This window comes from Burkholderia sp. Leaf177 (genome assembly GCF_001424345.1).
In the GTDB taxonomy this organism is placed as follows: domain Bacteria; phylum Pseudomonadota; class Gammaproteobacteria; order Burkholderiales; family Burkholderiaceae; genus Caballeronia.
Window position 1 is genome coordinate 1 of sequence record NZ_LMPF01000002.1, and the last position, 56,482, is coordinate 56,482.

The window sequence follows — 56,482 nt, forward strand, 5'->3', positions numbered from 1 at the left end:
GCTATGTCCCCGTACAAGTGTCAACCATGTCTCCGGTCTAAACAGCCGTTGGAAAAAGAAATGAAGTCCCGCCACGGACAGTGGCTAGAAGTGCTAAAGAATTCAGATAACAAGAAACTCGCGAAGACTTAAACAGCAGCAACCCGGCATGAACCTTGACCGCTACAAACACCCGCCTAAGCGCTAGCGTCAAAGACCTGAGAAATGAATTCCGCCACGGGCAGTGGCTACCAGCGTTAGAAAAATAATCCACAACAAAACGCGCGAAAGCCTAATCAGCAGCAACCTTGGCACTAACCCAGCCACAGCTGCAAAACCGCCCAAGCCCCGCGCACCCGACCTCGAGTACAAACAAAACCTACTTCAAAGCCCCGCCCTGAAACCAAGCAGCGATCTTGGCCCGCTCCGCATCGGTCATCTGCGTAACATTCCCAAGCGGCATAGCCTTAAGCACAACTGCCTGCTGATAAACCCGCTGAGCGTTCATGGAAATAGCCTCCGGCGTATCGAGCAAAACCCCCGCCGGCGCGGCGCCCATCATCGTAGGATGCGCAGCATGACAAGTCGCACACCGCTGCTGCAAGATCGGCTCGATATCCGCCACATGAATCCCGGGCGCGCCTGCCACTGGCGCAACAGTCGGCACAGCCTTCGGTATGGTCCATGCAAACGCACCAAACATCAGCAACACCCCGATCACCGGCAAATACCACAACACTTGCCCGCGATGCCGCATCACGAAGAACTGTCGAATCAGCGCACCGGCCAGCATGATGATCAGCAACACGGCCCAGTTATACGGATGCGTGTACGTCATCGCGTAGTGATTCGACAGCATCACGAACACCACCGGCAGCGTGAAATACGTGTTGTGAACTGAACGCTGCTTGCCGCGCTTGCCATAAATGGCGTTAGGCACTTCGCCCTTGAGCATGGCATCGACCATCTTGCGCTGGCCGGGAATGATCACGAAAAACACATTCGCCGACATGATCGTGGCAAGCGTCGCGCCCGTAATCAGGTAAGCCGCGCGTCCGGCAAAAACATGACATGCCAGCCACGCCGCGATGATCACATAAGCGCCAACACAAATGCCGAGCAACCGGTCGCGATTCCCGAGCAAACGGCACAGCGAGTCATACACAATCCAGCCGGCGAGCAAGAACCCCAACGCCGACGCAACAGCAACCACGGGTCCCATGTCGAGCACATTTTTATCGATGAGATACGTGCTCGGCGAGAACAGATACAGCACCATGAACAGTCCGAAACCAGACATCCACGTGGTGTAGGACGGCCATTTCGACCAGTGCAAATCCTCGGGCATGTTTTCCGGCGCGACGGTGTACTTCTGCATGTTGTAGAAGCCGCCGCCGTGCACGTGCCACAACTCGCCGAATACACCGCGCTTTGTAGCGGCGGGATCCTTCGCCGGTTTTAGGCTGTTATCGAGCGCTACAAAATAAAAGGACTCGCCAATCCACGCGATCGCCACGATCACGTGCAGCCAGCGCAACGCGAGATTCAGCCAGTCAACAATAAAACCTTGCATGAAACGTCTCCACCACGAATTCTTTAATCAAGCCTCGAAGGCCAGCTCTCGAACGAAACTCCAATGAACCTCAGCTGCCGCGATACGTGCTGTATGCCCACGGGGACACTAGCAGCGGCACGTGATAGTGCGAGGTGGCATCGGCGATTCCAAAACGCAGCACCACACAATCCACAAAACGCGGTTCGGGCACCGTCACGCCATTGGCTGCAAAGTAATCGCCGGCGTGAAACACGAGTTCGTACTCGCCGGTGACGAATGCATCGTCCTGCAGCAACGGAGCGTCGCAACGGCCATCGGAGTTGGTGTGCGTGGTGAGAAGAGGGCGCCGGGTATCGCCGGCGAGAACGAAGAGTTCGACTTTGATGCCGGCGCCGGGGCGACCGTGCGCGGTATCGAGTACGTGGGTTGTTAGCTTGCCCATTCGCGTTGTCCTTGTAGTGTGCGAGGAGCGGCTGCGCATCGAACCGTCTGAAACAGACTTGTGCGGCGGATCGAGGCTCCACAAACGTGGCTACATACCCGTCGGCGTGAGTGGATGCGCGCCGTGTTCAGCATTGTAAAAAGTTGCCGTGATCATAACGCCCGCGATAAGCAAGATAATCCGCAGCACATGAGCGAAAACCCTGAATCCCGACGCTACGGTGTTCAGCCGTTCCAACCCTTTTTCATCGCTTCCCGCCGATGCTACCCGCGCCAAAATTCACGATCATATTGAGTCTGTGAAGACAACTATGGCGGCGTTCGCATTGTCAGCGGCTTTTTGGCTAGCGACAGTGAGGCCTTGCACAGCGCGGCTGGCTGGCATCCCGAAGACGGCGATCGACGCTGGGTAACCGGGTCAATGCGCAAGGTTGAGTGATATCTTTGCGCCCTCGGAAAAACAGTGACGTAGCGGAGATCGACATGCAGCAGAAGCAAAAGACCTTGCTGGTGAAAAACGCGCAGGTGCTCGTAACCATGGACGAGGGCCGCCGCGAGATTCGCGATGGCGGATTGTTCATCGAGGGAAACCGGATCGTGGCTGTTGGTCCGACGAGCGAGTTGCCGCAAGAAGCGGATGAAGTGCTCGACATGTCGGGCCATCTGGTGATTCCGGGGCTCGTCAACACGCATCACCATATGTATCAGAGCCTGACGCGCGCCGTGCCGGCTGCGCAGAACGCCGAGCTGTTCGGCTGGCTCACCAGTCTGTACAAGATCTGGGCGAACCTCACGCCCGAGATGATCGAGGTATCGACACTGACGGCCATGGCCGAGTTGCTGCTTTCGGGTTGCACCACGTCGAGCGATCATCTCTACATTTATCCAAACGGCGCGCGGCTCGATGACAGCATCGTGTCGGCGCAGCAGATCGGCATGCGGTTTCACGCGGCGCGCGGCAGCATGAGCGTCGGGCAGAAGGATGGTGGATTGCCGCCTGATTCGGTCGTCGAGAAAGAAGACGCGATCCTTGCAGACACGCAACGCCTGATCGAAACCTATAACGACGCAGACCGTTACGCGATGCTGCGTGTAGTCGTGGCGCCGTGTTCGCCGTTCTCGGTCAGCCGCGAACTGATGCGCGATTCGGCGGTGCTGGCGCGGGAATATGGCGTGTCGATGCATACGCATCTCGCCGAGAACGTGAACGACGTGACCTACAGCCGCGAGAAGTTCGGCATGTCGCCGGCCGAATATGCGGAAGATCTCGGCTGGGTCGGGCCGGACGTGTGGCACGCGCATTGTGTGCAGCTGGATCGCGCGGGTATCGAATTGTTCGGGCGCACGGGAACGGGCGTAGCGCATTGTCCGTGTTCAAACATGCGGCTGGCGTCAGGCATTGCGCCCATTCGTGCAATGCGCGACGCAGGCGTGAGCGTGGGGATAGGCGTGGATGGATCGGCATCGAATGATGGCGCGCAGATGGTCGCCGAAGTGCGGCAAGCCATGTTGCTGCAACGCGTGGGTTTCGGGCCCGACGCCATGAGCGCGCGCGAAGCCCTGGAAATCGCGACGCTTGGCGGAGCGAAAGTGCTGGGCCGCGACGACATAGGCGCGTTGGCTCCCGGCATGGCGGCGGATTTTGTGTCCTTCGATCTGAGCCATCACGCGTTTGCCGGCGCGCTGCACGATCCCGTTGCGGCGCTCGTTTTTTGCGCGCCGTCGCAGGTCTCGACAAGTGTTATCGATGGGCAAGTGGTCGTGCGTCACGGTCAGTTGACGACCGTCGATCTGGGTCCGATCGTCGAGCGTCATAACCGGCTGGCTGGAACGCTGATGGAAATGGCGCGCTAAGACGAAGCGTCAAGGCACGTCGATCAGCGAGCGCGTGGCATCGGCGACGAGGTGACGGAGCCAGCGCACTTCGTCGGAGTAATGACAGCGCTCGTGCCACAACTGGTAGTACTGCATTGGCGGGAAATCGAGCGGCGCGGGCACCACGGTCAGCGGCAGGAACTTCGCGTAGTGATCGGCGAAAAGCCGTGTGGTCGTGAACACCAGATCCGACTTGATCAGCACGTACGGCGCGAGGTTGAAGTACGGCAACGTGACGACCACATGGCGCTTCAGGCGCTCGCGGGCAAGATGAACATCGATTGCACCACGCTGACCGACTGAATAAGGCGTTGGTGCGAGATGCGGCGCGTTCAGATACTGGTCGAGCGTGAGCGCACCGCGACGTGCAAACGGATGATTGGAGCTGACCAGACAGACGATCTTGTCGACAAAAAGATTCGACAAATGCAGTTGTTCAGGCGGTTCGGGCCAGTTGCCCACGACTATGTCCAGCTTGCCTTCTTCCAGCGCAAGTTCGTAGTCGAAAGCAGGACCGAGCGAATGAAACTCGAGCGTGGCGTTAGGCGCGGCGATGCGAAAACGCTCGACAACGGTAGGCACGAACAGCACGTTCAGGTAATCCGGACAGCCAATCCGGTAACACCGGACGGAAGTCGATGGCTCGAAATTATGTTGCTGGACCTTGATGCGCTCAATCTCACGCAGCGCGTTTTGCGTCGGTTCGAGCAGGCGCAGGCCGTATTCGGTCGGGACCATGCCCGCCTTGCCGCGCACGAGCAGCGGATCGCCGGTGATATCGCGCAGACGCCTGAGCGCCGCGCTGATGGCCGGTTGCGACTGATTCAACTTCACGGCCGCGCGCGTGACGCTGCGTTCCATGAGAAGGGTGTGCAGGACGCGTAACAAGTAAGTATCGATTGCTTCGCGTTGCTGACTCATGTTTTCTCCAATATACGGTCTAGCTGATAGACCAGGGTGCGGGACATATTGTTTTTAATATGACACATTTGTGGCGTCAAGCCAGACATACCCCGAGCGCGTTCGTTGCAGCCGCTGCAACGGCGGGTTGTTGCTTGGAAGTGACTTCGGAGTGAACTTATCGCGCGCACTATTTTGAGCAATCGACGCCCCGCACCGTTTTGGGTATCTTTTCCTCGCAGACTGCATGTTTCCGTTGCTCCCATACCGGTCACCCCGGTTTTGCGCAATTTCCGCACTTTCTGAGTCCATATGGGCGACGCTATTTCCTCATCCATCCAGCCCGGCGATGCACGCGTTCCGCGCCTCGCGCTACGCGGCATCAGCAAGCAATATCCTGCCGTCAAGGCCAATGACGACGTAACGCTCGTTGTCGAGCCGGGCGAAATCCACGCGGTGCTCGGCGAAAACGGCGCGGGCAAGTCCACGCTGATGAAGATCATCTACGGCGCGGTGCGGCCGGACGAGGGCGAGATTCAGTGGAACGGCGAGACGGTCGAGATCGGCAGTCCGGCGGCGGCGCGCAAGCTGGGTATCGGCATGGTGTTCCAGCATTTTTCGCTGTTCGATACGCTCACCGTCGGCGAGAACATCGCGCTGGCGCTCGACGATAAATTCGACCTGAAGAGCTTGAGCAAACGCATTCGCGAGGTGTCGGCGGATTACGGACTCGATGTCGATCCGCAACGCCATGTGCATAGCCTGGCAGTGGGCGAGCGGCAACGCGTGGAAATCGTTCGATGCCTGCTGCAGAATCCGCGCTTGCTGATCATGGACGAACCTACTTCGGTGCTCACGCCGCAAGCAGTGAAGAAGCTTTTCACGGTGCTTCGGCGGCTGGCATCGGAGGGATGCAGCATTCTTTACATCAGCCACAAGCTCGATGAAATCCAGGCGCTGTGCCAGACCGCAACGGTGATGCGCGGTGGTCGCGTAACCGGAAGTGTCGATCCGCGCAAGGAAACGCACGCGTCGCTCGCGCAGCTGATGGTCGGGCATTCGCTGCCCGACTACACGCGCCGCGCACACAATCCCGGCGATGTGAAACTCGCCGTGAAGAACCTGTCGGTGGAAAGCGCCGATCCATTTGGCACGTCGCTCAAGGACGTTTCGTTCGCAGTGCATGCAGGCGAGATCTTTGGCATTGCGGGTGTTTCGGGTAATGGACAAGCCGAGTTGCTGGCCGCGCTCTCGGGCGAGATCCGCGACAAGCATATTGCGCCCGATGCCATCACCATCGTCGGCCAACCAGCCGCGCGATACAGCGCCGGCGGCCGGCGCGCACTCGGCTTCGCTTTCGTGCCCGAAGAGCGGCTCGGACGCGGCGCGGTGCCGGCCATGTCGCTCGCAGAAAACGCGCTCCTGACCGGCCATCGCGAACACATGGTGCGCGGCGGCTGGATCAGCACGAAGTCGATGCGCGCGTTCGCCGACCGTTGCATCAGCGCCTTCGACGTCCGCTGCGGCGGCAATGGCGCGCTTGCGCAAAGCCTGTCGGGCGGGAACTTGCAGAAGTTCATCGTGGGCCGCGAGATCTTGCAGGAGCCCAAGGTGCTCGTCGTCGCGCAACCCACCTGGGGCGTCGATGTCGGCGCTGCCGGTTTCATCCGGCAACAACTGCTCGACCTGGCCGCGCGCGGCGTGGCGATTTTGGTGATATCGGAGGAACTGGAAGAACTCTTCGATATCTGCGACCGCCTGGCCGTCCTCGCGCGCGGCAAACTTTCGCCGGTCCGTGAAACCGGTCTTACCAACGCGGAAGAAATCGGCCTCTTCATGGCTGGTCTCTTCGATGGCAATCGCGCCGAACCCGTCGCCCTCGACACCACGGCACCGACATCATGAATTTTCCGTATCGACTCGAAGCGCGGCCGACGCCGTCGCGCGCCATGCAGCTCGCCGTGCCGGTGGTCGCCGCGGTGCTGACGCTGATCATCGGCTTCCTGATTTTCACGTTCGTCGGACAAGATCCCTTGCGCGCGATGCACGGGTTTTTTATCGAACCGTTGTCGAACGTGAATGGCTGGTCCGAGCTTGTTTTGAAGGCGTCGCCGCTGTGTCTGATCGCGCTGGGTTTGGCCGTTGGATATAGAGCGAACGTCTGGAACATCGGCGCCGAAGGGCAAATGCTGCTCGGCGGGATCATGGCGGGTGGCATTGCGATTCATCTCCCCGATGCCACCGGCTGGTGGATCCTTCCGCTGATGATGATCGGCGGTGTGATCGGCGGCATGGTATGGGCCGCGATTCCGGCATTGCTCAAGAGCCGGTTCAACACCAACGAAATCCTGACGAGCCTGATGCTCACGTACGTCGCCACGCAGTTGCTGATCTATCTGGTGAGCGGTCCGTGGCGCGACCCCGAAGGCATGAACTTTCCGATCTCCGCCATGTTCAGCGATGCCGCCCAATTCCCGCGCCTTTACAGCGACTGGGGCTGGGCGTGGCTGAAGGGCACGCGGATCAACGCATCGGTGTTCTTGACGGTGATCGCGATTCCGCTCGTGTGGCTGTTCATGCGCAAGAGCTTCGCGGGGTATCGGATGAACGTGGGCGGCCTCGCGCCGCTGGCCGCTCGCTACGCCGGTTTCTCCGATAAAAAAGCCATCTGGACCTCGCTGCTTTTGAGCGGCGGCCTGGCGGGGTTGGCCGGCATGGGCGAAGTCGCTGGGCCGATCGGACAATTGCAGGCTGGCTGGTCGCCGGGTTATGGCTTCACGGCGATCATCGTCGTGTTTGTCGGACGCTTGCATCCGGTCGGGATCGTGCTGGCCAGTCTTCTGATGGCGCTGCTGTATCTCGGTGGTGAAGCAGTGCAAACATCGTTGCAGTTGCCGCAGGCGCTTGCCGGCGTGTTCCAGGGATTGCTGCTGTTTTGTCTCCTGGGTGCGGATTTGTTCGTCAACTATCGCGTGCGCCGCCGGGTCGTCGTGCATGCGCATTCGTAGATAAATACATGGACATCAATCAAGCCAGTTCGCTTGCATCCAGCGCGGTTGTCGCGGCCATTCCATTGATGTACGCCGGCGCCGGCGAACTCGTCGCGGAGAAGTCGGGCGTGTTGAACCTCGGCGTGGAAGGCATGATGCTGATGGGCGCCGTCACCGGATACGCCGTCACCGCGATCACCGGCAACCCGTGGCTCGGCATCGTGGGCGCGGTCGTCGCCGGCGTGCTCATGTCGCTCGTGTTCGCGTTCCTCACCATCACCATGCTCGCCAATCAGGTGGCCACGGGTTTGTCGCTGACCATATTCGGCATCGGCTTTTCGGCGTATATAGGCAAGCCTTATACGTCGGCGGCGGTGCGCGCTTCCATCGACGTCCTGCCCATTCCCGGCCTCGCTTCCATTCCTGTGATCGGGCCGGCGTTTTTCACGTTGACGCCATTGGGATATCTCGCGTTCATCATGTTCGGCGTCATCGGCTGGTTCCTCTACAAGACACGCGCCGGGCTCGTGCTGCGCTCGGTTGGCGAGTCGCCATCGGTCGCGCATTCGGTCGGCTTTCCCGTGGTCGGCGTGCGCTACGCCGCGACGCTTTTCGGCGGTGGCATGGCGGGCATTGCGGGCGGTTATTACTCAATCGTCTACCTGCACTTGTGGCAGGAGCAGTTGACTTCCGGCCGCGGCTGGATCGCGCTCGCGCTGGTCGTGTTCGCCACGTGGCGGCCGGGCAGGTTGCTGATCGGCGCGTTGCTGTTCGGCGCAGTGATGGCGCTGCAGTTTTACGCGCAGGCCATTGGCGTGCCCGTTCCGACCCAATTTCTCGCGATGCTGCCGTACCTTGCGACCATCGTCGTGCTGGTGCTGATCTCGCGCAATCCGAACACGATCAAGCTCAACGCTCCCGCGTCGCTTGGCAAGCCGTTTTTCGCGGCGAGCTGAGCGCGTTTATTTGATTCCCTTGCACCATGACTTTCATAAACAACATCGACACATCGACAGGAGAATCACGATGAAGAAAAGCTGGCTGAACACGTTGGGCGCGGCGGGCGCGGTAAGTACCATGCTCGCGCTCTCGGCCACGATGGTTTCTGCCCCCGCGCAGGCCGCCGATGCACCCGGCGTTGCGTTCGTGTACCTCTCCAATCCCGGCGATGCAGGCTGGACCTTCGCCCACGATGCCGGCACGAAGGAGATCGAAGCCAAGTACGGCAACAAGATCAAGATCACGCGCGTGGAAAACGTGCCGGAATCGGCCGATTCCGAGCGTGTGTTCCGTGATCTCGCCGCGAAGGGAAACAAGGTGATCCTCGGGACGAGTTTCGGTTACCAGGACTTCGAACTGAAAGTCGCGCGCGATTATCCGGACATCACGTTCCTGACCGCAACGGGTTACAAGAAGGCGAAAAACTTCGGCGTCTACGATAACCGCATGTACCAGGGCGCATATCTCGCGGGTGTTGCAGCGGGTTACGTGACCAAGACGAATACGCTCGGATTCGTGGCGTCGGTGCCCATTCCTGAAGTGATCCGCAACATCAACGCGTACACGCTGGGCGCACGCTCGGTGAATCCGAAGATTCATACGAAGGTCATCTGGATCAACAGTTGGTTCGATCCGGGCAAGGAAAAGCAGGCGGCCGAAACACTGATCGGGCAGGGCGCCGATGTTTTGTTGCAGAACACCGATTCCAACGCGACGCTGGCAACAGCCGCCGAGAAAAAGGTCTATGCATTCGGTTGGGATTCGAACATGAAGAAGTTTGGTCCGAGCGCGCATCTGGGATCGGTGGTGTCGCACTGGGGCGTGTATTACAACACGATGGTCGAGCAGCTTTTGGCGGGGAAGGTCAAGACCGATCCGGTATGGTTGGGCATGCCGCAGAAGGCTGTTGATATTGAAGACATGAATACCGCCGTCGTCCCCGCGAAGGCGATGCAAGCCGTCCAGGCGAAGCGCGAGGAGCTGCAGAGCGGCAAATGGGATGTCTTTATGGGACCGGTGAAAGACCAGGCTGGGGCTGTGAAGATTGAGGCTGGCAAGAACCTGTCCGATCCGGAATTGCAGCGGATCAACTGGTACGTTGAAGGGGTGGACGGCGCGTTGCCGAAATAAGCTGCTGTTTGTTTGTTTGTTGGCTGGCAAGACTTACTTGTTGCGTGTCAACATTCACGTCATATGAAAAGACCGCGCTCTGGCTGGAGCGCGGCCTTTGTTGTCTGCGTCGTGATTAATCTTAATCGTCGATTCGCAGTCCAACTTTAAGGGTTACTTGCCAGTAGGCGACTTTGCCGTTTTCGATCTGGCCGCGGGTTTCGGTGACCTGGAACCAGTGCAGGTTGCGAAGTGTTTTGGATGCTTTTTCTAGCGCGACGCGCACGGCATCGTCGCTGGATTGGGTGGAGGAGCCTGTCAGTTCGATTTGCTTGTAGACGTGATCAGTCATGGGTTCTCCTGGTTTTTTCGGCTTTTCCGCTGCGCGGGGCTTGAGATGTGCTTTGGGGATGGAGCAAGTCTTGAGCCTAAGGGAAGGTAGCGGTTGAGGTTTTGGACTGGTGATGGGTTGTTGTGGTTTGGGTTGCTGTTTAGGCTTTCGCGGGTTCTGTCTTTGCGGTCGGGGTCAGTGCCAAGTTGCTGCTTTCTAAGTCTTCGCGGGTTTCTTGCTATCTGATTTCTTTAGCACTGTTAGCCACTGTCCGTGGCGGGACTTCATTTCTTTGTCCAAACGGCGACAAAGAAACGAAGCAAAGAAAACGCCTCTCCACCGCTAATTCTTAAGTGTCCATAGCGTGCGGTGACAACTGCGTGGTACGCGAGAAGCACCCTTAGCGCATATCCAAGAACAGTTGAAACCCTCCCGCTCCGGCAACAGATACCCACACGCTTCGCCACCGGCGTCGGAATCGATTAATACGGAACCCGTCCAACGCATAACAAAGGGTTGAGCCGATAACGGCTCCCCCATGTTGAACGCAGACTTCACCGCCAGTACTGCCACCTGTTCCATTTGGGCACCAGCGCGCGTGGCGCGGAGGCCTAGTTAGTGGATTCCCTCACTGGTGGCGAAGCGTGTGGATTGCCATGAACGGAGGGGGAGGGTTTCAAGTATTCGGGGTTATGCGCTGAGGGTGCTTCTTGCGTGCCACGCAGTTTTCACTGCACGCTGTGGACACTTAAGAATTAGCGGTTGGGAGGCGTTTTCTTTGCTTCGTTTCTTTGCCGCCGTTGGACAAAGAAATGAAGTCCCGCCACGGACAGTGGCTAATAGTGATAAAGAAGTCAGCTAAGACAGAACCTGCGAAGACTTAAGCAGCAACAACCCGGCATTAACCATGACCACTACAAACAACCGCCCGAGCGCCAGCGTCAAACCCTGGGAAATAAAGTGCCGCCACGGACAGTGGCTAACAGTGCTAAAGAGGTCGGCTAGAACCAAACCCGCAAAGGCTCAAGCAGCAGCTACCCGGCATCAACCCCGACCGCTAAGAATACCTAACGCCAGAGTCAAACCTTCAGCACAATTGCCACCACGGCCAGTGGATAACAGCGCAAACAAGACTAGCAACAACCAAACGTCCCCACCCTAAAAAGCAAAAAAACCCCTGGCCGCCGCCCTACCTCAACCGTGACGCAGCATCCCCCGCATCCTGCCGCCGCGCTCCCCGCCTCGCGCGGGCGCTCGCCGTTGCGCCGAACTCGCTCAAAATCTGCGTCCGCGCCCGGCTGGCAAAAACCAGAAACCCAAACCCATTAGCCTCATACCAATACCCGCCATTTTCAAGCCCATCGAGCGGCTGCTCCAACGCATTGGTAATGCACTCAACACACCGCCGATGCAATTCCTCCACCGCCGGATACGGCGGCTGCGCCCCTCGCATGCTGCACAAAAGCACATCGAGCCCCGGCAGGACATGCGCATACAACACCGGTTCATCCTGCGCGCGCGCACGTGCGATCTTCGTATCGAGTTGGCCGAACGGCTTGAAATGCCTCAGCACGGCGAGGAAAGACTCGTCGCCATCGACCTTCGCGCGTCTACGCTTTTTCGGGAAGGACATAAAAATTCGCCTGAAAAAGAATTGCAAAAAACGCAGCGTCCTCATGCGGCCACTCCCGTCTGGCGGGCCGCTCGTTTGTCTGGACACGTCGATCTTTTATAGCACATCGAAGTGGTGGATTCACGGCGATTCAGGATAAGGGCGCCGCACCCGGGTCACTCGACCTCTCGTGCAACGCCGCACGAATTTCGCCGAAAACCCTGCTGCGGCTCGCATGGCATTCATATCTCAATAATAGACCTACGAAACGACGCTGCGCCAAAAATCGCAAGGAAAATTCAAGCGAATGTCACGAAACGGCGTCGCTGCAACAGTGCATACAGAAAACAAAAAACCCGCGGCAACCAGCGCGGGCTTTTGTGTATCAGACCTGAATCAATCCAGGACGTCGATTAAAAAACCGCCTCAGATGCGCGGCGAACCTTTTAGCGAGTCGCGAATTTCACGCAACAGCAGCACGTCTTCCGGCGTTGCGGGCGCGGGAGCGGGCGCTTCGTTCTTGCGCAGGCTGTTGATGAACTTGACCATCAGGAAAATGATGAACGCCAGGATGATGAAGTTGATCAACACAGTGATGAACGATCCGTAGCCGAACACGGCGACGCCCGCAGTCTGCAAATCTTTGTACGACCCGGGATTACCCTTGAATGTCGGCGGTATCTCGCCGAGCTTGATGAACAGGTTCGAGAAATCGAGCCCACCGGTTGCCAGCCCGACGACCGGCATGATCAGATCCTTCACGATCGAATTGACGATGGTAGAAAACGCGCCACCGATAATCACACCGACTGCCAGATCCATCACGTTGCCCTTGAGGGCGAAGGCCTTGAATTCCTGAATCATGCTCATGCGTTGCTTCCTCCGTTTAAGTTCATAAGAATCGGCAGCAAGGGATGTGCCATTGGATTGAATCTAATCAGATGCCGGAACCGCTGCTGAAGCGGGTTCGGCGCCGATCAGACCGGCATTAATTGAAACGGATACCGACAATAATAGCGAATCGATTGCGTGTTCGTCCCCGGTTTTTTTAAGCAACTGGAGCGGATGGACAGAGTTTCATCGCGATCGTCAGGATTTTTCCGGCGCCGCCGCCTTCACACGTCCGGCCGCGATTGCCTGCACAAACGCAGCGTGATCGGCAACGGTCTGCGTGCCGTAATTCTCGGCCCATTGTGCGTAAGCCGCATCGAGCCGGTCCGAGCTGCCGCAATAACCGGCGATCAGCGCGGCATCGCCGGTACGGGCATGGGCGCGTGCAAGCAACAAGCCGAGGCACCACGCGTAGAAATCGAACGTTGCACCGTGCAACCAGTCGACGGGAATCGAACCACGCATGTTTTTCATCTGCCGGACATAAAAGTCGCGACCTGAAATGGTCGTCCATCCAAGCAATGGATCCGATGAACTTTGCAAAAAGCGCTGCCCGTGCACGACACGCCGTCCCTGGTGATTGAACGGCTCGGGCATGGCAGGCACGAAGGGCGCGGCGGCCGGCACGATGCCTTCCTTCACCTGCATGAACAGCGGATCGCCGTGCGCGCGCCCGAGCAGCAACAGCAAATACGCGCGCGTTCCCACGCTGCCGACTCCGACTACCCGATGCACGACATCGACGACATCGTAGCGTTCGAGCATCGTGCGCCATTCGCCGGCGATTGTTTGCATATACTCGCGCAATCCCTCGATCACGTGATTCGTCTCGGCTTTATCGAGCCGCGTGAGAATGGGCGGATCTTCGCGAAATCGCCAGCTCTTGCCGTCCGGTTCCGCGACGCGCGCAAGCATGGTCGCGTGGCTGCGCTTGGTCGCGCGTTCGACGGCTTTTGTGATCGTCGCTTTTTCGGCGGCGTCGAGCACAACGGGCGCTTCGATATGCAGCACGCTTGCGTACGAACGCATTTGCCAAAGCTCGTACGCGGGTATCTGCCATAGCGCTGCCATCGTTGTCCGATAACCCGCGCAGGCCGAACGCACGGCGCGTTCGCGGCCGCTCGTATCGACACCATTCTCCCGCGCTGCCACGTTGATGCTCGCCGTCAGCCGCCTCAGATCCCATTCCCACGGCGCGACGATGGTTTCATCGAAATCGTTCAGGTCGAACACCACGTCTTGCCGCGGCGTGCGAAACAGGCCGAAATTGTTGAGATGCGCGTCGCCGTCGATCATCACGTGATGCCCAATGGACGGCGTTCGCGCCAGATCCCAGGCCATCACGCTCGCCGCGCCTCGCAGGAACGCGAACGGCGAAACCGCCATGCGCGCCATGCGCAAGGGCACGAGCCGCTCTTGCCGGCCCGCGTTGTTCGCGAGCACGCGCTCGACGGGGTCAGGACGATCGCGTTCGGCCTGCGGCCCGGCGTGTGCACTGAAAGGAATGCTGTCACGCAACGACCGACCGAGCGCCCGGCTTTCCTCGGCAGTGCCATCGGACGTGCCGGCCAGCGTGGTCGTAGCGGAGACGGAGCGAGTGGTCAAGGAGATGTCTCCAGAACGATGGGAACGAGCAACATGCCTTGATGCATAAGGCATCGAACTAGGTTTTGAGCACGATGCGGGCCAATATCGGCCGCATCGTCTCTGCTTTTACAGGCACGCAACCTGCTATGAAAGTGTTCCTGTGGGCGCACCGGGCACTGTATCTGGAAGCTGATTGTTTCCCGTGTCCAATGCTTCTCTAGGGCGCCCGAACTCAAGCAAACCGCAGCAACCACAGATCAAATCACCTTAAATACCTGGACACTCGCATACATGGCACACGATATCCGCATTGCCGAAGGTTCGCCGTTTCCGTTGGGCGCAACCTGGGATGGCGAGGGCGTCAACTTCGCGTTGTTCTCCGCGAACGCCACGAAAGTCGAACTCTGCCTCTTCGATGAAAACGGCGAAAAGGAACTCGAGCGCATCGAATTGCCTGAATACACCGACGAAGTTTTCCACGTTTATTTGTTTGGCCTGAAACCGGGCGCGGTTTACGGATATCGCGTGCACGGTCCGTACGAACCGGAAAACGGGCATCGGTTCAATCCGAACAAGCTTTTGCTGGATCCGTACGCAAAGGCGCACGTTGGCGAGCTGAAATGGGATCCGGCGGTCTTCGGCTACACGCTCGATGACGAAGGCGAAGACCTGAGTTTCGATGAACGCGACAGCGCGCCGTTCATGCAAAAGTGTCAGGTCGTCGACCAGAGCTTTTCATGGGTTCACCCAACACGCGTTCGCGTGCCATGGGAACAGACCATCTTCTATGAAACCCACGTGCGCGGTTACACCAAGCGCCATCCGGCCGTGCCAGAAAATCTGCGCGGCACGTTCGAGGGCCTCGGCACTAAGGAAGTGATCGAGCATATCAAGAGCCTTGGCGTGACATCGGTGGAATTGCTGCCTATCCAGGCGTTCGTGAACGACAGTCATCTCACCGACAAAGGTCTCACCAATTACTGGGGCTACAACACCATCGGTTTCTTTGCGGCCGATCCGCGCTTTTTTGCGCAAGGTCCGGGCGCGATCTCCGAGCTGAAGCAGATGATCGACCGCTTCCACGAAGCCGGGCTCGAAGTAATACTCGATGTGGTCTACAACCACACGGCCGAAGGCAACGAACGCGGCCCGACGCTCTCGTTCAAGGGCATCGACAACGCTTCGTACTATCGTTTGCCGGAAGACAAGCGTTATTACATCAACGATACCGGCACGGGCAACACGCTCAACCTCTCGCATCCGCGCGTGTTGCAGATGGTCACCGACAGCCTGCGTTATTGGGTAACGGAGATGAACGTCGACGGATTCCGTTTCGATCTCGCGACCATCCTCGGCCGCGAGCCCTACGGTTTCGACGAAGGCGGTGGTTTCCTCGACAGTTGCCGCCAAGACCCGATTCTCTCCAGCGTCAAACTGATTGCCGAACCGTGGGATTGCGGCCCAGGCGGTTATCAGGTCGGTGGTTTTCCGCCGGGCTGGGCCGAATGGAACGATAAATATCGCGACACGGTGCGCGAGTTCTGGAAGGGCGAAGAGGGTGTGGCGGCAGAGCTCGCAACGCGCATCACGGGATCGGGCGACAAGTTCAACCATCGCGGACGCCGCCCGTGGGCGAGCGTGAACTTCATCACCGCGCACGACGGCTTCACGTTGAACGATCTCGTCTCGTACAACGAGAAGCACAACGACGCGAATGGCGAGGACAACAACGACGGAAGCTCCGACAACCGCTCGTGGAATTGCGGCGTGGAAGGTCCGACCGACGATCCCGAGATCCGTGGACTGCGCGAACGCCAGAAACGCAATATGCTGGCCACGCTGCTGTTCTCGCAAGGCACGCCGATGATTCTCGCCGGCGACGAATTCGGGCGTACGCAGCAAGGCAACAACAACGCGTATTGTCAGGACGACGACATCAGCTGGGTGAACTGGGATATCGATGAAGACGGCCAAGCCCTCAACGATTTCGTGCGCAAGCTCACGACCTTGCGTCACACCTTGCCGGTGCTGCGCCGTGGCCGTTTCCTGACTGGCGAATTCCACGAAGACCTTCAGGTTGCCGACGTCAAGTGGTTCAGCCCATCGGGCGATGAACTCACGCCCGAGCAATGGGACGATCCCGCCATGCGCTGCTTCGGCCTGGTGATCGATGGCCGCGCTCAGGCAACCGGCATTCGACGCCCGGCATCGGACGCGACGTTGTTGCTCGTTGTCAACGCACATCACGACGTCGTCGATTTCACGCTGCCGGAAATTCCGGGAAGCGACCAGTGGAGTTGCCTGATCGATACCAACGCGCCAATCCGCGAAGAGCTCGAAGACTTCGATTCGGGCGGCGTGTATCAGGTGACGGGACGTTCGCTGTTGTTGTTCGCGCTTCACGCGCGCGGCGCCACAAAGCGTATCTTCAAGCGCCTCGAAGAAGCGCTGACGGACGAGGTCGAGCCGGAAGGCGGCGACGCGGCCTGAACCAGCGAGGCAGGCACGTTCCTGCGAGACGCGGGTCGCAGCGGCTATGATGCGGGATATGAACTTTCCTCTGCCGCTGTCGCCTCGCTTCTGTCCGCTGGTTTCGATTTCTCATCGCGTCCGTCACGGCGTCCGTAAAACATGATGTTGGCGACGCTTTTGCGTGTCGCCGGTTGGGATCAACTCGAGCGGATCTGGGATTTCGTCGTTGGTTTCTTCAAGTTCTTGTGGGCGCTGCTGAGGTTTCTCGGCGGCGGATGAAAAAAGCGCCGGACGATTTGCATCGTCCGGCGCTTTTTATTTGGCGTACCAAGGAAACACCTCAGCTGTTGTTATCCCAGTTGCCTGAATCATTGCTGCCGAGATCGACACCGCCGCCGCCATCGCTCCAGTCGTTGGAGCCGTTGCCGAAATCCAGGCCGCCGCCATTGTTGTTGCCGCCGCCGCGACGACGCAGCTCATCGTCGACATCGACCGGTACTTCGCGTTCGATCACGCGTTCCCGGTTTCCGCCAGAAAGCGCTTCACCGAGCAACACGCCACCCAGCAAACCGCCTAGTCCGCCACCAAAACCGCCGCCGCCTTGCTGCACGATGACCGGCGGTTGTTGCTGCGGATAAGGCGAATAAGGCGGCTGTCCCGGTGGCGTGCGCCCGAAACGTTCGGCTTCCTGCGCGTAGACCGACTGGTTATCGCTCGGGCTTGCAGCCGGCGCCGCGCGTGGGTCGGGGCGTCCTTCAGAACGCGCGCGCACGCTGTCGATCTGATTCGACAAATCCTCGATCGCATAAGGCGGCACGGGATTCTTCGAATTCGACAACGCTTCGACCGTCTGCCGCAATTGAGTCTCGATGCCTTCGACCTCCTTGAGCATCGCTTCGTGACCGGGTTGTGTCGATAAACGCACATCGAGCTTGAGCGAGCGGACGTCGTTGAGCAATTCTGTGGCGCGTTTGAGCTGCGTGCGGCGATCGGTATCGGCCTGACCGTTTTCATTCGAACGCGCCCGCTTCAGACCCCAGCGCAGCACGAGCGCAATCCCGGCGACCACGACTGCGAGCAAAATCCACATGCCCATGGACGGGCCATGTTTTTCAGGCGCGGCTACCGCGCCTTCGTTGAACGGATTACGTGTAACCGATGTCACCGCGTTGCCCGAACGATCCTGGCTGACATTCGTCGAAGCGTTCGCGCGTGAATTCACACGTTCGGCATCGGAACGAATCCGCGTTTCCGTAGCGTTGAAACGCGACGGATCGGTGAACTTGATTGCTGGGTCGAGCGTTTTCGCCTGTTGAATCTGGGCGAGTGCGTCGGCGGAGCGGCCTTCACGATCGAGCACCTGAGCGTACAAATAGTGCGCCTTGGCATTGTTCGGATGCGCCTGGATCACTTCGTTCAGCTGGGACTCGGCCTGACTCCAGTTGCCTTGCGTCATCGACTGTTCGATCTGGCCGGCGCTTGGAACGGCAAACGCCGCAGCCGAAACCAGCATTAGCGACGCAGCCACTGCCATCACATATTTTTTCATCAGCGGACCGGGGCGTTCGCACCCGTCTCCATTTCGTGCGACATGTCGATGCATTATCCGGATCTTGCCCGCAATGGTTCGATGCCTTGCATCGGCCTTTGCGTCGTGGAACGTAGTAACTACCTGTACAACAAGACGGCGCAAGTTCCGCGCCGTCTCATAGACCGGCTTACTGCGCCGGCGTATTGATCTGCTTCTTCAGCGCTTCCAGACGATCTTCTACAGACGGTCCGCGCGTCAATGCCGCGAGTTTGTCTTCGAGCGCCTTGCCGCTTTTTTGATCGGCGGAGTTAAGCCGTGCATCGGAGCGCGCATTCGATAGCTGCACCTTGTCTTCCAGCTTCTGAAAGTCTTCCGACAGGTTCTTGCCGCCAATTCCGCCGAGCGCGGTTGCTGCGACGTCCTTTGCAGTCGCAATCTGCTGCTTCGCCTGCAGGATGTTCGAGCGCGAATTGAGCTCGTTGCGGCGCTGGCGCATATCCTCGATCTGCTGCTTGAGATGATCTGTCGACGGCACCAAAGTTGCCAGTTCGGCCGCCAATGCATCGCGCTCCGATTCAGCGTTAGCTTGTGCGCTCAACGCTTCACGTGCCAGCGCTTCGTCGCCGCCTTGCAGCGCGCGCTTTGCGCCTTCTTCGTACTTCCTGGCTTTTTCGGCCGCGACGTCACGCTTGCTCTGCTGCGTGGCGACTTGTGCCTCGATTTCGATCAGCGAGTTTTCGGCTTTCGCGATGCTGTCGTCGAGTTCGCGCACGATCTGACGAGCGTCTCGCGACGGGTCCTGCACGGTGTCGGCGGCGTCGTTCAGCAGGCCCTTGACCGTGCGCGAGATGGAATCCAAAAGCGACATGAGTTTCCTCCTGAAAAATGATTCGGTGCTTCGGGGAAATGCCCTTAGCAAGCCGTACTGCAACGTTCATGAATATTCAATGAACGTCTGCGTGAAAGTTGCTCGAAACGCGGCGTTCGTTTTTGCAGCGCGTCGGGTAAATCAGGGCGGGCGCGCGAATTGCAAGCTCGTCGATACACTTTGTTGCGAGCTTTTCCGCTGAACCACCGCCCGACGTTTCGCCGGCGTTTCTTAACCGGCACATTAAAGCACGCACCGCCTTAAACCGGACTTAACGAGCCCGCCAATCGCAACGGTACACCATGTGCGCTCGTCCGGAAAATCCACACTTCTTTCACGCTTTGCTTAACGTATCGGATCGCTAATGTCGAAGACGTTGATTGTCGCGTTTGCAGTAACCGCCGTCGTGTTCCTGGTACTCGACGCCATCTGGCTCGGCCTGATTTCGCGAAATATTTATCAGCGTGAAATAGGGGAGTTGCTGCTGCCCAAACCGAACTTTGACGCGGCCGTGATCTTCTACGTGATTTATATAATAGGAATGGTTTATTTCTGCGTCGTGCCGGGCATCTCGGAAGACAGTGTCATGCGCGGACTGGTCAGCGGCGCGCTGTTCGGCATAGTCGCGTATGCAACCTACGACCTGACGAATTTGGCGACGCTAAAGGGCTGGAGCACGACGCTCGTTTTCATCGATATTGCTTGGGGCGCCGTTGCGAGCGCAATCGCATGTGCTGCCGCCGTAGCCATTACCACGCGGGTCGTGGCGAGCGCTTGAGACGCTTTGCGTTCAGTTTCGCCCCGAAAGGGAGGCGTCTTCGTCCGATGGGTCTGAAGCGTTCGATGCATTCGACGCCTTCGCGGCGTCTGTTGGTGCCACGCCTTCCGCCTTCCCCGCTGCCAGCGTACGCCTGCTGGCTTCCCTGGCAACTTGTGCGGCATCTCGGGCCTCGCGCGCGGCGGCGCGTTCGGCGACTTGCCTGAGCACGACATTCAGTGGATCAGGCGTTTTAGGCGCGCGAAGCTTGTCGACAAGTCCCGCGGCCTTGACTTGCTCACTCGTTGCATTGAACCCGAGAACAGCCCGCCGCATGAGTTCGCTGACGCTGATGCCGAGGCCATCGGCGGTGCTGGTGATCGCAAGTTTCTGCGCCGGGGTTACGAAGACGACGATGCGTTCGCTGGGTTTGGTAGTCATGAGCGCCTCCACATGCAGGGGCCACGCAAGCACGGCCGGTCGACATCCATCAGCAGCACGACGGCGCCACGAATGTGCGCCGCGGTCGCGGAGTCAGGCAAAATCGCGCAATCAATGCATCCATCATATCGTTTTGGCGCGGCCGCGTGCTTGTATGCATGTGCGAGCGCGGCATCCGCGAGACAGGTTTTAAATGGCAGGCGCATCGGCAACTTGCATTCTGCAGATGAGAATGATAAATGGCCGCTCGACACGCTGTGCGGCAGCACGCTTACGTACATAAAAAGCGGGGAACGCTTGACGATTTGTCTAGGTACAGGCGTTCTTACAATGGATTTACTTACAAAAAAATCGGGCCTCGCCCGGTGCTCGTCTCTCAAATTCTTTAAAATGCGCTGTCATTGCGTGCGGGGCTGTTGCCGTTGAAAGTTTCCTTACAACGCTATAACAACCTCGCCACAGGAACGCGCAGCGTGTCCGGGGACATCGGCGTGCAATACGCGGTTCAGCGCAAACCTGAACCGCCGTACTCATCGATGATGACGACAACTGCACATTCGGCTTCAAGGCGCAAAGGGCTCATGGCTCTCTGAAAGCCTCAACATTCATCGTCACGCGGCGGGTTGGCGTGGCGCACCGGGCGCCCCAGAAGCGCACCGTTCAAATCCAGTCATGCCAATCATCAAACGACCTAATTCCTCGAACACGCCACGCGATGACCGGGATCAAGACGGTCCCTACCGATACCGCCAACCTTCCGACCGCACCCCCGCCAGGCCGTCCATCGCATTGCGCCTGATGCTGTGGTTCGTCGGGCTGATCGCGGTCATGGCAGTGGTCGGTGCATTGATCGTGGGCTACGCGCTCGTGGTGATGGGACCGAACCTGCCATCGCTCGATGCGATCACCGATTACCGGCCAAAAGTGCCGTTGCGCGTCTACACCGCGGATCACGTGCTGATTGGAGAATTCGGCGAGGAGCGGCGGCGCATCGCACGTTTCGATGAAATCCCGGATCAGATGAAAAAGGCCGTGCTCGCGATCGAGGACTACCGCTTCTATGAACATGGCGGCGTGGATTTCATCGGCATCGCGCGCGCGGGCGTGAGTGACATCTTGCACGGCGGCGCATCGCAGGGCGCGAGCACGATCACCATGCAGGTCGCGCGCAACTTCTTCCTCTCCAGCGAAAAGACCTATACGCGCAAGATCTACGAGATGCTGCTTGCGTACAAGATCGAACGCGCGCTCAGCAAGGACCAGATTCTCGAGTTGTACATGAACCAGATTTATCTGGGCGAGCGGTCGTATGGGTTTGCATCGGCGGCGCGGGTTTATTTCGGCAAGGATCTGAAGGACTTGACGCTCGCCGAATGCGCGATGCTCGCAGGCTTGCCGAAAGCGCCATCGGCTTATAACCCGGTGGTCAATCCGAAGCGCGCGAAGATTCGCCAGCAATACATCCTGAAGCGCATGCTGGACCTGAAGTTCATCACGCAAGCGCAATTCGATCAGGCGAGCGCCGAGGAACTCCATGCGCGCGTGGCGGGCACCGAGTACAGCGTGCACGCGGAATACGTGGCGGAAATGGTGCGGCAGATGATGTACGCGCAGTACAAGGACGAGACCTATACGCGCGGTTTCTCGGTGACGACGACCATCGATTCCGCCGATCAGGACGCGGCGTATCGGGCGGTTCGCAAAGGCGTGATGGATTACGAGCGGCGCCATGGTTATCGCGGGCCGGAAGGTTTCGTCAACTTGCCCGCGAATCCCGATGATCGCGATGAAGCCATCGACGACGCACTCGCCGATCACCCGGATAACGGTGACATCATCGCGGGCGTGGTGACATCGGTGAATCCGAAGCAGGTCGTAGTCGAATTCGTCAACGCCGATCCGGCAACGGTCACCGGCGACGGCTTGCGATTTGTCGCAACCGGTTTGCGCAGCAACGCGCCGCAAGCGGTGAAAATCAAGCCGGGTTCCATTGTGCGTGTGATGAAGGACGCGAAGAATAACTGGACGATCACGCAATTGCCGCAAGTGGAGGGCGCGCTGGTTTCGCTCGTGCCGCAGGACGGCGCAATCCGCGCGCTGATTGGCGGCTTCGATTACAACAAGAACAAGTTCAATCACGTGACGCAAGCGTGGCGTCAGCCGGGTTCGAGCTTCAAGCCGTTCATCTATTCGGCATCGCTGGAAAAGGGACTTGGGCCGGCAACGATCATCAACGACGCGCCGCTTTATTTCCCGCCAACCTCGCCAGGTCAGCAAGCGTGGGAACCAAAGGACGACGATCAGCCCGATGGCCCCATGTCCATGCGCACTGCGTTGCAGAAGTCGAAGAACCTGGTGTCGATCCGGATTCTGTCGTTCATCGGCACGAAATACGCGCAGGATTACGTCACGCAAAAATTCGGTTTCGATGCCGATAAAACCCCGCCGTATCTGCCGCTCGCGTTGGGCGCGGGTCTCGTCACGCCGCTGCAACTGGCGGGCGGTTATTCGGTGTTCGCCAATGGCGGTTCACGGATCAATCCGTATTTGATCGGTGAAATTGCCGATGCGCGCGGCACGGTGATATCGCGTGCGAATCCGCTGCTCGCCGGCAACAACGCGCCGCAAACGCTCGAACCGCGCAATGCATACGTGATGAACAGCTTGCTGCATTCGGTCGCGACCGCTGGCACAGGTTCGGGCACGAACGTGCTGAAGCGCAATGACTTGCAAGGCAAGACAGGTACGACCAACGACGCCAAGGACGGCTGGTTCGCCGGTTATCAGCATCAACTCGTTGCAGTCGCCTGGATGGGTTACGACCAGCCGAAGTCGCTCGGCGGCCGCGAGTTCGGCGCGCAGCTTGCGCTGCCAATCTGGGTCGAGTTCATGCAGCGGGCGCTTGCCAAGATCCCGCAGCAGCCGATGGAAATGCCCGACGGCCTGACAAGCGTTGACGGAGAACTGTTCTTCGCCGATAAAACCCCGGGCAATGGTTTTGTCGCGAGTATCGGGATGGACACAGCGAATCCGGCCGAAGGTTCGAGCGACGCCGTGGGCGGTGTGGGACCAAGCGGCATGACGCCGCCACCGCCGCCGCCGGATGTTGCGCCGGCAGAGCGCCAGGAGATCATGAATCTCTTCAAAGGCCATTGACGGTCTTGAACCCTCGAAAAAAAACGCGCCGCGATCAGAAATCACGGCGCGTTTTTTTATGGCAGTACGAGCTTACTTGCCGACTGTCGATGCCGGCTTCACCGCGCATTGTGTATCGATGGTCGACTGGTCCGAGAACGTCAGTTTCAAAGGAATCGTGGTGCCGACTTTCAGCGGTTTGGGCGCGTCCTCCAGCATCAGGTGATAACCGCTCGGTGCAAAAGCGAGCGTGCCGTGCGCGGGGACATCGGCGGAATCGACCATCGCCATAGTCGATGTACTCCCGTTGCTGCTCGACTTATGCAGCATCGCCATGCCGAACGCGGGTGTTTCGGCGCCGGTGAGCGTGGCGGGTTTATCGCCGTTATTCGATACCACGAAATATCCCGATGAAGGCAAGCTCGCCGGCATCAAGCGGATCCAGCAATCGTGCGCGGTGAGCGTGGCGGCTTGCGCATTCGAAAATGCCACTGCGCTCACTGCCAGCAAACCGGCGCGTATCAATGTTTGTTTTTTCATGATCGGACTGCTCACTTCACGTTGAAAAGATAATGACCTTGCGTACGATGCCCGTCTTCGGCAACCGCGGTCCATTCGACCTGATACGCACCGGTTTTGAGGTCGCCGAGCGCCACGCTCATATGCTTCTTGTTGGCGGTATCGACGACTGACTTTGCAGTGTTGACCTGCCTGCCCGCGGCATCCACGACAATCAGCGTGCTGAAGGTCGGTTCAAGCCCTTCCGAGAAATCGATGGCCACTTCATGCGGAGCCTCGACAGTTGCGTCCGGCGCGGGCGTTTGCTGCTTTGGAAGCGCGTGGGCCATGGCCAGCTGAGCGATGGCAAGAAGGGCCGCGGCAAGCGCGCCGCGCTTGGACATGGTTGCGACGTTTGATATAGACGAGTTCATGCTGATCCTGTTTGCGCGAGAGGAAGGCGCCAGCCGTTCGGCCAACGACAATGCGTGAAATCAGGCGGAGAAGGGCGGCGCGCGGGGTTGCGCTGCGAACGAGGGCGCAAATGGCGCAATCGGTTGGGGCGCTGCGTCGACCGGAATGGCTGCGGCGGTAATACGTTCGGGCAGGGTGTTGATAGAAGGCGGTGCTGCAGCGGAATGCGCCGCGAAGTTACAGTAACCGCACGCGTCCCGGTGATCGGCAATCGAAGGATGTGCAGGCGGATGATCGGCAACTGGCGTCTGGAATTCCGTTATCGCGGAACAATGCGCGCTGAAGATCGCGTTCGCGCGAGCATTCGATACAAGCGCTTGCGACACAGCAGGCGCGAGCGTTGTCATCAGAATGGCGAGCAATCCGATGATGCTGCCGAACTTGCGAACTAGGCGACGGCGCATGAGGCTGACGATGGCTTCCAGGGCGATTGAGCCGTCGATTATGCCACGCGTGTCGAAGGGAATTTGTGCGCTTGCGTTGTGTCCGCTGCGGCTAAACGCGGCATGGATGGTCCTTGACCAAAGCCTTTCGAATAGGCTTGTTGCCATCGTAAAGCCACAACGGAAAAAGCCCGGAGAACCGGGCTTTTAACTTTTAATCTTGGTTGCGGGGATAGGATTTGAACCTATGACCTTCGGGTTATGAGCCCGACGAGCTGCCAGACTGCTCCACCCCGCGAAAAAGATTATAGGGGAACGGGCACTGCAGTGCAACATGTTTGTCACGCTTGATTGCTGCATGAAGCCTGCTAAGCGAAAAAGCGGCGGCATATCTCGTTGCAGAGACATGCCGCCGCGTTACGCACCGTTGATGACTACCGCTTAGAAGCCGAACGCAAAACCCGCACCGCCCGTGGATTCTTCGCCCGTCGTCGAACCACCGATCGTCAGGACCATATTGGTACCGAAGCGTTTCTGGAAGCCGACCGCGATTGCAGCCTTGTCACGATAAACACCCGTGCCCGCAGCAAAGCGATTGTCCTTGTCGGAGATTGCTGCCGCGCTGCCCGCCATCATTGCCATCGCGCTGCTCATCGCGCCGACGCTGTTGATGTGGTTGTTCTGGATCGACAGGCTGCTGTCCATGTCGGCGCGAAGTGCGTCGGTGTATCCCTTGGACGATTTCACGCCCGTGCTCACGGACTGCTGCATCTGGTTCACGTTGACTGCGTCGGTGCCTTCCGTGCCGGCTGCGACATTCGTGATCTGACGTTGACCGCCCGCAGCCGTCGTACCAACGGACACTGAATTCGCACGATCGGCGACCGAACCCGAGCCGAGCGCAACTGCGTTCTTGGCCGTAGCCGATGAATTCGCTCCCACCGCAACCGCATTCGCGCCGCTCGCCACCGACGACGCGCCGGAAGCCACAGCGTTCACGCCGGATGCAACCGCGTTTGCACCCGATGCAACCGAATGCGCGCCGCTCGACGTTGCCGCTTCGGTGTCACGGTTGCCATCGGCGGAAAACATCGGGTTGTAGGCGCCGTTCGCGAGATTGGTCACCGCGCCGATCATGTCGTTGATCTGCCCCAGGTTCACTGCGTCCATGCTGCTCGTGCCGGCTGCCACGTTATGCAAAGCCGTACCCGTTGTGTTGCCGTTCCCGAGCGTGGCGTTCGAATAGTCCGGCGTGCCGTCCGCGTTCGTGTCGTACTTGATCGCGGCGGCGCTCAGCGTGCTTATGCTATTCGATACCGCGTTGAGCTGGCCGACGTTGGCTGCATCGGTCGATGCCGTGCCTGCCGCGACGTTCGTGATCTGACGCTCGCTGCCTGCTGCACCAACCGACACCGAGTTGTCCCGATCCGCGACCGAGTTCGAACCGAGCGCAACCGAATTCTTCCCCGACGATACCGCCGCGCCGCCGATCGCCACTGAATCCGCGCCGGTTGCCGATGAATCTGCGAGCATCGAGTTCGAGTGGAAGTACTTGATACCGCCGCCATTGCTGATGCTGTTCGTGAAGTCCTGTAGCGTCTGGAGGTTCTTGTTCGTTGCGTACAGTTGGGAGCCGTTGACGGCGTCCGTGCTGTCTTCTGCCAGACTGCCGGCTTTAACGTTCGTCAACAAGGTGGGAGCCGCGGCCGATGCACCGCCGAGCGTGATCCGCTCGTAATTCGGCTTACCGTTTTCGTCCGTGTCGTACTTGACTGCGAAGCTGCCGAGCGTGCCGAGGTTATCGGAAATACTGGTCAACTGGCCAACGTTGACAGCATCCGTCGATGCTGTACCTGCCGCAACGTTGGTCACCTGACGTTCCTTGCCTGCCGCGCCAACCGACACCGAGTTGGCGCGATCGGCGACCGAGTTCGAGCCGAGCGCCACAGCGTTGTTCGCCGATGCAATCGCCGCGCCGCCGATCGCCACTGAATCCGTGCCCGTCGCTAATGAATCCGCGAGCTTCGAATTCGCATGGAAGTACTTGATGCCGCCGCCGTCACCGATGTTGCCCGCGAACGTCTCGAGCGAGCCAACGCGCTGATTGGTCGAATACAGTTGCGAGCCGTTGATGGCGTCCGTGCTGGTCGCGCTCACTGCACCCGTGGCAACGTTTGAGATCGTCACGAGTTTCGATGTCCCGACGCCACCGAGCGTGATGTGCGACTTGTCGGTTGTGTCGTAGGCGACCTTGTTGCCGAGTTCGGAATCGATCTTGGTGATCGCGTCGCCAACGGTGGCCGACTGCGCGCCCGCCACGGTGTATGACGGTGGTTGAATCGTGCCGTCAGCGTTGACCTTGGCGCCGCCGCCGAGCAGCGTGGCCACGTTTTGGAGCTGGGTTACGTTGACCGCGTCGTAGGCTTGCGCGCCGGCTGCGACGTTCGTGATTTGCCGCTGATTCGCGGCTGAGCCGACTGAAACTGTGTTGGCGCGATCGGTTGCCGAACCGGCGCCCAATGCCATCGAATTCTCAAATGCAGCCGTCGAAGATGCACCCAGCGCAACCGCGTTGGCTGCCGTCACGGACGACTTCGAGCCAATCGCCACGCCTGCTGCTGCGTTCGTCACAGTGCCGGACAAGTTGACGGAATCATTCGAATTCGAGGTGCCTGTTCCGCCGTACGGATTGAACGAAAGCGAGCGCGCGGATTTCACTACGGTTCCTTCGTCCGGCGCGAGCAATACGCTCGCGTTCGACGCGCTATCCAGGGAAACCGCGTTATTACCGATCACGATGGACGACGCGCCCGCGTTGACGATTTGCGAGCCTATCGAGATCGCATCGTTTGCCGTGCTCTGAACGTCGGATCCAATGGCGATGGACTCGTTCGGGCCGCTGGATATTGCCTTGTGGCCAATGGCAGTGGTATTGCCGCCACTCGATACGGATTCCGCGCCGATCGCTGTCGCATTTGCTCCCGACGCAATCGAATCAGGTCCGCTCGAATTGACGTGAAGGTACGTACTCGATGACGTCGTGTTTGCCAGCGCAGAAAGTGCGTCGCCTACATTGGTGTAGGTCGTTCCTTTGATCGAATACTTGGGGCCGATAACGGAACCATCGGCGTTAAACGAGCTCGTGCCGCCAAGCGCGCTGACCAGCGGCGTGAGCTGTCCAACGTTCACGGTGTCCGTACTTTGCGTGCCAGCCGCGACGTTAATGATTTTGCTCGACGATACGTTGACGCCGTTTGTCGAACGCAAAGTCAGGTTGGAACCTGAAACCGTAGTGCCGGAGCTATCTGCAACCACGCCGTTCGTTCCGCCGGGTCCGCTGCCGTAGAACAAGCCGGACGACAAATTGCCCGCCCAGACTCCACCTTCGCTGATGCCATTTTGCGACGTCAAATAAGCGAGGCGCGATCCGGAGACCGCCGTGAAGGCGGGGCTCCAGGCGCCACACGCTTGCATATCGGAGCCAGCTCTTGAGCACGTATCAATACCATCGGTCTCGCTGCCCAGATACGCTATGTTCTGCGCGAACGCGTCGACTGGGGACATCATGCCTATGGTCGCTCCGATTGCCACCGAGGTTGATGCGAGCGTGATCGAAATTCGGTTTTTAGACGTTTTTCCCTGCGCCGGACTGTTTTCCGACACCGCGACCCATGTGCCGATTGATTCATTCCAAACCGATTTATAAACCTTATTCATTTTGCATTCCTGCGTAGAGTTGATCTGGATCCAGGACGTGAACTTGCAGAAAGAATTCGTTGGATCTGCATGTCGAGTCGGCGCCGGTGTCGAATCCGAACGGACCCGAAAATGGCTGCGTGGAAAAGGTTTGAACTCTACTTACGGAGCTGTAATGCCCTAATGAGAAAGGTCCTAATTCAGTTGTGGGTGCAATTTAAACAACACCTTGGAAAGCCGGTTTGCTTTGGATATATCGAACAATAAGAGCGACTAAGAATTATCGAGCTATCGGCTGAATCGTTTGAATGGTTAAAAAGCGTTTCGGTCGTTGCAGAGCATCTGGATGACGCACACATGCAAGCCCAATTCTCAACTCATGTCACAATTTGTTTGATCCTATTGCGCTACTCATCACTTGCTTACGGAAATATCGTTCATGAATATTGCTCAAGATCTGCAGACCATCGCGCTACAAGAGAAGACTCTTGTGTTTCCCCACTTCGATTCCGACCGCGCATGGCAGATCGGCTCGCAGCTTCGCGAGATGGCGGTGGCGCGTGGCGCCGCGATGGTGATCGATGTTCGAACCTTCGGCCAGCCGCTCTTTTTCGCGGCCCTCGATGGCACCACGCCCGATAACGTCCGATGGGCGCAGCGCAAGGCGCGCACGGTCGAGCACTTCCGTGTGAGTTCGTACGCTGTCGGCCTTGGCTTGCAACAGGCATCAACAACGCTCGCCGATAAATACAGTCTTCCCGCCGCCGAGTTCGCTTCGCATGGCGGCGCGTTTCCGCTGACTGTGAAGGGGGCGGGCGTGATTGGGGTGGTGACGGTGTCTGGCTTACCGCAGCGCAAGGATCACGAGTTCGTGGTTGAAGCGCTGTGCGCGGTGCTCGGGCACGACGCAAGCACGCTCGCGTTTCAATCGGACAAGGTGTAAGCAATGCGCATTTCGGCTTATGCGCTGCTTGCCATCGCTATCGTGGCCGAGGTCGTGGCGACATCGGCTTTGCGGGCATCGGAGGGGTTTTCCCGGCTCGTGCCGTCCGTGATCGTGGTGATCGGCTACAGCATTTCGTTTTATCTGCTTTCGCTCACGCTGAAGTCGTTGCCGGTCGGCATTGTCTATGCCGTCTGGTCAGGAGCGGGCATTGTGTTGATCACGCTCGTCGCCGCGCTTCTCTTCAAGCAAATCCCCGATCTGCCCGCCGTGCTCGGCATGGGCCTGATCGTGGCGGGCGTGATCGTGCTGAACGTGTTTTCGAAGGTCAGCCCGCATTAGCCGCTGACCGTGGCGGCCGACTGGACCTAGTTGCAACGAACGACCATCGAACGATTTTTTACATTTGCCGAGATCACGTTCGTGATGCCGCCGCCCGTTGGACCGCCTTCCTCGTTGTCCTTCGATACGATCGTGTAACCCGTCGCGCCGCATTTGTCGCCGGCCATGACGTAGCAGCTTGCCCACGTGGTGCTGGCGTCCGCGCCGCTGCAGTTGATGGCGTAGCCGGATTGTCCGTCGGGAAGATGGATCAGGGATGCATCGTTGGACGATGCACAGCCGCCAAGACTGAACACGCCCGCGGTGCAAAGTGCGAGACCCGCGGTCTGCATTGCCCGCGCGATATTTCTGTTAGGCGTCATGCGCCATGCAAATAACGTCATTCTGTTCCTTTGTGACCAGTGGCCGAGTCGTTTCCTGGCCGCATTTTCCCACACGCCAGTACCGGCGGGAAAAAGCTCTGTCTTTGATGCACATCAAACAACATTTAAAACGAGGCTGGCGCGGGCCTTGCGCAAGTTAAAGCAGTCGTATCTTTTCACATCCGTCTTTGCACGAGTGTCGGAAGAAAATGCAACTGGATGCAACCAGCGAGAACTATTTGCGGGGCATCGCACCTTACGGTATTGATGGACATCGAAAAGACGTTTAAAAACTAAGAGAGGACAACCATGGCAGAACGCGTTACAGGCCCGTATCGGGGGTATTACATCAGTGCTGCAGCACGCCTGACACCATCGCCGGAGCAAGGCAACGAGCTCATTTACGTGGGTACGGTCAGTGTTGCGCAGGGCGACCCGGACAACGTGCACCGCTTCGAGACCATGGTCGATCTCGGCGATTCTCAGCGCTTTGCGACGGAGGACGACGCACTCGGCCGGGTCGAGGAGGCAGCGCGCGTCTACATTGACAAGTTGCTGCAAAACGCCTGATGCGCACGCTCAACATCCGTCACCCGGCAATGCGCTGCGTGGCCGAGGCGTTGCTAGATCTTTTCCCCAGCGGCGCGGATATCAGCGAAATCGGCACAGACGCGAAGCCCTGTCTTTTCGTGAGCTGGCGCACGAGCGGCACAGCCGGACAGCCGGGCAATATTGCGTGGGGCGTGCACTATCGTTTCGATGCCGAAGCGCTGAGTCTTTTCGATCTCGCTCCCGAACCCGCCCAGCAGCGGTTTTGCGAACAGGTGAGGGACATAAGCCGTCACCTCAAGTTCGATTACGCCGACCCGGATGCGCTTTCGCTGAAGATCGTGGAGGTCGAGGCCGAGATGGTCCGCGAGTGCATGAGCGCAGCATAGCGCGGTGCAGCGCCGGGGTAGACCGCTTCCGTGCGCTGCGAGTACTATCGATTTTCGTTTTCGTTCTGGGTCTGAGGCAATCATGAACATCCAGTTTCCGGCCGACGCGCCCGCCTATCGCGATACCAATCTCACCGTAGTTTTTCCTGCGCTTGTCGACGGCGAGCGTGTGCCGTGCGCAATTTCCGTAGAAGCTTTAGAAGATCATTTCGGCGTGGAAAGCTACGACAGCTACGGCTGGATTCGCGCCTTCGACGCCGCCCGCCCGAAAATCGAAGCGGTGGCGCGCGAGCATTTATCGATCACGCGAGGCGCGCCGGTCCTGCTGAAAAGCGGGCATTTTCCTCCCGGCGCAGTGTCCTCCTGAACACCGTTCAGGTTTGAATTGACTTGAGCGCCATCTCGCGGAAAATGCGCGAATGGCCAGTTCCAAACCTCTTCTGTCCGATCAGCCGCTACTTCGCGGCCATATTCTCGACGCCGCGCGTGCAATCGTCGTGCGCCATGGATTCGATGCGCTGTCCATGCGCAAGCTCGCGAACGTGGTCGGCTACTCGCCGGCATCGCTTTATCTTCATTTTCCAGGACGCGATGCAATTGCCCACGCGCTCGGCGCCGAAGGTCACGGCAAGCTGCTTGCCGCGCTGCATTCGTGCGATTCGACTTCGGATCCGGTCGAGCGCGTCAGGTCGATGGCGCGCGTGTATGTCGAGTTTGGAAAAGCAAATCCGGTGGTGTATCGGCTGATATATATGCAGAACGCCGCTTATACCGAAGCTATATTTAGTGACGCGGCAACGGCCGGCGAGACCGCGCTTTCCGTGTTTTCAGACGCGTTGATTTCGCTTGGACCTTCGGCCAGATCAGCGCCGCTTTCAGCAGACACCTTATGGGTGGCTTTGCATGGCATCGTGTCACTGAGTTTGACTGCTTCCAAGTATTTATCCGCGCCAACCGACGCGCTTATCGATTCAGCGCTGGATCTCTGTTTGTTTGGCGTCAAGAAAAAACCCGTGCGCCGACCCGCTAATGCACGCGCTGGCTGACGATCGCCGCCATACTTTCCAGCGCCACCGAATCCACCGAACCCCTATCTGATATGACCGAGACAATCGAAGAAATCCGTATCGAACGTGCGCAAGGTATTGGTTTTATCGCGCTGAACCGGCCGAAGGCGCTCAACGCGCTTTCCACGCCAATGATCCACGCCATCCATCGCGCGCTCGAATCCTGGCGCGACGATGAATCGGTGCACGCAGTGGTCATCTACAGCCCGCATCCGCGTGCGTTTTGCGCGGGCGGCGATATTCGCTTCCTGTACCAGTCGGCGAAGGCGGGTGAGCAAGCTGCCATCGACGAATTTTTCACCGATGAATACGTGCTGAACCACGCGATTTTCACGTATCCGAAGCCGTATATTGCGTTGCTCAACGGCGTGGTGATGGGCGGCGGAATGGGGATTTCCCAGGGCGCGCGGCATACGGGCGGTTTGCGTGTCGTGACCGAGTCCACGCGGATGGCGATGCCCGAGACGCGTATCGGTTTGTTTCCGGACGTCGGCGTGAGCTGGTTTCTCGCGCGCACGCCCGGCGCCATCGGGCGATATCTGGCGGCGACGAGCGCGACCATCGACGCCGCCGATGCCCTCTACGCCAATCTTGCCGATGTCTATATGGACGAGGCCGCGCTCGCCGGTCTCGTGGATACGCTCAAGCAGAAAAGCTTTGCGTCGGGCGCCGACGTGGTGAGATTTATTGAAGGGGAAGGGCGAGCGGACGCGGGAAAGACGAGCGAACTCGAGGCGAATCGCGCGTACATCGATGCGCATTTTGCGTCGGGAAATGGCGCGGCGTGCCTGAAGTCGCTGGAGAACACCACGAACGCCGCCGAACGTGAATGGGCGACGCATACGGCGGCCGAGTTACGTGAGCGTTCGCCGTTGTCTATCGATATATCGCTGGAACTGATCGACCGCGCCAAGACCTCGACCATGGCCGAGACGCTCAGGCGCGACCTCGGCCTGACGCGTGCAACGTTCGATCATGGTGACGTGATGGAAGGCATCCGGGCGCGCATTGTCGATAAAGACAATCAACCCATCTGGAAAGTGACGCGCGTGGAGGACGTGACGCGTGAGGAGGTGCTGCGGATGTACGAAAGTCCGTGGACCGTCGCCGATCATCCGCTTGCTCGTTTGGTGGATTAATCCGCGTCGCTGCCGGCTGTGAAGGCGCGCATGAAAACGAGTGCGCCCCAGCCCCACATCGCGTTCGATGCAAATCCGAGCGCCAGTCGCGGCATCATGTTGCCGCTTGGCCAGACGCCGCGCAGCGGATCGAACACGAACACGCTCGCGGCCGTCAGCACGATCCCGCCAAACACCAGGGCGCCGATCCACGGCGCGGTACGGTCGGGCGCAACGCGCAGCAGCCACGCCATCAAGATGCCGAAAAATCCGCTCCATAAAGCGGCCACGATGAATTCAGGGATGCCCAGCGGCAGGAACGGAGCGGTGGAATAACCGGCTACGTCGATAACGCCGGCCGCGTGCAAGATCGCAATTGTCGATTCACGGAAGAACAGGGCGGCGAGAAAGCCCGCGACGTACGGCAGAATGACTTTTTGCATTGAAAAAACACCGCTTGAGACGCGCGTTGCGGCCGCGCCAATTTTTAGAGTGGCGTCATTATAGGGTCGGGCATGCCGCGCAATGGTGCAATCGGCGGCGCCTTTGCGGTGGATGCAACGAAGTTCTCGCTATCGATCTAGCGATTACTTGGCGATGGCGTCGCTGGCCGGATTGTTGTGCAGCATCCGGTCGCTGTTCGCGGGTAACGCCGGCCGTTTGGTTGGCATGTTATCGGGGTTGCTGGGACGTGCGGTGCTCGAATCAGGTGCCACCGGCGGTTTGACCATTGAGGCGGAGTCGGCGGGTTTGGCGGACTGGGCTTGTGCTGTAGTCGCTGCAAGCGTTGCCGCTGCGAGGGTAAGGCCGAGTGAGATTCCAAAAGCGCGGGATTTCATGTGTATCTCCAGGGCGGCGCGCGGTTTGATCGAGCTTGCAAAGCGCTGCCGGTTGCTTTTGTGACAGCGTGGAGCGGAGAAGATTCGGCTATCGATAAATTCTTGCGCGCAGAAACACGAAAGCCGCTGCGGATTTTATTCCGGAGCGGCTTCGCTTTAACGCTTGAATCTTTTGGGGTGGCTGATGGGGCTCGAACCCACGACAACAGGAATCACAATCCTGGACTCTACCAACTGAGCTACAGCCACCACTGACTTACTTCTTTCTCTGGCGCACCAAAAAACAGGCTTGCTGAATCGAGAAACGAGATTATACGAACAAAGATTCAGTTTGCCTAGTCCCTTATTCGATCAATTCGGCCGATTCCCGTAGATGCGTGCGCGCTTCGTCGAAGATGGCGAGATCGCCAGTTGCAAGCCGACGGCTATCCGACAGAACGCGACGCCAGCCGCGCGCACCCGGCGCGCCGCGATACAAACCGAGCGCATGCCGCGTGATGCCGCCAAGATACGTTCCACGCGCCACTTCCTCGCGTGCGTATTCAATCAACCCAGCTTCGATCTCTTCTCGGGAAAGGATCGCCGTTGAAGATCCATAGAACCTCGAATCCACGCCCGCCAGCACGTAGGGGTTGTGATACGCCTCGCGCCCAAGCATGACGCCGTCGACGTGTTTGAGATGTTCTTCCACTTCATCGAGCGTCTTGATGCCACCGTTGATCGAAATCTCCAGATGCGGAAAATCACGCTTCAACTGGTACGCGTATTCGTACTTCAGCGGCGGAATCTCGCGGTTTTCCTTCGGGCTCAAGCCCTTGAGAATCGCGTTGCGCGCATGGACGATAAACACTTCGCAACCCGCTTCAGCAACCGTGCCCACGAAGTCACGGACGAACGCAAAGTCCTCGACTGCATCAACTCCAATCCGATGTTTGACCGTGACGGGAATCGATACCGCATCGCGCATCGCTTTCACGCAATCGGCGACGAGTTGCGGTTCGTTCATCAGGCACGCGCCAAACGCCCCGCGCTGGACACGCTCGGAAGGACAGCCGCAATTCAGGTTGATTTCGTCGTAGCCCCATTGTTCGCCGAGCTTTGCGCTATGGGCGAGGTCGGCCGGCTCGCTGCCGCCGAGCTGCAACGCAACGGGCGCCTCACCGGGCGTGAACGCGAGATGGCGGACGACGTCGCCATGCAGCAACGCGCCGGTCGTCACCATTTCCGTGTAAAGCCACGTGTGGCGCGAGATCATGCGATGGAGCGAACGACAATGCCGGTCGGTCCAGTCCATCATCGGGGCCACGCTGACGCGGCGAGGGCTGATTTTTGATGCTGTAGACATGAAAACTGCTGATTCTGAGGCGTGAAGCGCGTTCTCGCGCCGAATACATAATTTTACCGCAACGCTTCAAGAACGATCCGAGCCATATCTTTGGCCTGTTTTCAGCTCCGTTTGTTCCGTCCGCTAACTTCCGCCCCCGCGTCCCGATGCAAGCTGAACAAATCAGCCACGCCCAGCAAACCCACCGCCGCAACAATCAAGAACGCGATGCTGAAATCGGCGGGAGTAACCGTCTGCGAATCGTGGCCATGCATCCATTCCGCGAGCCTCAGCGCGATCGCGCCCAGCGCAACGCCCACGCCCATCGTCAGTTGAAACAACGTGCTCGATAACGCCGACGCGCCGCTCATCTGCGCCTTCGGGACATCGGCGAAACTGAGCGTGTTGAGCGCCGTGAACTGCAGCGAGCGCGACATTCCGCTCGCGAACAACACGGCGACGATGATCCACGTCGGCGTGGTGGGCGTGATCAGGCTCATCACCGCCAGCGATATCGCCGCGATCACGCCATTCACGAGCAGCACGGAACGAAAGCCGTAACGCCGGACGATGGGCGTGGTAACGAGTTTCATCGATAAATTGCCGGCAAAAACGGACAAAGTCAGCAGCCCCGACTGAAACGCATTCAGCCCGAAACCGACCTGGAACATGAGCGGCAACAGGAAAGGCACGGCGCTGATCGATACGCGGAATAGCGAGCCACCGCCCATCGCGACGGCGAAAGTCTTGATCTTCAATGACTTGAGATCGACCACGGGTTCGCTCGAACGCCGCAAATGCAGCCACGCGCCGGCGCTCGCCAGCACCCCCGCGGCAATCAGCGCGCTCGTGAAAACCCACGGCGTGCCGTTGCGGCCGATGAGTTCCATCGCGTAGAGGAGGGTCGTGCACGCCAGACCGCACAGAACGAAGCCCAGGAAATCGAAACGTCGGCCGGCGTGCTCGCGGGTGTTATCGAGGAAACGAAGCGCGAGCGCGAGACCAATGATTCCCAGCGGCAGGTTCAGATAAAAGATCCATCGCCAGGACGAGTATGTGGTGATGAATCCACCTAGCGGCGGACCGATCACCGGCGCAACGAGACCGGGCCACGTGATGATCGAGATCGCGCGCATCAGGCCGTCCTTGGGCGTCGCGCGCAGCACGGCGAGCCGGCCGACGGGCACCATCATCGCGCCGCCGATGCCCTGGAGCACGCGCGCGGCAGTGAACATCGGCAAGGTGGAAGTCAAGCCGCACAGCACGGATGCCACCGTGAACACGGCTATGGCGCTGCCGAACACGGTGCGCAAGCCGAAGCGGTCGGCGGCCCAGCCACTGATCGGGATGAACACGGCAAGGGTCAGCAAATACGAGGTGATGCCAAGACTCAGGTCCACCGGATGCAGCCCGAACGACTGCGCCATCTGCGGCAGCGCAGTCGCGATGATCGTGCCGTCCAGGTTCTCCATGAAGAACGTGGCCGCTACCAGCATGACGATAACGGACGACCCGCGCGGGTTTGTCTGTTGCGATGTGTCGCGGGCAAGGTCGGGGGCCTGCATTGAAAGCGTTCTCCTGCGGCTTGGGTGTAAGGCAATAAAAGCTGAACGGAAAGTTTCTTGTCAGGAACACGCGATGAAAGCGCCAGCCGCTGCAACAAGGCCCGCGCTATGGTAGCTTCGGCGTCTGGCTCGATGCCTTAAAACCTGAACACAACCATGGGGAAGCACGCGATGGAGTACCGGAAACTCGGTGGAACGGATGTCAATGTGAGCCTGATCGGACTGGGCACGATGACCTGGGGCGAACAGAACACGGAAGCCGAGGCGCACGCGCAAATCGACGCCGCGCTCGCCGCCGGCATCAACCTGATCGACGCCGCCGAAATGTATCCGGTGCCGCCGCGCCCCGAAACGCAAGGACGCACGGAAGAGTACATCGGCACGTGGTTGCACGCGCATCCGGCCGAACGCGAGAAGATCGTGCTGGCCACGAAAATCGCCGGACCGGCGCGGCAGCCGCACAACCCGCGTCATATCCGCGGCGAAGGCAACCAGTTTGACCGGAAGAACTTGTCGGAAGCGATCCATTCGAGCCTCGCGCGTCTGCAGACGGATTACATCGATTTGTATCAGTTGCACTGGCCGGATCGCAGCACGATGACGTTCGGCCGCGCGAATTATCCGTGGATTCAGGATGAATACACGGTGCCTATCGAAGAGACGTTGGGCGTCCTTGGCGAGTTTGTGAAAGCGGGCAAGATCCGGCACGTCGGGGTATCGAACGAGACGCCTTGGGGTGTCTCACAGTTTCTCAACGCCGCCAGCAAGCTCGACTTGCCGCGCATTGTCAGCATCCAGAATCCGTATAGCCTCGTGAACCGCACGTTCGAAGCAGGGCTCTCCGAATTCACGCACAAGGAAGGTGTCGGCCTGCTTGCATATTCGCCGATGGCCTTCGGCTGGCTCTCCGGCAAGTACGAAGGCGGCGCGCGTCCGGACGGCGCGCGGATCACGCTGTTCGAGCGTTTTCAGCGCTACAGCAAGCCGCACGCGGTGAAGGCGGTCAGCGCTTATGTTGAACTTGCGCGGCGTCATGGCCTGAGCCCGGCGCAGCTTTCGCTGGCGTTCGTCAACAGCCGGCCGTTCACGACCAGCACGCTGATCGGCGCCACGTCGCTTGCGCAATTGCAAGAGAACATTGGCAGCGTGGACGTAAAATTGTCAGATGAAATTCTCGCGGAAATCGATGCAATCCACGAGCTTCAGCCTAACCCCGCGCCTTGATCGCTCACCGAAAATTGTCACGCGCGGCCGTTACGCTGGCTGAGTACGCTAGTCGAAGGCTGCTACGAAAAATTACTGTTTGCGTTCGTTTTTGCATGGTTTCAAGCGTAAAGTTGTTGTCTCAATCAGTGTCGTAATCGTCTGTCATAAGCCACGTCGGGCCTTTAACGGCGTGCGCTTCGTTGTTCTTTGGTGACGCGCCAGTTTTCATGGCACTACACTTGCTCGAAGGACCCGGTTGCCCGCTGTGGCGCCTTTCGTGCCTCAGCGCGCCCTACGCAAAAGGAGTCGTCGCTCATGCCGCAAACCCCCTCGAACTCGTCCGATCTCGACACTCTCGCGATTAATACCATCCGCACGCTGTCCATGGACGCCGTGCAAAAGGCCAATTCGGGACACCCCGGAACGCCGATGGCGCTCGCGCCGGTCGGGTTTCATCTGTGGCAAAACCATCTACGTTATGACCCGGCCGAGCCGTTATGGCCGAATCGCGACCGCTTTGTGTTGTCGGTGGGTCATGCTTCCATGCTGCTTTATTCGCTGCTGCATTTGACGGGCGTCAAGGCCGTCGACCACGCCGGCAAGCCGACGAATGGTCCTGCGGTATCGCTGGATGACATCAAGAATTTCCGGCAACTGGACAGTAAGACGCCGGGTCATCCGGAATACCGGATGACAACGGGCGTTGAAACCACCACGGGCCCGCTCGGCCAAGGCTTGGGGAATAGCGTAGGCATGGCAATGGCCGCGCGCTGGTACGAGGCGCGTTTCAACAAGCCCGACGCAAAGATTTTCGACTATCGCGTGTACACGCTTTGTGGCGATGGCGACATGATGGAAGGCATCTCGCACGAAGCGGCATCCATGGCCGGTCACCTGAAGTTGTCCAACCTGATCTGGATCTACGACAGCAACCGCGTGACGATTGAAGGGCACACGGATCTGGCGTATAGCGACGACGTGGAAACGCGTTTCAAGGGATACCACTGGAACACGATCCACGTGGACGACGCCAACGACGCCGGCGCGCTGGAAGCCGCGCTGAACCAGGCGAAGGCCAGCACCGACAAGCCGACGTTGATCGTGGTGAAAAGCATTATCGGCTGGGGCGCGCCGCACAAGCAGGATACGTCGGCGGCGCACGGCGAGCCGCTCGGCGCGGATGAAATCAAGCTCGCGAAGAAGTTCTATGGCTGGCCGGAAGACGCGAGTTTCCTTGTGCCGGACGGCGTGTACGCGCACTTCAACGAGGGCTTTGGTGCACGCGGCAAGGCAGCGCGCGAGGCGTGGCAGAAGAGCTTCGATGAATACTCGAAGAAATATCCCGACCTTGCGAAGGAGTTCGCGCAGATCGAGGAGCACGAACTGCCGGAAGGCTGGGACGCGGACATTCCTGTATTCGACGCCGATGCCAAAGGCGTGGCGTCGCGCGAATCGTCGGGCAAGGTCCTGAACGCGATCGCCAAACGCATTCCATGGATGATCGGCGGCTCGGCGGATTTGTCGCCATCGACGAAAACCGATCTGAAGTTCGAAGGCGCGGGAAGCTTCGAGTACGACAACTACGCCGGCCGGAACCTGCATTTCGGCATTCGCGAACATGTGATGGGCGCGATCTGCAACGGCTTGGCTTTATCGAATTTGCGGCCTTACGGTTCGACTTTCCTGATTTTCAGCGACTACATGAAGCCGCCGATCCGCCTTTCCGCGATCATGGAAGTGCCCGTGGTCTACGTGTTCACGCACGATTCCATCGGTGTGGGCGAGGACGGTCCTACGCACCAGCCGATCGAACAGCTTGCCTCATTGCGCGGCGTACCGGGCTTGAGCACCTTCCGTCCGGGCGATGCCAACGAAGTCGGCGAAGCATGGCGCTTCGCGTTGAATCAACCGCAGACGCCGGCTTGTATTGTAGTGTCGCGTCAGCCAATGCCGACGTTCGACCGCTCGAAATATGCATCGGCGAAGGGCGTGCACAAGGGCGCCTACATTCTCGCCGATGCCGACAACGGCAAGAAGCCCGAAGTCATTCTGATGGGCACGGGTACGGAAGTGGGCGTGTGTATCGAGACATACGAGAAGCTCAAGGCTGAAGGAATTTCCGCGCGCGTGGTCTCCATGCCGTCCTGGGATGTGTTCGAGAAGCAGGACATGGAATACAAGGAATCGGTCTTGCCGCCGGATGTGGATGCACGCGTGTGCGTGGAACAGGCCGGGTCGCTTGGCTGGGATCGATACGTGGGGCGTCTCGGCTCGGAGATCGTGATGCATACGTTCGGGGCATCGGCGCCGCTCGCCGACCTGAAGAAGAAGTTCGGCTTCACGCCGGAACACGTCTACGAAGAAGCCAAGAAGCAGATCGAACGCGTCAAAACCAGCCATAAGGAGTAAGCGGCCATGCAGATAGGAATCGTCGGATTGGGCAGGATGGGCGCGAATATCGCGCGTCGTCTCATGCGGGGCAATCAGACCTGCGTGGTCTACGACCACAACCCGGACGCAACGCAAGCCGTGGTCGCCGACGGCGCGACAGGCTCGAGCAACCTTGGCGATCTCGTGCAGAAACTTGCGGCGCCGCGCACAGTCTGGCTGATGCTGCCGGCCGGCAAGATCACCGAAGATTCCATGAACGATCTGTACGAGATCCTGGAAGCGGGTGACACGATCATCGACGGCGGCAACAGCTTCTATAAGGACGACATCATCCACGCGGCAAAGCTCAAGCAAAAGGGCATTCATTTCGTCGATGTGGGTACGTCGGGCGGCGTGTGGGGACTGGAACGCGGTTATTGCATGATGATCGGCGGCGAGAAAGATGTCGTGCAGCGCCTCGATCCGATCTTCTCCGTGCTCGCACCAGGACGCGGCGACATTCCTGAAACGCCGAACCGCGAAGGCCGCGATACGCGCGTTGAAAACGGCTATATGTATGTGGGTCCGGTCGGTTCGGGGCACTTCGTGAAGATGGTGCACAACGGCATCGAGTACGGTCTGATGCAGGCGTATGCGGAAGGATTCGACATCCTGAAGCACAAGTCGTCGACGGATCTCCCGGAAGCGCAGCGTTACGACCTCGATCTCGCCGATGTGGCCGAAGTCTGGCGGCGCGGCAGCGTGGTGTCGTCGTGGCTGCTGGATTTGACGGCGGGCGCGCTAGCGGGCAACGTTTCACTCGACAAGTATTCGAGCGAAGTGGCCGATAGCGGCGAAGGGCGCTGGACCATCGAGGCGGCGATCGAGGAAGCGGTGCCGGCGCAGGTGTTGTCGGCGGCGCTTTACACGCGCTTTCGTTCCCGCGATGGCAATTCGTTCGCCGACCGGATGTTGTCGGCTATGCGATTCGGTTTCGGCGGTCACAAGGAGTTCACGCCCGGTCTGAAATAATGGCGTGAACGAGTAGTTCGAGAGCCGCTCACGCGTCGCGCTGAGCGGCTTTTTTTGTTATCGCATCATGCGTCGACGGAACAACATCGCGCAGATGAAAAACGGGATGATCGCGTAGGCCGCAAGCACCGCAACGTGAAGCACGAGTTGCTCTGGCGGACGATCCAGCATCGCAGGCCGGATCAACGCAACCGCATGCGACAGGGGCAACAACAACGACACGTGCTGCGCAAGCGCCGGCAACTGCGTCAGCGGGAAAAACACGCCGGAAAGCAACAACATGGGCGTAAGCGCGAGCGTCTGGTAGAACATGAAAAAATCATAGCTCGGTGCAAGCGCGGTCACGATCATCGCCGTGCTCGAAAACGCCAGACCGGTCAGGACGATCACCGGCAATGCGTAGAGCATCGACGGAAAACTCGCGTAACCCAGCACGCCTGCGACCAGCATGATCGCGACGCCCGAAAGCACCGATTTGCTCGCGGCCCACACGATCTCCGCCAACACGATATCGCCGAGCGTCAAAGGCGTATGCATGATCGCTTCCCACGTGCGCTGGACGTGCATGCGTGAGAAGCCGGAATACATGGCTTCGAAACTCGCCGACATCATTACGCTCGATGCCACCGTGCCCGCCGCCAGAAACGCGATATACGACACGCCGTCCACGTGACCGACCATTAGTCCAAGTCCGAGGCCGAGTCCAAACAGATAGATCATGGGATCGGCGAGATTGCCGAACATCGAGGCGATCGCGAGCTTTTTCCACACGAGATAATTACGCCGCCAGACCGAAATCCAGTTGGTTGCGTTCGCCGGCATGGACGACAGGAACGGCTCGTGGTCGGGCTTCTGCGCCGGCTTTTGTACATTGCCCGAGGGAACGTTCGCAGCGTTGGTTTGCGGTTTGCTCGACATCGCCTAGTCCACCATCTCGCGCCCGGTCAGGCGCAAAAACACGTCTTCAAGATTAGCCGGCCTGTGCAGATAACGCACGCCCGGACGGCCCTTCACCCGTTGATGCACGGGAGCGGGGTCATCGACATAACAAAACAGCGTTTCGCCGCTGATTTCCATGCGACTTACGAAAGGCGTGAGTTCATCGCGCAGTGCTTGCGGATCGGGGCCATAGATCTCGATCACGTCACAACCGATCACGCTTTCGATCAACTCGTCCGGCTTGCCTTCCGCGACCTTGCGTCCTTCTTCGATCACACATAGCCGGTCGCAAAGCCGCTCCGCTTCCTCCATGAAGTGCGTAGTGAGAAGAATGGTCTTGCCGCGCGATAGCAGCGAACGCAACCGCTCCCAGATGAGATGACGCGCTTGAGGATCGAGACCAGTGGTCGGTTCGTCCATGACGAGGACATCGGGGTCGTTCACGAGCGCACGCGCGAGCGTCAGCCGCCGCTTCATGCCGCCCGACAACTCGCCGACTCGCGCGTTCGCCTTGCTTTCGAGGCGCGCGAATTCCAGCAGTGATGGAACCACGGCCTCGATTTCGCCGCCGCTCATGCCGAAATACCGGCCGAAGATCAGCAAGTTTTCTCGCACGGTGAAGTCGGGATCGAGATTGTCGAACTGCGGAACAACGCCCACGCGGCGGCGCGCATAACGCGCTCGGGACGGAATGGGTTCATCGACGAGGCGGATCGTGCCGGCATCCGGCGCGGCAAGTCCGAGCAGCATCTTGAGCGTGGTGGTCTTGCCCGCGCCGTTCGGGCCGAGGAGTCCAAAACACTCGCCGGGCTGCACATGAAACGACAATCCATCGACTACCGTTTTGTCGCCATAGTGCTTCCGGACATCGATAAATTCGATGGCGGGACTTGTCGGCGCGTCCGGCAAACGAGTTGCATCCTGAGGTAAAACTGCTGCATCTGCCATGCGTTGGAACTCGGCTTTGGGTCAGGAATCAAGCTGACTAGTTTAATCGATTGCACCAGCGCGGCGCGCCGCCCGGCGTGACGTGCACTGCGTGTGCGCATGAGGGTAAATTTCCGAACCCAAACGGCTTCCTGGAAAGGGTAGTGATCGGCTGCGTCGGCCGCCCGTCAAGGGATTGCGCGTGCTGGCACGCTGCGCGCTTCGGAATTTTCCAGTGACGTAAATGCATTAGCGTTTTCCATCGTTGCAAGCGGTTTGGCGACGCACCATGATGACGGCAACGCGGCCGGGGTTTTGCGATCGACTGAGCACGAGGCACAACCCGCAGCACGTTGAAATTGTTTTTTCGATGCCCTTTGCTGCCACGAGCAGCGCGGAGAACCACCATGGCGAGCTACCGAAAAATCCTGCTGTGCTACGACGGCTCTCGCGAAGGTCGAAAGGCGCTGCGCGACGGCGCGAACCTCGCGCTCGAACTGAAAGCCGAAACACACTTGCTAGCTGTAGTCGATATGCGCTCGAGCATTGCGCAAAGTGCGGGCCTTCTCACCGATATGGCCTGCGGGCGCTTCGAAGACGCCGCCCGCGACATCCTGCGCGAAGGCGTGGAATGGCTAACCGAGCGCGGCGTGCACGCCGAGGGTCATTTCGCGTTTGGGCACCCTATCGATGAAATTGCCGGGCTTGCGCAAAGCCTGCAGGTCGATCTGGTCGTAGTGGGACATCGTTGCCGGACAGGGCTCGCCCGGTGGTGGATGGGCGCGGGCAACACACCGCTGATGGACCGCGTGTCGTGCAGCATTCTGGTGGCAGTTTCGCCGGTTGGATCGACGGCCGAACAGGAAGATGCAGCGCATGCCGCAGTGCCTGTGAAGGCCGAAGTCAATGTGTGAAACGGGGCGGGGTGTAATGGCTTAGTGCAACGGCTGAAGTCGTTCACTCCCGTTCAACCGCCGTTCAATTCGATACCGACCAGCTTCCACGAAAACAGTCCATAGCGTTTGAGAACGGCCGAATAGCGCGCATCTCCCGCGCCGTGCTGGTAGTTCACGACGAACGTGTCGAAGCTTCTATAGCCTGCCGTTGTCGCGGGCGGTTCTTTTTGTTTGGGCTCAGATGGCGCGCTGGAAATCGGCGGTGCGCCCGGCGAAGCTGGCGTTGTTCCCTCGTTGGCGGAATCCGGCGAAGGCGGGACCGGCGGTTTCTCGCCAGGATCGCCTCGCGGCGGAATGCCGTTCAGGATTGCGGCGACGCCATCTGGCGTGGCATATGAATCAACGAGCGGCCCGATCAGCGCAGCGCCGATCATTGCACCTAATAGCGCCAGCGGATTGCCGCTTTTTTGCACATCGATCTTGCGCGTGAGCAGTTGCCCGACCTGTTCCTTCAAGCTTTGCCGCAGCAGCGGAAAATCGACGTAGGTGTTCACCGTCTCGGCGTCGCGCGCATCGGCGGCGCGTTTCATCCTGTCGAGCGCAATATAAGGCGACGCGTAAAGCAACCCGAGCGCGGCGATGACCGCAATCACGATCAGCGCGGTTAGAACCGATTTACTGGTACGAGTCATACGAGAGGGAACCTGTGTGTGATTGAATGGATGACGGCAAATAATCCCATTAACAGTCTCAATTGACCGCGCCGCCACCAAATCTATCCCTCGGCTCACCAGCAACGAAGTGACCCGCAACCGTCACGCGAGCAAACCACCCTCGACACCTGCGCGTTCTTCGTCGATACAACGGTCGATCATGCGCGATACCGCGTTGATATTTCCCACCATGATCACGCGCGATTCACTGCGATAAACCCGCACCGGCGCACGATGTTCGGCCTGCGCGTGCACTGACGAACTCAGCGATACACGTGCGAACGCCGGTTGCCGCGATGGCAGGACGGGCGGTTCATCGAACATATCCGGCGTGTTCGTGTCTTTGCGCGTCTTGCAGGAAATCAATGCCCGCAAATGGCGGAATCGGCCGAATTCGCGAAATTGACGGAACGAAAGCGGGGAGCGCGCTGCGGGCGCGAAAGCCACGGATGCATTGGATAAAAACGAGGCAGAAAACAGGCGGGCAAATCGTTCCATGATGTTTCTCCGTGGACAATAGGGCACGCGCCGGTTCATTGCGGATGCAATGCCCGTCACGCTTTATAAGGCCGGAAATTCAACCGCAGTGCAGCCGGAAGCGAGCGCACCCGCCGCCGCAATGCGGATCAGAAAACAGCATTCAAAACACGAGAACCGGAACGCGGCCAACAAATCGGCGGCGAACGAACCACATCACAACTCGCCGGATCGGATTAGTCCAACGGCGATGCCTTCCAGCGCAAATTCATCGCTGCCCGACGCCACGAAGATGTTTTCGTAGTCAGGATTTTCGGCAATCAGCTCAACGCCGTCCGGACGACGCTTCCAGCGCTTGACCGTCACGTCGTCGCCCAAGCGCGCAACAACGATCTGACCGTCCTTGGCTTCGTTCTTCTTTTGCACCGCGAGCAGATCGCCGTCGAAAATGCCGGCGTCGCGCATGGACAGACCGCGAACCTTCAACAAATAGTCAGGCTTGCTGGAGAACAGTGCGGGATCACAGGCGAAGTGCTGCGAGATATGTTCTTGCGCCAGGATCGGACTACCGGCGGCTACGCGCCCGACCAGCGGCAATGACAACTGCATGATGCTGGCGTGCGGCAACGTAAATTGATGAGGGCCGTCGTCAGGACCAGGCTGGTTCAGCAGCCGAATGCCGCGCGATGAGCCCGCGGCCAACTCGATCACACCTTTACGCGCCAGCGCACGAAGATGCTCCTCGGCGGAATTGGCCGAACTAAAGCCGAGTTCTGCCGCGATCTCGGCGCGTGTGGGCGGAAAACCAGTGCGCTCGATTGCGCGCTGGATCAGTTCGAACACCTCTTGCTGCCGCGCAGTCAGTTTGCTCATTTTGGTCACGTCTTTTAGCCCCTTTTCTGGTCGCGCATCCACTGTATGGATGAACAGATGCCTGTAGTTTTATACAGTATTCGCGGCTTTTCAAGCTTTACTTTAAGTTCGGCGTCGCCACGACCACACACAAGAGGGAAACGCGCCGCTCCAACGCCCGTTTACCGGTCGCAACACCGCTTCCAGCCGTCATTAGCACTTTTTGATCTAAAAGCATGAAGAACAATTATTTTTAATAATGAAAGCCCGTCGATAGACTCGGCCCATCCAACACCATAAGACGGAGAACGGGGAATGCTGAGTCGGAATACGAGCTGGAGCGCGCGAGCGAGGCAACTGCTGGCGACGGCGATTATCGGAGCGGCGTCCGGAATGGGCATGGTCGCGCAAGCGCACGCCGATACATCGTTTCTCAATGTGTCGTACGACCCGACGCGTGAGTTGTATCAGGACTTCAATCAGGCTTTCGGCAAGAAATGGAAGGCTGAAACCAACGAGACCGTCACGTTCAAACAGTCGCACGGCGGCTCGGGTGGTCAGGCGCGCTCTGTTCTCGACGGCTTGCAAGCCGATGTGGTGACGTTGGCGCTGGCATATGACATCGATGCACTGTCGGCGAAGGGTCTCGTCGCGCAGGATTGGCAAAAGCGTTTGCCGGATAACGCCTCGCCGTACACATCGACGATCGTATTCCTCGTTCGCAAGGGCAATCCGAAGCAGATCAAGGACTGGCCGGATCTGCTCAAGCCGGGTGTATCGATTGTGACGCCGAATCCCAAGACCTCGGGCGGCGCACGCTGGAACTATCTCGCGGCTTGGGCGTACGCCGAACATCTGCCGGGCGGCAACGCGACGACCGCGAAGGACTTCGTGACCAAGCTCTACAAAAACGCCGGCGTGCTGGATTCGGGCGCACGCGGCGCAACCACGAGCTTCGTGCAGCGCGGCCAGGGCGACGTGCTGATCGCCTGGGAAAACGAGGCGTTCCTGTCGCTGAAGGAATTCGGTTCGGACAAGTTCGAGATCGTGGTGCCGTCGGTGAGCATTCTCGCCGAGCCACCGGTTGCGGTGGTTGACAAGGTTGTCGACCGCCATGGCACGCGCAAGCTCGCCGAGGCGTACCTGAAGTATTTGTATAGCGAGGAAGGCCAGGAGATCGCGGCGCGCAACTTCTATCGTCCGCGTTCTACAGCGGTTCCGGCCGCGCTCACCAAGCAGTTCCCGAAGATCAAGCTGTACACCATCGACGATTCGTTCGGCGGCTGGACGAAGGCGCAAAAGACGCATTTCGCCGATGGCGGCGTGTTCGATTCGATCTATCAGCCGCAGTAATAGCGGTGGCCGTGAAAGCGTGAAAGACAGCATCGCCGGCGTTCGTCCGCTCGCGATGCTGTAGTCGTAAAGAGTCGCAAGAAAACCAAAACACCACGGCCGCAAAGACGGTCAGAACCCCGAAGCGCCGTTTCCCCGCGACGCAACGGTACTGGATGATGGACGCATGACAACTTTTACTTTCCGCAAGCCCAGCGCGCTGCCGGGCTTCGGCCTGACGCTTGGCGTCACGGTGGCGTATCTGAGCCTCGTGGTGCTGATTCCGCTCGCCGCGACTTTTGCCAAGACGGCCACGCTCGACTGGGCCACGTTCGTGCGCGCGGTCACGTCGCCGCGCGTGATGGCGTCGTACCGGCTGACGTTCTCGGCGGCGCTTGGCGGCGCGTTGATCAACGCCGTGTTCGGTTTCCTGGTCGCGTGGGTCCTGGTCCGCTACACGTTTCCCTTCAAGCGCATCGTCGATGCCGTGGTCGATCTGCCGTTCGCGTTGCCCACGTCTGTTGCGGGCATCGCGCTGGCCGCCGTGTATGCGCCAAATGGCTGGATCGGGCAATTTTTCGCACCGCTCGGCCTCAAGGTGGCGTTCACGCCGCTGGGCGTGCTGGTGGCGCTGACGTTCATCGGTTTGCCGTTCGTTGTGCGGACCGTGCAGCCGGTGCTGGAAGACTTCGAGCGCGAGCAGGAAGAGGCGGCCGCGTGCCTCGGGGCCACTCGCTGGCTGACGTTTCGCCGCGTGGTCCTGCCGTCGCTTTTCCCCGCGCTTCTGACCGGCTTCGCGCTGGCGTTCGCGCGTGCGCTGGGTGAGTACGGATCGGTGATTTTTATCGCGGGCAATGTGCCGATGAAATCCGAAATCACTTCGCTCCTGATCATCACGAAGCTCGAACAATATGACTACGCGGGCGCCACCGCGATCGCCGTGGTCATGCTGTGCGTGTCGTTCCTGATGCTGCTTCTGATCAATACGCTGCAATGGTTCCTGCAGCGGCGCACGAGCCGCGGCGGCGCGGGTCCGGCGCCTGCGCTGGCGGGTTCGCTACATGTCGATGGAGCCAAGGCATGAGCAGCGTCAACCAGAAAACGGCGGATATCGCCGCGCTGCGCGCCATCGAACACAAGCTCGATCCGGTCACGGAACCGCGCGTCGTCCGCTGGATCCTGACAACGATCGCGCTGGTCTTTCTCGCGCTGTTTCTCGTCGTGCCGCTTGCGGCGGTGTTTGCGCAGGCCTTCGCCAAAGGCGTGGCGTATTACTTCGATTCGTTGAAAGACCCGGACGCGTGGTCCGCGATCAAGCTCACGCTGATCACCGCGGCCATAGCAGTGCCGCTGAACGTGGTGTTCGGTCTGTCGGCATCGTGGGCCATCGCCAAGTTCGAGTTTCGCGGCAAGGCGTTTCTCACCACGTTGATCGACCTGCCGTTCTCGGTTTCGCCGGTTGTCTCGGGACTCATCTACGTGCTGATGTTCGGCGCGCAGGGCTGGTTCGGGCCATGGCTCATCGACCATAACGTGCAGATTATCTTCGCCGTGCCGGGCATTGTGCTCGCAACGATCTTCGTCACGTTCCCGTTCGTCGCGCGTGAATTGATTCCGCTGATGCAGGCGCAAGGCAACGACGAGGAAGAGGCGGCCCACGTCCTCGGCGCATCGGGCTGGCAGATTTTCCGGCGCGTGACGCTGCCCAACGTGAAGTGGGGTTTGCTGTACGGCGTGATTCTCTGTAACGCCCGCGCGATGGGCGAGTTCGGCGCCGTGTCCGTGGTGTCGGGCCATATTCGCGGCCAGACCGACACCATGCCGCTGCACGTCGAAATTCTCTACAACGAATACAACTTCTCGGCGGCGTTCGCCGTGGCTTCGCTGCTGGCGCTGCTCGCGCTCGTCACGCTCGGCCTGAAACTGCTCGCCGAAAACCGCATGGCGAAGTCGATAGAAGCCGCGCAAGCCCGCCCCGCCGATGTCCCGGCCGCGGCTTCACTCCAGAACTAGAAGGCGAGAATCAACATGAGCATCATCGTTCGCAATTTGCAGAAGCGCTTTGGCGATTTCGTCGCGCTGGATAACGTCTCGCTCGACTTCCCGGCGGGTGAACTGGTTGCGTTGCTCGGACCTTCCGGCTGTGGCAAGACCACGTTGTTGCGCGTGATCGCGGGACTCGAATACGCCGATGCCGGTACGGTCGTGCTGAACGGCGAGGACGTCGCGGCGGTCGGCGCGCGCGAGCGTCAGGTTGGCTTCGTGTTCCAGCATTACGCGCTGTTTCGCCATATGACCGTATTCGAAAACGTTGCGTTTGGTTTGCGCGTGAAGCCGCGCAAGGAACGGCCTTCCGAAGCAGTGATTCGCGAGAAAGTGCACGAGTTGCTGAAACTCGTGCAGCTCGATTGGCTTGCGCAACGGTTTCCGTCGGAATTGTCGGGCGGACAGCGGCAGCGGATCGCGTTGGCGCGCGCTCTTGCCGTCGAACCGAAAGTGCTGTTGCTCGACGAACCGTTCGGCGCGCTCGATGCCAAGGTTCGCAAGGAGTTGCGAAGCTGGTTGCGCCGTTTGCACGACGATCTGCATATCTCGACCATTTTTGTCACGCACGATCAGGAAGAAGCGCTTGAAGTTGCTGACCGGATCGTGGTGCTCAATCGCGGACATGTGGAGCAGGTCGGCAGTCCGCAAGATGTCTACGATCATCCGCAAACGTCGTTCGTGTACGAATTCCTCGGCGCGGCCAATCGTCTGAAAGGCACCGTCGATGCACAGGGGTTCGTGGCTCAAGGCGTCGCCCAACCGATCGCCACTGAAGCGAATTTCGCGGGTCCCGCTGTTGCCTACGTGCGGCCGCACGATCTCACGCTGTTCCCGACGGCGTCGGGTCATCGCGATGGCATTGTGGTCGACGTCCGCCGTGTCGTGACGCTCGGCGGCTCCGTGCGCGTGGACCTGGAAGGCGCGGAAGGCAATGTGCTCGAAGCCGAGCTGGATCGCGAGACGTGGCGTGGTTTGAACCTGAACATTGGCGATGGCGTGACTGCCGTTCCACGCGTGCTGCGCGTGTTCCCGGCGCATTAAGACTACCTAAAAAGAGAGGCTGACATGAACTTCCAGCAACTGCGTTTCGTCCGCGAGGCCGTGCGCCAGAACATGAACCTGACCGAAGTCGCGAACGTGCTTTATACGTCGCAGTCGGGCGTGTCGAAGCAGATCAAGGATCTCGAAGACGAACTCGGCGTCGATATCTTCATCCGGCGCGGCAAGCGTCTGACGGGGCTGACCGAGCCGGGCAAGGAAGTGCATCAGGTGATCGAGCGCATGTTGCTCGATGCCGAAAACCTGCGCCGCGTCGCGCGCCAGTTCGCCGATCAGGACAACGGCCATCTGGTGGTCGCGACCACGCACACGCAGGCGCGCTATGCGTTGCCGAAAGTCATACGCCAGTTCACCGAGGTGTTCCCGAAGGTTCATCTCGCGCTGCGTCAGGGCAGCCCGCAACAGATCGCGCAGATGATCATCAACGGCGAAGCGGATATCGGCATTTCAACTGAAGCGCTCGACCGGTATCCGGATATTGTCACGTTCCCGTGCTATTCGTGGCATCACACGGTGGTCGTGCCGAAGGGACATCCGCTGGTCGGCCGCGAGAACCTCACACTCGACGAAATCGCCGAATACCCGATCGTCACGTACGACAACGACTTCACCGGCCGTTCGCACGTCGACCAGGCGTTTGCGAAAGTGGGCGCAATGCCGGACGTGGTGCTGACCGCCATCGACGCCGATGTGATCAAGACGTACGTGGAATTGGGCATGGGGATTGGTATCGTCGCTGCAATGGCTTTCGATGAAAAACGCGATACCGAACTCGTCGCGCTCGACACGCAGCATCTGTTCGAAGCGAGCACCACGCGGGTCGGTTTGCGCAAGGGCGCGTTCCTTCGGGCGTATGCATACAAGCTGATCGAGATGTTCGCACCGCAACTCGATGAAGCGCAGATCGCGGCGCAGTTGCGCGAGGCGGCTTAAAAAAACGCTCGAACCCGCTTCAGACACGCTCCGCTACAATTGCGGCCATGAACTCTCTACACATTTCATTGCCGCAAATTGCCGTCCTTGCGACCGGCGGAACCATCGCGGGCGAGGCGGGCGACGCCGCGAAAACATCGGGATACAAAGCTGGCGTTGTCGGCGTCGATAAATTGCTCGATGCCGTGCCGTCATTGTCGCAAGTTGCGCGAATTCACGCGGAGCAAGTGGCGAGCATCGACAGCAAAGACATGACGCCGGCGCTGTGGGCGACGTTGTGCGCACGCGTGAATGCGTTGCTGGCGCAGGACGATATCGATGGCGTCGTCATCACGCACGGCACGGATACGCTCGAAGAAACCGCGTATTTGCTGCATCTGACGGTCAAGAGCGACAAACCGGTCGTGCTGACGGCGGCCATGCGGCCATCGACGGCGTTATCGGCCGACGGTCCACTCAACTTGCTCAACGCGGTCACGGTGGCGGCGAGCCGGCTTTCGTGGAAGCAGGGCGTTCTGGTGGCGTTCAACAACCAGATTCACAGCGGACGCGACGTCACGAAAACCAGCACCTACGCCGTCGATGCCTTCCGTTCACCCGAAGGCGGCGCGCTCGGCTGGGTGCAGGACGGACAGGTCGAATATCAGCGCGCGGTCGTCAGGCCGCATACATCGAATACGCCGTTCAACGTCGCAGCCGAACTGCCGGTGGTCGAGATCGTGCCGAGTTACGCGGGTGCATCGCGTGTGGCGATCGATGCGATGGTCGCGGCCGGCGCAAAAGGGCTCGTGATTGCCGGCACGGGAAATGGCTCGATCCACACGATCATGCAGCAAGCCGTCGCCGATGCCGTCAAGCAAGGCGTGGTTGTCGTGCGTTCGTCGCGGGTCGGTTCGGGGCATGTGATGCGCAACGGCGCGGCGCCGGACGACGCACTTGGTTCGATCACGGCGGGGAGCCTGAACCCTTACAAAGCGAGAGTCTTGTTGATGCTTGCGCTTGCCGCGGGTATCGCGCCAAAAGATTTGCAAAGCGTCTTCGATACCTACTGAAAACAAAAAACGCGAACCTGGTTTGCGTTTCTCGTTTAACCCGGCAACTGTTTCAGTCCAGCGGCGAAATGCGCGAAACCCGCCGAGGGCAAATCCAGTCGGATGAACATTCCTTGAAACGAAAAAAAAGATCCGGCAGGCGGACACCCGGCAATGACGTCTGACCGACCAAGGCTTCCACGTCACTGCCGGGCGCCGCTAGACGGACCCAACGTTATTGCACTTCTTGCAACCCACCGGAGATCAGCCGGTTTTCAGCAATTCATTTTCCTTCGGTAACCTGATGATTCGACATCAGCTCTAGCGCTTTCACCATGCCCGAGTGATCCCATTCGCGTCCGCCGTTCGCCACGCAGACGCTGAACAGTTGTTGCGCGCTCGCCGTGTGCGGCAATGCGAGCCCGAGCTTCTTGGCGCTTTCCAATGCCAGATTCAAGTCTTTCTGATGCAACTCGATCCGGAAGCCCGGATTGAACGTGCGCTTGGTCATGCGCTCGCCGTGCACTTCCAGGATCCGCGAAGCGGCGAAGCCGCCCATCAACGCTTTGCGTACGCGCTCGGGATCGGCGCCTGATTTCGATGCAAACAGCAGCGCTTCACCCACAGCCTCGATGTTCAGCGCCACGATGATCTGATTGGCGACCTTGCACGTTTGTCCCGCGCCGTTATCGCCGATGAGCGTGATGTTCTTGCCCATCACTTCGAACAAAGGCTTCGCCCGCTCGAACGCCGTTTCCGGGCCGCCGACCATGATGGTGAGCGTCGCTTCACGCGCGCCGACTTCGCCGCCGGAGACGGGTGCATCGAGATAATCGCAGCCCAGGGCGTTGATCTTTTTGGCGAACGCCTGCGTTTCAATTGGGGAGATCGAGCTCATGTCGATCACGAGCTGGCCTTTCTCGAGTCCCTTTGCAACGCCGTCGTCGGCGAAGAGGACGTTCGCCACATCGGGCGTGTCCGGCACCATTAACACAATGATCTCGCTGCCGCGCGCGACTTCGGTCGAATTGCCGACCACCGTGCCGAGCGAGCGCAGATCGTCAGGCACCGGATATGCGCCGTTCAGGACCAGCGTGTGGCCCGCTTTTTTCAGGTTGCGCGCCATGTGGGCGCCCATGATTCCAAGGCCGATAAAACCGATTGTTGCCATTACGTGTGTCTCCTCCAATTATCGGGTTGTTGCCTTATGCAAGCGCGCGAAGTTCGTTCAACCAGCCGAGGCCTGCTGCGGTCGTCGTGCGCGGCTTGTATTCGCAACCGATCCAGCCTTCGTAGCCAATCGAATCCAGCAGCGCGAACAGGAACGGATAGTTGATCTCGCCCGTGCCCGGTTCGTTGCGGCCGGGGTTATCGGCAAGCTGAACATGCGCAATCGATGGCAAGTTGCGCTCGATCGTTGCCGCCAGTTCGCCTTCCATGCGCTGCATGTGATAGATGTCGTATTGCAGGAACAGGTTGTCCGAACCCACGTCGCGAATCACGTCGAGTCCTTCCTGAGATTTATTCAGCGCGAAGCCGGGGATATCGAAGTGATTGCACGGTTCGACCAGCAACCTGATGCCTTCTTTCTTCAATGCGCCGGCCGCGAACTTCAGGTTCTCGACAATCGTCGCGCGCGCCTCTTCACGACTCACCGAGGCCGGCGGAATCCCGACCAGGCAATTGAGCTGAGGCACGTTCAACGCCTTCGCGTATTCGATTGCTTTCGTCACGCCTTCGCGAAATTCTTCCTTCCGGTCCGGCAAACACGCAATGCCGCGCTCGCCGCCTTCCCAGTTTCCCGCGGGCAAGTTATGCAACACGATTTGCAGGTTGTTGTCGTCCAGACGCTGACGCAGATCCGCGATGGAATACGGATACGGAAACAGGAATTCCACCGCTTCGAAGCCCGCTTCCGCCGCCGCTGCAAAGCGGTCGAGGAAGGGCACTTCGTTGAAAAGCATCGTCAGGTTTGCGGCAAATTTAGGCATGGGTTCTACTCTCTCAGGCTTTGTTTCAGGCGTTCGATGTCGACGCAATCGCTGTCGGCGCGTCTTCTTCGGTTTCGGCGAGCGGCTCGAATTCGTTGATGTTGTCGATCTCCGTGCCCATCGCGATGTTCGTCACGCGCTCGAGAATTACTTCCACGATGATCGGCACGCCGAACTCCGCGAGCATGCCTTCCGCCTTGCGCAGCGCCGGAGCCAGATCTTCCGGTTTGAATACACGCATCGCCTTGCAACCCAGGCCTTCGGCAACCGCGACGTGGTCCACGCCATAGCCGTTCAGATCCGGTGCGTTGATATTTTCGAACGCGAGCTGCACGCAGTAGTCCATATCGAAACCGCGTTGCGCCTGACGAATCAAACCGAGGTATGAATTGTTCACGACCACGTGAATATACGGCAGGCGGAATTGCGCGCCAACGGCAAGTTCTTCGATCATGAACTGGAAGTCGTAGTCGCCCGAGAGCGCCACGATCGGCCGTTGCGGGTCGGCAGCGCGCACGCCGAGCGCCGCCGGAATCGTCCAGCCGAGCGGACCTGCCTGACCACAGTTGATCCAGTTGCGCGCCTTGTAGACGTGCAGGAATTGCGCACCGGCGATCTGCGACAAACCGATCGTCGAGATGTAGCAGGTGTCGCGGCCGAACACCTTGTTCATCTCTTCGTAGACGCGTTGCGGTTTCATCGGCACGTTGTCGAAGTGCGTCTTGCGATGCATCGTGCGCTTGCGTTCCTGGCACTCGCCAACCCACGCGCCGAGATCCTTCAGCTTGCCCGCGGCTTTCCATTCACGCGCCACTTCAACAAAGAGTTCGAGCGCGAACTTGGCGTCGGAAACGATGCCGAGATCCGGCCCGAAAACACGGCCGATCTGCGTCGGTTCAATATCCACGTGCACGAACGTGCGGCCCTTCGTATAAACCTCGACGCTGCCCGTATGCCGGTTCGCCCAGCGATTGCCGATGCCCAGCACGAAATCCGATGCCAGCATGTTGGCATTGCCATATCGGTGCGCCGTTTGAAGACCGCACATGCCGGCCATCAGCGGATGGTCGTCGGCAATCGCGCCCCAGCTCATCAGCGTCGGGATCACCGGCACGTTCACGAGCTCGGCGAATTCGACCAGCAAATCTTCAGCCGCCGCATTCAACACGCCGCCGCCGGACACGATCAACGGCCGCTCCGAGTTCGTCAGCATGGTCAGCGCTTTCTCGACTTGGGCGCGCGTGGCTTTCGGCTTGTAGACGGGCAGGGGCTCGTACGTATCGATATCGAATTCGATTTCCGCGAGCTGCACGTCAATAGGCAAGTCCACCAGCACCGGACCCGGACGGCCCGAGCGCATCAGGTGGAACGCCTGCTGGAACACGCGCGGCACGAGCGCCGGTTCGCGCACCGTAACCGCCCACTTCGTGACCGGCTTCGCGATCGATTCGATATCGACAGCCTGGAAATCTTCCTTGTAGAGACGTGAGCGCGGCGCCTGACCCGTGATGGCGAGAATCGGAATCGAATCGGCCTGAGCGGAATACAGGCCCGTGATCATGTCCGTTCCGGCCGGTCCCGATGTGCCGATACACACGCCAATATTCCCCGGCGACGCCCGCGTATAACCTTCAGCCATGTGCGACGCGCCTTCC

The 56,482-nt window shown here is 59.4% G+C and carries 52 protein-coding genes, 2 tRNA genes and 1 pseudogene (1 of these 55 cut by a window edge); 25 read left to right on the forward strand and 30 right to left on the reverse strand.

Going from position 1 to position 56,482, the window contains the following annotated elements; all coding sequences use genetic code 11:
• Positions 1–358: 358 nt before the first annotated feature.
• Complete coding sequence (locus ASG35_RS03750; protein WP_056352986.1) at positions 359–1,552, reverse strand: urate hydroxylase PuuD; 1,194 nt, start codon at positions 1,550–1,552, stop codon at positions 359–361.
• Between the two features lie 70 nt (positions 1,553–1,622).
• A complete protein-coding gene (gene uraH, locus ASG35_RS03755) occupies positions 1,623–1,976 on the reverse strand; it encodes a hydroxyisourate hydrolase (protein WP_056352988.1) in 354 nt (117 codons plus the stop codon).
• A 482-nt stretch (positions 1,977–2,458) separates the two neighbouring features.
• Between uraH and ASG35_RS03765 the strand changes: the two genes are divergently transcribed.
• A complete protein-coding gene (locus tag ASG35_RS03765; protein ID WP_056352992.1) occupies positions 2,459–3,829 on the forward strand; it encodes an 8-oxoguanine deaminase in 1,371 nt (456 codons plus the stop codon).
• A 9-nt stretch (positions 3,830–3,838) separates the two neighbouring features.
• Here ASG35_RS03765 and ASG35_RS03770 read toward each other — a convergent pair whose 3' ends face one another.
• Positions 3,839–4,771, reverse strand: coding sequence for a LysR substrate-binding domain-containing protein (locus ASG35_RS03770; protein WP_056352995.1), 933 nt, complete (start codon positions 4,769–4,771; stop codon positions 3,839–3,841).
• A 291-nt stretch (positions 4,772–5,062) separates the two neighbouring features.
• Between ASG35_RS03770 and ASG35_RS03775 the strand changes: the two genes are divergently transcribed.
• The 4 genes from ASG35_RS03775 (at position 5,063) to ASG35_RS03790 (ending at position 9,870) form a co-directional block, all read left to right on the forward strand.
• Positions 5,063–6,655, forward strand: coding sequence for an ABC transporter ATP-binding protein (locus tag ASG35_RS03775; protein ID WP_056352997.1), 1,593 nt, complete (start codon positions 5,063–5,065; stop codon positions 6,653–6,655).
• Positions 6,652–7,758: an ABC transporter permease gene (locus ASG35_RS03780; protein WP_056352999.1), complete on the forward strand. Its 1,107-nt coding sequence runs from the start codon at positions 6,652–6,654 to the stop codon at positions 7,756–7,758. The genes ASG35_RS03775 and ASG35_RS03780 overlap by 4 nt, the downstream gene beginning before the upstream one ends.
• A gap of 8 nt (positions 7,759–7,766) precedes the next feature.
• The gene (locus ASG35_RS03785; protein WP_056353001.1) at positions 7,767–8,696 is read left to right on the forward strand and encodes an ABC transporter permease; all 930 of its coding nucleotides are present in this window, start codon (positions 7,767–7,769) and stop codon (positions 8,694–8,696) included.
• Positions 8,697–8,766: 70 nt separating this feature from the next.
• On the forward strand, positions 8,767–9,870 hold the full coding sequence (locus tag ASG35_RS03790; protein ID WP_056353002.1) for a BMP family ABC transporter substrate-binding protein: 1,104 nt from the start codon (positions 8,767–8,769) through the stop codon (positions 9,868–9,870).
• Between the two features lie 121 nt (positions 9,871–9,991).
• Here ASG35_RS03790 and ASG35_RS03795 read toward each other — a convergent pair whose 3' ends face one another.
• From ASG35_RS03795 to ASG35_RS03810, 4 genes are all read right to left on the reverse strand, one after another.
• Positions 9,992–10,201, reverse strand: a complete 210-nt coding sequence (locus ASG35_RS03795) for a dodecin (protein ID WP_056353004.1) — start codon at positions 10,199–10,201, stop codon at positions 9,992–9,994.
• A 1,168-nt stretch (positions 10,202–11,369) separates the two neighbouring features.
• Positions 11,370–11,858 (reverse strand): hypothetical protein, encoded by a 489-nt coding sequence (locus tag ASG35_RS03800; RefSeq protein ID WP_056353006.1) that lies wholly within the window; start codon positions 11,856–11,858, stop codon positions 11,370–11,372.
• A 360-nt stretch (positions 11,859–12,218) separates the two neighbouring features.
• Entirely contained in the window at positions 12,219–12,662 is a 444-nt protein-coding gene (gene mscL / locus ASG35_RS03805) for a large conductance mechanosensitive channel protein MscL (protein WP_056353007.1), read from the reverse strand.
• Positions 12,663–12,881: 219 nt separating this feature from the next.
• On the reverse strand, positions 12,882–14,288 hold the full coding sequence (locus tag ASG35_RS03810) for a DUF2252 domain-containing protein (protein ID WP_056353010.1): 1,407 nt from the start codon (positions 14,286–14,288) through the stop codon (positions 12,882–12,884).
• Between the two features lie 273 nt (positions 14,289–14,561).
• Here ASG35_RS03810 and glgX point away from each other — a divergent pair, with 273 nt between their 5' ends.
• Positions 14,562–16,760, forward strand: a complete 2,199-nt coding sequence (gene glgX, locus ASG35_RS03815; protein ID WP_056353012.1) for a glycogen debranching protein GlgX — start codon at positions 14,562–14,564, stop codon at positions 16,758–16,760.
• Positions 16,761–17,082: 322 nt separating this feature from the next.
• Here glgX and ASG35_RS03820 read toward each other — a convergent pair whose 3' ends face one another.
• The gene (locus ASG35_RS03820; RefSeq protein WP_056353715.1) at positions 17,083–18,291 is read right to left on the reverse strand and encodes a tetratricopeptide repeat protein; all 1,209 of its coding nucleotides are present in this window, start codon (positions 18,289–18,291) and stop codon (positions 17,083–17,085) included.
• 169 nt (positions 18,292–18,460) lie between these two features.
• On the reverse strand, positions 18,461–19,141 hold the full coding sequence (locus tag ASG35_RS03825) for a PspA/IM30 family protein (protein ID WP_056353014.1): 681 nt from the start codon (positions 19,139–19,141) through the stop codon (positions 18,461–18,463).
• Between the two features lie 364 nt (positions 19,142–19,505).
• Here ASG35_RS03825 and ASG35_RS03830 point away from each other — a divergent pair, with 364 nt between their 5' ends.
• On the forward strand, positions 19,506–19,919 hold the full coding sequence (locus ASG35_RS03830) for a DUF2177 family protein (RefSeq protein WP_056353016.1): 414 nt from the start codon (positions 19,506–19,508) through the stop codon (positions 19,917–19,919).
• 12 nt (positions 19,920–19,931) lie between these two features.
• On the opposite strand, the gene ASG35_RS03835 is transcribed toward ASG35_RS03830, so the two are convergent.
• A complete protein-coding gene (locus tag ASG35_RS03835; protein ID WP_056353019.1) occupies positions 19,932–20,339 on the reverse strand; it encodes a plasmid mobilization protein in 408 nt (135 codons plus the stop codon).
• 672 nt (positions 20,340–21,011) lie between these two features.
• Between ASG35_RS03835 and ASG35_RS03845 the strand changes: the two genes are divergently transcribed.
• On the forward strand, positions 21,012–23,495 hold the full coding sequence (locus ASG35_RS03845; protein ID WP_056353023.1) for a penicillin-binding protein 1A: 2,484 nt from the start codon (positions 21,012–21,014) through the stop codon (positions 23,493–23,495).
• A 72-nt stretch (positions 23,496–23,567) separates the two neighbouring features.
• On the opposite strand, the gene ASG35_RS03850 is transcribed toward ASG35_RS03845, so the two are convergent.
• The 6 genes and pseudogenes from ASG35_RS03850 to ASG35_RS32565 all read right to left on the reverse strand — a co-directional run.
• A complete protein-coding gene (locus ASG35_RS03850) occupies positions 23,568–24,014 on the reverse strand; it encodes a copper chaperone PCu(A)C (protein WP_056353024.1) in 447 nt (148 codons plus the stop codon).
• Between the two features lie 11 nt (positions 24,015–24,025).
• The gene (gene copC / locus ASG35_RS03855) at positions 24,026–24,406 is read right to left on the reverse strand and encodes a copper homeostasis periplasmic binding protein CopC (RefSeq protein ID WP_056353027.1); all 381 of its coding nucleotides are present in this window, start codon (positions 24,404–24,406) and stop codon (positions 24,026–24,028) included.
• A gap of 60 nt (positions 24,407–24,466) precedes the next feature.
• Complete coding sequence (locus tag ASG35_RS03860; RefSeq protein ID WP_162244386.1) at positions 24,467–24,850, reverse strand: DUF2946 domain-containing protein; 384 nt, start codon at positions 24,848–24,850, stop codon at positions 24,467–24,469.
• A 200-nt stretch (positions 24,851–25,050) separates the two neighbouring features.
• Positions 25,051–25,127 (reverse strand) — tRNA-Met (locus ASG35_RS03865).
• Between the two features lie 143 nt (positions 25,128–25,270).
• A complete protein-coding gene (locus ASG35_RS03870; RefSeq protein WP_235527437.1) occupies positions 25,271–28,396 on the reverse strand; it encodes a YadA-like family protein in 3,126 nt (1,041 codons plus the stop codon).
• A gap of 24 nt (positions 28,397–28,420) precedes the next feature.
• Positions 28,421–28,546 (reverse strand): annotated as a pseudogene (locus ASG35_RS32565) (ESPR domain-containing protein); the annotation flags it as partial.
• 418 nt (positions 28,547–28,964) lie between these two features.
• Between ASG35_RS32565 and ASG35_RS03875 the strand changes: the two are divergent.
• Both ASG35_RS03875 and ASG35_RS03880 read left to right on the forward strand, forming a co-directional pair.
• Entirely contained in the window at positions 28,965–29,468 is a 504-nt protein-coding gene (locus tag ASG35_RS03875) for a heme-degrading domain-containing protein (RefSeq protein ID WP_056353718.1), read from the forward strand.
• Between the two features lie 3 nt (positions 29,469–29,471).
• Complete coding sequence (locus ASG35_RS03880; protein ID WP_056353033.1) at positions 29,472–29,810, forward strand: SMR family transporter; 339 nt, start codon at positions 29,472–29,474, stop codon at positions 29,808–29,810.
• 26 nt (positions 29,811–29,836) lie between these two features.
• Here ASG35_RS03880 and ASG35_RS03885 read toward each other — a convergent pair whose 3' ends face one another.
• A complete protein-coding gene (locus tag ASG35_RS03885) occupies positions 29,837–30,142 on the reverse strand; it encodes a hypothetical protein (protein WP_082508237.1) in 306 nt (101 codons plus the stop codon).
• A gap of 339 nt (positions 30,143–30,481) precedes the next feature.
• Between ASG35_RS03885 and ASG35_RS03890 the strand changes: the two genes are divergently transcribed.
• The 5 genes from ASG35_RS03890 to ASG35_RS03910 all read left to right on the forward strand — a co-directional run bounded on the left by ASG35_RS03890 (position 30,482) and on the right by ASG35_RS03910 (position 33,316).
• Positions 30,482–30,742 carry a hypothetical protein gene (locus ASG35_RS03890; protein ID WP_056353035.1) on the forward strand — a complete coding sequence of 87 codons (261 nt, stop codon included), beginning with the start codon at positions 30,482–30,484 and terminating at the stop codon, positions 30,740–30,742.
• A complete protein-coding gene (locus ASG35_RS03895; protein WP_235527438.1) occupies positions 30,742–31,110 on the forward strand; it encodes a hypothetical protein in 369 nt (122 codons plus the stop codon). The genes ASG35_RS03890 and ASG35_RS03895 overlap by 1 nt, the downstream gene beginning before the upstream one ends.
• Before the next feature lie 82 nt (positions 31,111–31,192).
• Complete coding sequence (locus ASG35_RS03900) at positions 31,193–31,477, forward strand: DUF1488 domain-containing protein (RefSeq protein ID WP_056353039.1); 285 nt, start codon at positions 31,193–31,195, stop codon at positions 31,475–31,477.
• A gap of 52 nt (positions 31,478–31,529) precedes the next feature.
• On the forward strand, positions 31,530–32,156 hold the full coding sequence (locus ASG35_RS03905) for a TetR/AcrR family transcriptional regulator (RefSeq protein ID WP_056353041.1): 627 nt from the start codon (positions 31,530–31,532) through the stop codon (positions 32,154–32,156).
• 53 nt (positions 32,157–32,209) lie between these two features.
• Positions 32,210–33,316 carry an enoyl-CoA hydratase/isomerase family protein gene (locus tag ASG35_RS03910; protein ID WP_056353043.1) on the forward strand — a complete coding sequence of 369 codons (1,107 nt, stop codon included), beginning with the start codon at positions 32,210–32,212 and terminating at the stop codon, positions 33,314–33,316.
• Here ASG35_RS03910 and ASG35_RS03915 read toward each other — a convergent pair.
• The 5 genes from ASG35_RS03915 to ASG35_RS03935 form a co-directional block, all read right to left on the reverse strand.
• Positions 33,313–33,738 (reverse strand): hypothetical protein, encoded by a 426-nt coding sequence (locus ASG35_RS03915; protein WP_056353045.1) that lies wholly within the window; start codon positions 33,736–33,738, stop codon positions 33,313–33,315. The genes ASG35_RS03910 and ASG35_RS03915 overlap by 4 nt on opposite strands.
• Before the next feature lie 144 nt (positions 33,739–33,882).
• On the reverse strand, positions 33,883–34,134 hold the full coding sequence (locus ASG35_RS30670; RefSeq protein ID WP_082508223.1) for a hypothetical protein: 252 nt from the start codon (positions 34,132–34,134) through the stop codon (positions 33,883–33,885).
• Positions 34,135–34,307: 173 nt separating this feature from the next.
• Positions 34,308–34,383: transfer RNA gene (locus ASG35_RS03925), tRNA-His, on the reverse strand.
• A 94-nt stretch (positions 34,384–34,477) separates the two neighbouring features.
• Positions 34,478–35,479: a tRNA dihydrouridine(20/20a) synthase DusA gene (dusA, locus tag ASG35_RS03930; RefSeq protein ID WP_082508224.1), complete on the reverse strand. Its 1,002-nt coding sequence runs from the start codon at positions 35,477–35,479 to the stop codon at positions 34,478–34,480.
• Between the two features lie 101 nt (positions 35,480–35,580).
• The gene (locus tag ASG35_RS03935) at positions 35,581–37,023 is read right to left on the reverse strand and encodes a DHA2 family efflux MFS transporter permease subunit (RefSeq protein ID WP_056353050.1); all 1,443 of its coding nucleotides are present in this window, start codon (positions 37,021–37,023) and stop codon (positions 35,581–35,583) included.
• A gap of 171 nt (positions 37,024–37,194) precedes the next feature.
• On the opposite strand from ASG35_RS03935, the gene ASG35_RS03940 reads away from it, so the two are divergent.
• From ASG35_RS03940 to gnd, 3 genes are all read left to right on the forward strand, one after another.
• Entirely contained in the window at positions 37,195–38,247 is a 1,053-nt protein-coding gene (locus tag ASG35_RS03940) for an NADP(H)-dependent aldo-keto reductase (RefSeq protein WP_056353053.1), read from the forward strand.
• Positions 38,248–38,544: 297 nt separating this feature from the next.
• Positions 38,545–40,638, forward strand: coding sequence for a transketolase (gene tkt / locus ASG35_RS03945; RefSeq protein WP_056353055.1), 2,094 nt, complete (start codon positions 38,545–38,547; stop codon positions 40,636–40,638).
• Between the two features lie 6 nt (positions 40,639–40,644).
• Positions 40,645–41,631 carry a phosphogluconate dehydrogenase (NAD(+)-dependent, decarboxylating) gene (gene gnd, locus ASG35_RS03950; protein WP_056353057.1) on the forward strand — a complete coding sequence of 329 codons (987 nt, stop codon included), beginning with the start codon at positions 40,645–40,647 and terminating at the stop codon, positions 41,629–41,631.
• A gap of 57 nt (positions 41,632–41,688) precedes the next feature.
• On the opposite strand, the gene ASG35_RS03955 is transcribed toward gnd, so the two are convergent.
• Both ASG35_RS03955 and nodI read right to left on the reverse strand, forming a co-directional pair.
• Positions 41,689–42,453, reverse strand: a complete 765-nt coding sequence (locus tag ASG35_RS03955) for an ABC transporter permease (RefSeq protein WP_235527457.1) — start codon at positions 42,451–42,453, stop codon at positions 41,689–41,691.
• 99 nt (positions 42,454–42,552) lie between these two features.
• Entirely contained in the window at positions 42,553–43,518 is a 966-nt protein-coding gene (gene nodI / locus ASG35_RS03960; protein ID WP_056353058.1) for a nodulation factor ABC transporter ATP-binding protein NodI, read from the reverse strand.
• A 386-nt stretch (positions 43,519–43,904) separates the two neighbouring features.
• On the opposite strand from nodI, the gene ASG35_RS03965 reads away from it, so the two are divergent.
• On the forward strand, positions 43,905–44,411 hold the full coding sequence (locus ASG35_RS03965; RefSeq protein ID WP_056353060.1) for a universal stress protein: 507 nt from the start codon (positions 43,905–43,907) through the stop codon (positions 44,409–44,411).
• A 53-nt stretch (positions 44,412–44,464) separates the two neighbouring features.
• On the opposite strand, the gene ASG35_RS03970 is transcribed toward ASG35_RS03965, so the two are convergent.
• From ASG35_RS03970 to lexA, 3 genes are all read right to left on the reverse strand, one after another.
• A complete protein-coding gene (locus ASG35_RS03970; protein WP_056353062.1) occupies positions 44,465–45,085 on the reverse strand; it encodes a DUF2939 domain-containing protein in 621 nt (206 codons plus the stop codon).
• A 123-nt stretch (positions 45,086–45,208) separates the two neighbouring features.
• Positions 45,209–45,604 (reverse strand): hypothetical protein, encoded by a 396-nt coding sequence (locus tag ASG35_RS03975; RefSeq protein ID WP_235527439.1) that lies wholly within the window; start codon positions 45,602–45,604, stop codon positions 45,209–45,211.
• 195 nt (positions 45,605–45,799) lie between these two features.
• Positions 45,800–46,456: a transcriptional repressor LexA gene (gene lexA, locus ASG35_RS03980; protein WP_056353729.1), complete on the reverse strand. Its 657-nt coding sequence runs from the start codon at positions 46,454–46,456 to the stop codon at positions 45,800–45,802.
• Positions 46,457–46,750: 294 nt separating this feature from the next.
• Here lexA and ASG35_RS03985 point away from each other — a divergent pair, with 294 nt between their 5' ends.
• The 6 genes from ASG35_RS03985 to ASG35_RS04010 all read left to right on the forward strand — a co-directional run bounded on the left by ASG35_RS03985 (position 46,751) and on the right by ASG35_RS04010 (position 52,857).
• The gene (locus tag ASG35_RS03985; protein WP_056353065.1) at positions 46,751–47,788 is read left to right on the forward strand and encodes a sulfate ABC transporter substrate-binding protein; all 1,038 of its coding nucleotides are present in this window, start codon (positions 46,751–46,753) and stop codon (positions 47,786–47,788) included.
• A gap of 166 nt (positions 47,789–47,954) precedes the next feature.
• Entirely contained in the window at positions 47,955–48,851 is an 897-nt protein-coding gene (gene cysT / locus ASG35_RS03990) for a sulfate ABC transporter permease subunit CysT (RefSeq protein ID WP_056353067.1), read from the forward strand.
• Positions 48,848–49,780, forward strand: a complete 933-nt coding sequence (gene cysW, locus ASG35_RS03995; protein WP_056353069.1) for a sulfate ABC transporter permease subunit CysW — start codon at positions 48,848–48,850, stop codon at positions 49,778–49,780. Before cysT ends, cysW begins: the two co-directional genes overlap by 4 nt.
• A gap of 15 nt (positions 49,781–49,795) precedes the next feature.
• On the forward strand, positions 49,796–50,854 hold the full coding sequence (locus tag ASG35_RS04000; RefSeq protein WP_056353071.1) for a sulfate/molybdate ABC transporter ATP-binding protein: 1,059 nt from the start codon (positions 49,796–49,798) through the stop codon (positions 50,852–50,854).
• Positions 50,855–50,878: 24 nt separating this feature from the next.
• Complete coding sequence (locus tag ASG35_RS04005; RefSeq protein WP_056353073.1) at positions 50,879–51,805, forward strand: CysB family HTH-type transcriptional regulator; 927 nt, start codon at positions 50,879–50,881, stop codon at positions 51,803–51,805.
• A gap of 47 nt (positions 51,806–51,852) precedes the next feature.
• Positions 51,853–52,857 carry an asparaginase gene (locus ASG35_RS04010; protein ID WP_056353074.1) on the forward strand — a complete coding sequence of 335 codons (1,005 nt, stop codon included), beginning with the start codon at positions 51,853–51,855 and terminating at the stop codon, positions 52,855–52,857.
• Between the two features lie 262 nt (positions 52,858–53,119).
• Here the strand turns inward: ASG35_RS04010 and glxR are convergent, their stop codons facing one another.
• The 3 genes in view from glxR to gcl are tightly spaced (at most 34 nt apart) and all read right to left on the reverse strand, a layout consistent with a single transcriptional unit that may run on beyond the window.
• Entirely contained in the window at positions 53,120–54,007 is an 888-nt protein-coding gene (gene glxR, locus ASG35_RS04015; protein ID WP_056353076.1) for a 2-hydroxy-3-oxopropionate reductase, read from the reverse strand.
• A gap of 34 nt (positions 54,008–54,041) precedes the next feature.
• A complete protein-coding gene (gene hyi / locus ASG35_RS04020) occupies positions 54,042–54,827 on the reverse strand; it encodes a hydroxypyruvate isomerase (protein ID WP_056353078.1) in 786 nt (261 codons plus the stop codon).
• Between the two features lie 25 nt (positions 54,828–54,852).
• Positions 54,853–56,482, reverse strand: partial view of a glyoxylate carboligase gene (gcl, locus tag ASG35_RS04025; protein ID WP_056353080.1) — the 3' portion only. Its footprint extends 152 nt past the window's final position; 1,630 of the gene's 1,782 nt are visible here — the last part of the coding sequence; the start codon falls outside the window, past its right edge — the gene reads right to left on this strand; the stop codon is at positions 54,853–54,855.

Bases quoted from the DNA above. Each gene is read 5' to 3' on its own strand.
- ASG35_RS04000 (WP_056353071.1), top strand. From the start codon at position 49,796: ATGAGCATCATCGTTCGCAATTTGCAGAAGCGCTTTGGCGATTTCGTC.
- ASG35_RS03890 (WP_056353035.1), top strand. From the start codon at position 30,482: ATGGCAGAACGCGTTACAGGCCCGTATCGGGGGTATTACATCAGTGCT.
- ASG35_RS03845 (WP_056353023.1), top strand. From the start codon at position 21,012: ATGCCAATCATCAAACGACCTAATTCCTCGAACACGCCACGCGATGAC.
- ASG35_RS03910 (WP_056353043.1), top strand. From the start codon at position 32,210: ATGACCGAGACAATCGAAGAAATCCGTATCGAACGTGCGCAAGGTATT.
- ASG35_RS03905 (WP_056353041.1), top strand. From the start codon at position 31,530: ATGGCCAGTTCCAAACCTCTTCTGTCCGATCAGCCGCTACTTCGCGGC.
- ASG35_RS04010 (WP_056353074.1), top strand. From the start codon at position 51,853: ATGAACTCTCTACACATTTCATTGCCGCAAATTGCCGTCCTTGCGACC.
- ASG35_RS03955 (WP_235527457.1), bottom strand. From the start codon at position 42,453: ATGCCGGCGAACGCAACCAACTGGATTTCGGTCTGGCGGCGTAATTAT.
- ASG35_RS03800 (WP_056353006.1), bottom strand. From the start codon at position 11,858: ATGAGGACGCTGCGTTTTTTGCAATTCTTTTTCAGGCGAATTTTTATG.
- ASG35_RS04005 (WP_056353073.1), top strand. From the start codon at position 50,879: ATGAACTTCCAGCAACTGCGTTTCGTCCGCGAGGCCGTGCGCCAGAAC.
- ASG35_RS03770 (WP_056352995.1), bottom strand. From the start codon at position 4,771: ATGAGTCAGCAACGCGAAGCAATCGATACTTACTTGTTACGCGTCCTG.
- ASG35_RS03935 (WP_056353050.1), bottom strand. From the start codon at position 37,023: ATGCAGGCCCCCGACCTTGCCCGCGACACATCGCAACAGACAAACCCG.
- ASG35_RS30670 (WP_082508223.1), bottom strand. From the start codon at position 34,134: ATGAAATCCCGCGCTTTTGGAATCTCACTCGGCCTTACCCTCGCAGCG.
- gnd (WP_056353057.1), top strand. From the start codon at position 40,645: ATGCAGATAGGAATCGTCGGATTGGGCAGGATGGGCGCGAATATCGCG.
- ASG35_RS03915 (WP_056353045.1), bottom strand. From the start codon at position 33,738: ATGCAAAAAGTCATTCTGCCGTACGTCGCGGGCTTTCTCGCCGCCCTG.
- lexA (WP_056353729.1), bottom strand. From the start codon at position 46,456: ATGAGCAAACTGACTGCGCGGCAGCAAGAGGTGTTCGAACTGATCCAG.
- ASG35_RS03830 (WP_056353016.1), top strand. From the start codon at position 19,506: ATGTCGAAGACGTTGATTGTCGCGTTTGCAGTAACCGCCGTCGTGTTC.
- nodI (WP_056353058.1), bottom strand. From the start codon at position 43,518: ATGGCAGATGCAGCAGTTTTACCTCAGGATGCAACTCGTTTGCCGGAC.
- ASG35_RS03835 (WP_056353019.1), bottom strand. From the start codon at position 20,339: ATGACTACCAAACCCAGCGAACGCATCGTCGTCTTCGTAACCCCGGCG.
- ASG35_RS03900 (WP_056353039.1), top strand. From the start codon at position 31,193: ATGAACATCCAGTTTCCGGCCGACGCGCCCGCCTATCGCGATACCAAT.
- ASG35_RS03820 (WP_056353715.1), bottom strand. From the start codon at position 18,291: ATGAAAAAATATGTGATGGCAGTGGCTGCGTCGCTAATGCTGGTTTCG.
- ASG35_RS03940 (WP_056353053.1), top strand. From the start codon at position 37,195: ATGGAGTACCGGAAACTCGGTGGAACGGATGTCAATGTGAGCCTGATC.
- tkt (WP_056353055.1), top strand. From the start codon at position 38,545: ATGCCGCAAACCCCCTCGAACTCGTCCGATCTCGACACTCTCGCGATT.
- ASG35_RS03885 (WP_082508237.1), bottom strand. From the start codon at position 30,142: ATGCAGACCGCGGGTCTCGCACTTTGCACCGCGGGCGTGTTCAGTCTT.
- ASG35_RS03985 (WP_056353065.1), top strand. From the start codon at position 46,751: ATGCTGAGTCGGAATACGAGCTGGAGCGCGCGAGCGAGGCAACTGCTG.
- uraH (WP_056352988.1), bottom strand. From the start codon at position 1,976: ATGGGCAAGCTAACAACCCACGTACTCGATACCGCGCACGGTCGCCCC.
- ASG35_RS03895 (WP_235527438.1), top strand. From the start codon at position 30,742: ATGCGCACGCTCAACATCCGTCACCCGGCAATGCGCTGCGTGGCCGAG.
- glgX (WP_056353012.1), top strand. From the start codon at position 14,562: ATGGCACACGATATCCGCATTGCCGAAGGTTCGCCGTTTCCGTTGGGC.
- ASG35_RS03880 (WP_056353033.1), top strand. From the start codon at position 29,472: ATGCGCATTTCGGCTTATGCGCTGCTTGCCATCGCTATCGTGGCCGAG.
- ASG35_RS03965 (WP_056353060.1), top strand. From the start codon at position 43,905: ATGGCGAGCTACCGAAAAATCCTGCTGTGCTACGACGGCTCTCGCGAA.
- cysT (WP_056353067.1), top strand. From the start codon at position 47,955: ATGACAACTTTTACTTTCCGCAAGCCCAGCGCGCTGCCGGGCTTCGGC.
- ASG35_RS03970 (WP_056353062.1), bottom strand. From the start codon at position 45,085: ATGACTCGTACCAGTAAATCGGTTCTAACCGCGCTGATCGTGATTGCG.
- cysW (WP_056353069.1), top strand. From the start codon at position 48,848: ATGAGCAGCGTCAACCAGAAAACGGCGGATATCGCCGCGCTGCGCGCC.
- ASG35_RS03850 (WP_056353024.1), bottom strand. From the start codon at position 24,014: ATGAAAAAACAAACATTGATACGCGCCGGTTTGCTGGCAGTGAGCGCA.
- ASG35_RS03860 (WP_162244386.1), bottom strand. From the start codon at position 24,850: ATGCGCCGTCGCCTAGTTCGCAAGTTCGGCAGCATCATCGGATTGCTC.
- mscL (WP_056353007.1), bottom strand. From the start codon at position 12,662: ATGAGCATGATTCAGGAATTCAAGGCCTTCGCCCTCAAGGGCAACGTG.
- ASG35_RS03975 (WP_235527439.1), bottom strand. From the start codon at position 45,604: ATGGAACGATTTGCCCGCCTGTTTTCTGCCTCGTTTTTATCCAATGCA.
- ASG35_RS03785 (WP_056353001.1), top strand. From the start codon at position 7,767: ATGGACATCAATCAAGCCAGTTCGCTTGCATCCAGCGCGGTTGTCGCG.
- ASG35_RS03790 (WP_056353002.1), top strand. From the start codon at position 8,767: ATGAAGAAAAGCTGGCTGAACACGTTGGGCGCGGCGGGCGCGGTAAGT.
- ASG35_RS03825 (WP_056353014.1), bottom strand. From the start codon at position 19,141: ATGTCGCTTTTGGATTCCATCTCGCGCACGGTCAAGGGCCTGCTGAAC.
- dusA (WP_082508224.1), bottom strand. From the start codon at position 35,479: ATGTCTACAGCATCAAAAATCAGCCCTCGCCGCGTCAGCGTGGCCCCG.
- copC (WP_056353027.1), bottom strand. From the start codon at position 24,406: ATGAACTCGTCTATATCAAACGTCGCAACCATGTCCAAGCGCGGCGCG.
- ASG35_RS03775 (WP_056352997.1), top strand. From the start codon at position 5,063: ATGGGCGACGCTATTTCCTCATCCATCCAGCCCGGCGATGCACGCGTT.
- ASG35_RS03870 (WP_235527437.1), bottom strand. From the start codon at position 28,396: ATGATGTCCCCAGTCGACGCGTTCGCGCAGAACATAGCGTATCTGGGC.
- ASG35_RS03875 (WP_056353718.1), top strand. From the start codon at position 28,965: ATGAATATTGCTCAAGATCTGCAGACCATCGCGCTACAAGAGAAGACT.
- ASG35_RS03780 (WP_056352999.1), top strand. From the start codon at position 6,652: ATGAATTTTCCGTATCGACTCGAAGCGCGGCCGACGCCGTCGCGCGCC.
- ASG35_RS03765 (WP_056352992.1), top strand. From the start codon at position 2,459: ATGCAGCAGAAGCAAAAGACCTTGCTGGTGAAAAACGCGCAGGTGCTC.
- glxR (WP_056353076.1), bottom strand. From the start codon at position 54,007: ATGGCAACAATCGGTTTTATCGGCCTTGGAATCATGGGCGCCCACATG.
- ASG35_RS03795 (WP_056353004.1), bottom strand. From the start codon at position 10,201: ATGACTGATCACGTCTACAAGCAAATCGAACTGACAGGCTCCTCCACC.
- ASG35_RS03750 (WP_056352986.1), bottom strand. From the start codon at position 1,552: ATGCAAGGTTTTATTGTTGACTGGCTGAATCTCGCGTTGCGCTGGCTG.
- hyi (WP_056353078.1), bottom strand. From the start codon at position 54,827: ATGCCTAAATTTGCCGCAAACCTGACGATGCTTTTCAACGAAGTGCCC.